This window comes from Vibrio sp. ZOR0018, from assembly GCF_963865925.1.
In the GTDB taxonomy this organism is placed as follows: Bacteria; Pseudomonadota; Gammaproteobacteria; order Enterobacterales; family Vibrionaceae; genus Vibrio; species Vibrio anguillarum.
Window position 1 is genome coordinate 115,343 of record NZ_CAWMCN010000073.1, and the last position, 57,671, is coordinate 173,013.

The following is a 57,671-nucleotide window of genomic DNA, read 5'->3' on the forward strand; positions in this document are numbered from 1 at the left end:
CTACGCGACAAAACACCCAGCGATTGTTCCACGACTTCTGTTGGAGATCACCGAAGACAACCATTTCAACGTGGACGAGTTGAAGTTAGCTATGGAAAACTTACAGCGACTGAAACAGCTAGGCTTTAAAATCGCGATTGACGATTTTGGTACCGGCTACTCGGGTTTAAATTTTATCCACCAACACGACTTCCACACTCTCAAAATTGATCAAGTGTTTATTAAAAGCTTGCATCAAAATTCAGCCATTACTTCGGTGTTAGTGTCGATGATTAAACTAGCAAAGCAATTGAACATGCGGCTGATTGCTGAGGGCGTTGAGAACCAAGATCAGGTGAGAGAATTAGAGCTGTTGGGTGTACGTTACATCCAAGGTTTTTATTATTCTGAACCTATGTCTGTGGATGCTTTCTTCCAATTTACCCTGTCCGCCAAGCAGATCGCACACCGCTAATCACGCGATCAATCGAACGGTGGCTTAAATTCAGTTACGACTTAAATTGAGCTTGCAGCGCACGGCTGACGGGTAACTTATCAGGACCAATCAAGACGTACATTTTACCCGTGAACTCTTTTTTCACTTTATCTATCTTGGCAACATTCACTGCCGTTGAACGGTGGATTTGCCAAAACTGATTCGGGTCAAGCTGCTGCAGCAACTCTTTCAATGAACTGCGCAGTAAGAACTCCTGCACTCCAGAATCACTCTTTACGTATATGGATAAATATTTGTCTTCGGCTTTAGCGTACAACATATCCGCCACCGAAATCAGGTGAATATCTTCACCTTTTTGAACTTTTAACCAGCTTAAAAACGACGGCGATGCCTGTTGGCTTATATGCTGTATCTGCTGTAAAAGGGTTTGCAAATCAGGTAATTGTCGCTCAGAAGAATGCTCGGCTAATCTTAGCTGCAACTTAGTACAGCACTGCACTAAACGCGCTTCAGAAAGCGGTTTCAATAAATAATCCGCCGCATTGGCTTCAAAAGCTTGAATGGCATACTCGTCATAGGCGGTGATAAATACAATCAGTGGTGGCTTTGCCAAACCAGCCAATTGCCTTGCGAGCGACATACCATCCATTTCTGGCATTCGAATATCAATAAAGGCCACCTCAGGCTGATGCTGCTCAATCATGGACAATGCCACGCGTCCATTTTCGGCTTGCGCGACAATATCGAGCTCTGGCCACACTTCTCCTAATGCACGGTTTAAATGATGCCGCAATAGCGGTTCATCATCAGCAATAATAGCGGTCGCAGAGACAGTACTCATGTGGCACTTCCTTGTAGTTGGTCCAATAATAGCCGCTTTATTCTAATCGTTGCCGTCACGCCAGCATCATGATTTTGGGCGATAGTGAGACACGCATCATCAGCGAATAGGCCGCTTAAGCGCTGGCGAATATTATCCAACGCAATACCATGTCCTGCTGAAAGAGCACTCGGCTGTAATCCAATGCCACTGTCACAGACACTGACTTCAAACCACTCGTCATAAATTTCACTTTTGATGGTCACTTTCCCCCCCGCAGCTTTAGGCTCAATACCATGGCTAACAGCATTCTCAACCAAAGGTTGTAACAGCATCGGCGGCAAAGGAATGTCATCCGCTGCGCCAGGCATTGCAATCTCATAATCCAGCCGATCACCTAAACGAATTTTTTGAATACCCAAATACGCATCGACTAAATGTAACTCTTCACGTAGCGTTGTGGTGCGATTGCGGTTACTACGCAGCGACCCACGCAATAAGTCGGTTAGCTTTTCGAGCATCATTTGCGCTTTATAAGGCTCAGAGCCAATCAACACGCTGATATTGGCAAGCGTATTAAATAAGAAATGGGGTTCAATTTGACTTTGTAACTGCTGCAACTGGCTCAAAATCAAGGCTTTCTCTTGTTCAGATTGACGCCGTTTGGAGGCTTCCAGCGCTTTTTCAGCAATCAGCTTTTGTTCATGCGCGTAGAAGTAGAAAAAGCAAACGCCAGTAAAAACGAAACCGAGAAAAATCACCGGTTTCATTGCTGAAAAATGACTAAAGTGCGCGTATTTACTAAGCCATAAATAAGCGTGTAACGTACCGAAAATCATCGACCCCGTGAGCGAAAAAACGTTCACTAAGCGTGCGGACAACTGCGGTGCGAAGCGACTTAGTAAGTGAGCAATGGCCACTGCGCTGTAACCGTAGCCAAAGCTTATTGCTAAGTGCAACGTGATGTCACTGGGCCAAATAGCCTGAGTGGTAAAGGCGATCACCACACAAAACAGCGAAGTAAATAGCAAGCTTTTGGCAAGATTTCGAATCTCAACTTTCTCGCACATTAGAATTTCCCTTTCATATTTAATAGAATCATATGCTTATCTGGTAAGTTTGCATATGTAGAGTCAGCAGGCCCAGTCATAAAACGTGCGGCCAGTTCGATTTCGATAGAGGCTGTACCCGAATCGTACACTGAGTAATTGAGCCATTGGGTAGCGATCACGCCGCCATCTTGCGGTGCAATCAGCACATCAAGTGTCGGCACTAAGCCTTGCAACCATTCAATACTCTGGCTCCACGGCCAATGACGCCAAGCTTGGCTATCTAACGAAGCATGCAACATCACATTATGCTGCACGAGATTCACTTGGTTATAGCCTTGTGCGTAAGACCAACCTAACGCTTGATTATGCTGATAACGAACCGAATCCGCGTTGGTCTGCGCTTGTTGCCACTGCTCTTTTCCCCAACTGCGACTGTCGAACCAATATTCTGCAATGACGCTTTGCCCATCACTTCCCGACCAGTTGAACCCTACCAGTGCCTGATAGCCTTGCGTTCGTGATTCAAGATCCATGCGCGATTCAATCTCTTGTTGTTGAGAGTAAACTGCTTGAGCCAACGCGCTGGGCCGTTGGTACGCCAAATAGTGACGCTGATAGAGCGCTGATGCATGCACTTCCCATGCGTCAGTGAGCACAGTAACAAACGAGCTACCCAGCACGCCGCGTCGAACGTCATCATAGTAAGCAATCGCCTGCCATTCGGCATTGCCCATCAACTGATAACGCCTTACGCCCGCCCCTTGTTGTTCGGTCATTTGTTGTAACTCGCTGCCTTGCTGCTCTGTCCAAGAGGAATCTGTATAAAAAAGCGTCCATTCACCTTGCTGATCATAATAAGAAGCAGAGAGCGTTCCGGCCCCCTCTTCTACCTGAATACCGACCGGATTGCGGCGATAAGGCTGAAAGAGATCAAGCGGACGATAACCGTAGCCCACTCCCCAATCCAAGCGCACTTTTCCTAGTGTCAGCTCAAACGGCACATCAGCCAGCACTAGGCTGCCTTGCCAAAACAGTTCTTGTAGAATGAACTCGCTGTCGGCGTGCTGCTGTGCATCGCTACTCCACAGGGCGTTTTGTTTGATAGCCACTAGACCCAACCAGCCATGCCACCTCATTTCTACATCCAATAACGCATCAATCTGCTGCGTATCGCGCGCTTGATTACTAGGAAAAAAAAGGCTGTCGCGATGCGCCGTGGTGGATGCGCTCATTACCCAATCCCAATCAAAACTGGGGGCTTCTGCCCGCGCCGCTAAGCTCAATACGCTGGTTAAACAAGCGAACGCAACACGCTTCATCTCATAACTCCGATAGACTGTTACGAGTCAGATAGGCGGGGTTGTAATATTTTTCATCTAGCTCCATGGGCTCGATGTGTTGATACTCAACCACCGTTTTTTTGGTCGGTTGAATTTGATCAAGCAGCGTCATACTGGTTACGCGCATTCGTCCCTCTTTTTCACCAGCGCGAAACCAAGCCTGCTTGGCCAGTTTTCCAGAGCGTAAATACAAAGAAGCTTTGATTGGGAAATCGTTCTCTTTATCCAACCATAAGATAATTTGCTGGTAGTTCGCCCCTTCTGTGACAGCCAGTAATGACAACTTATGCGTCAGGTAAGGTTGACCACTGGGTGTTTCTATCTGCTCTTCACCCATCAATTGACTTTGGTAATCCTCGCTCCACGTCAGTGTTGAAATATCGCCCACCGAAGCCTCACCAAGCAGTTTTTGCATTGGCGTAATACGAATAGGGCGGCGGCTTTTTGGCATCAACAACCAGTAGTTTTCATCGAGCATCAGCATTTTTTGCCCCGCTTCAACGGAGGATTTGAACACCACTAACGAGTCGCGATTGGCTTTGGTATACACGTGATATTGACGCGTTTTATCGAGCTCACCACGTTCATAAAGCGACACCAAAGAGACGACTTTGGCCGCGCTGTAACCAAGGCGATATTGGTCGGCGTTTTTGGTCATTTGCCCTGCATCCAGCGCCGCCCAGCCAGCGGCCGAGTAGCCACCGCTAAGCGTGATCAGTAATAACATCATCCATTTATACATAAGCCAGTGCCTCCGTGATTGGCTTGTTGACTCCTTTGCGTGCCGACAACCAAGCCGCTGCAATACAAATGCTCAGTACGCCAAGCGCACTCAGCAGAACCAATTCCCATGAAAAATAAATATGTAAAGGATACCCTTCCGTGCGTCCTGGTGGTGGTGGCATTTGCACATCGACTACCATCAATAACACGCTTGCTAGGGCATTGAATGCCGCACCCACCAGCGTGCCTAAAATGGCTAGCAGTACGGCTTCGCGTATGAAGCTGGCGACGATTTCATTTGGGTAAGTGCCAAGCGCCGACAGCGTTCCGATTTCACGTGTTCTCTCCGTGACCGACATGGTTAAGGTGTTAAATAGCGCGACGAAGACCACCAACCCCATCACCAAGCCCATGATGCCGAAGATGCGATCGTAAAGATCTTTTACTTTTTGATAAAAAAACGCGCGCTGCTGCCAAGGCGTCACTTGAATCGCTTGGCGAAGGCTCATTAATGACAGTTTGTTTTCAACCCAATGCCGCATGCTTTCTGTCTGTTCGGTGCTAAACAAAAACAGCGATAAGGTGCTCACTTTATTCGAAGCTAACAGCTCAGAGGCCGATTGAATGTGCAGATACAATTGGCGTTTATCCAATTCAGGCACACCCGTGGAATAGATGCCGTGCACTTTGAAATCAACCGCGTTGAGCGCGCCATCAGCGGTACTGGTCAGTAAAGTAACCCAGTCGCCAATCGACACGTTTAAGTTTTTGGCGAGATCCACCGCCAGCATCACTTCCGGCTCACTCGTATCAAATCGAGGGGAGTCAATATTGGACAAGGTTTTGCCTTGGCGAACGTCCAAAAATGGCCCTTTCATATCAAACTCTTTATGGTTAACGCCGGAACCGACAAAAATGGTCGATTTGCTACCGTTAGAGACCAACCCGCTAAACTCAATGCGTGGCTGAATGCCTCGTATCCGCTTATCGTCGATTAATCGCTCAACAATCAACGCACTGTCGGCAATCCCATTAGCCAGTGGCGACTCTTCATCTTGCTCAAAAAAGCCCGGTTGGCTGAGCGTTAAATGCCCGGTGTCGCGCGCAGTGGATTCGCGCAGTGCTTGGTAAGTATAAAGGCCAAATCCTCCGGCGCTGGTCAATGCGAAAACAGCAATGGCAATGATCAATACCGAAAGCAGGCTGCGGCGGCGATTGCGCAGTAAATTCAGCGCCGCCATACGCCATTCCATAGAAATCAGCTTGCCCATTTCATCGCCTCCTGAATCACTTTGCCATCTACAAGCTGCAAGGTTCGGTCGCAGCGGTTGGCCATGCGCGCGTCGTGCGTAGCCACAATAAAAGTGGTGCCCATTTCGTGTCCAAGGCTTTTCATGATGTCGATCACCACATTGGCGGTATGGCTGTCTAAACTGGCGGTAGGTTCGTCGGCAATCACCATTTCTGGGTTATGGATCAGCGCGCGCGCAATGGCTACGCGCTGTTGCTGACCGCCTGAAAGGTGATCCGGCCGGTGGTGAGCCAGCGTTTCTAACCCCACTTTGGCTAGCATAGTGCGCGTTAAAGTACGCTGATCGCGCAGGCTGTAGCCATTTAGCATCAACGGGTAAGCAATATTTTCCGCCGCTGTCATCACCGGAACTAAGTTGAATTTTTGGAAAACGAAGCCTAATTTTTTGCGCCGCCGCGCCGCCGCCTCTCTTGGATCGGTTGGGTAAGGGTAACCCGCCAGTTCAATGTCACCTTGGTAATCTTGATCAAGCAGCCCCAAGATATTGAGCAAAGTGCTTTTTCCCGAACCTGACGGGCCGCACAGCGCTAGCATTTCACCTTGTTTGACTTCGCCATTCACCGCACTCAACGCCAGCAGCGGCTGCATGCCTAATTGATAGGTTTTACTGATCTGTTCAAATCGTAGCATTTTGTTGCCCTCCCTCATTCACTTTTCAATTCATGCGTTTTTTCAGTCAATCCGTTTTCAATCAACGCATTTGTAATTAAAGCCTTGGCTTGGATGATTTGCGGATGCTCCGCTGGCTGGTTGTCAACTTGCTTACCTTGCTTCTGATGAGTTTGCATCTGGGCAAGCCATTGCTCTGCTTGAGGAATGTCGTTGGCACGAAGGGCAGCTTGAATGGCGTATCGATAAACCCAAGCAGTGGCGGCAAAAGGTTGTGCAGTTAATTCGGGTTCAACAAGAAGGTCGAGATACAAATCATAACCACGCTCAAAATGGTTGAACATATCGGGCAGTGAGGTGTAAGTCGCGGCCGAAACCGCGCGCGTTAAATAGCTATCCGGCAGCCCCATGACGCGCTCTTGTTCAGCAAGCGGCTGCGGGTGATTGCTGAGTAAAGTCAGGCCTTTGTCTATGGTGGCCAAGCCCTCTTCGACGTATCTCATCTTATTCCAAGGCATGAATGCATCACGCCCTTGCAGGGTTTGTGCACTGCCCAGATAAGCTAAGCTGAGCGGTTTGGCCCCTTGCTGTTTAATCAACTGCTCTAGTTGGTGAAGCACAAGATCCACTTTGTCACTGTCGCCTTCGGCCGCTTGGTTGTACTGCATAATTAAAGCGTCGCTTGGATTAGCTTGAACAGCCGTGATGCTTAGCAGCAACCCGACACTGAGTAGCAGGTTGCGAAGTGAGCGTGAATAAGAAAATGTCGTCATCATGATGGTCCCTTTCATTCGTTGGTGATGAAATTTGCTTGATGACGACAGATTACGCAGCAAATAGGCCAGATGCGCCACTTTGCGATAAAAGGGGATTATGCAGCGTTAATGGCAGGCTGGATGACGTGAATGGGAAGTAGACAAAAAAACCAGCCACTGAGGGCTGGTTGGGAGAGTGATATTAAAACCTAATCGTAATACTGAAATAATAGCAATACGAAAAGCGTATCGCGGGGCAAAAACATCTGTTTTCAAAAGCATCTGTTCTAAAAAGCACCTGTTCCAAAAACATCCGCTCTATGGCACGCCATGCCCTTTGGCGGCGACCCAAACCCGATACCACTGCTCGCGGGTCAGTTCTAAATCAAGCGCAGCAATTGCCGCTTTGACGCGGTCAATTTTACCAGAGCCAATAATCGGCAGCGGCTTAGAAGGCAGACGCAATACCCAAGCATAAATAACCTGATCAATACTGTCTGCGCCGATCTCTTGGGCGATCGCTTCTAGCTCACTGCGCACACGTTGGGCTTGTTCAGTCTGACCGTTAAAAATCTCGCCGCCAGCTAAACAAGACCAAGCCATTGGGCGAATGCGCTGCGTTTGCAAATGATCCAAAGTGCCATCGTGCACCACATCGAAGTTGAGCGGGTTCATCTCCACTTGGTTGGTCACTAACGGTTTACCTAGGCGAGATTGCAGCAGTTCAAACTGGCGCGGGCTGAAGTTCGACACACCAAAGTGCTTCACTTTGCCCACTTTGCGCAGTTCAGAAAACGCTTCGGCGACTTCATCGGCATCCATCAAGGCATCTGGGCGGTGGATCAACAGCAGATCGATTTCGCTCACACCGAGTCGTTCCAGTGAATTATTGACCGACTGATAGATATGCGCAGAACTGGTATCGTAGTGGTTTATCTTACGCTGCGGCGTTTTTTCGCCACACAAATTGATGTCGCACTTAGTGACGATTTGGATCTGCTCGCGCAGCGCGGGCTCCAGCGCTAAGGCTTCACCAAACAGTTTCTCGCACTGGTAGTTACCATAAATATCCGCATGGTCAACCGTGCTAATGCCCAATTCAATGTGCTGTTTTAAAAACGTTAAACGCTGTTGTGGCGTCATGCCCCAATCTGCCAAACGCCAATAACCTTGTACTAGCTCTGAAAAATCTGGCCCTTGCGGCGCGATTGTTACTTTAGCAACCATTGGTTGTCTCCTTTGACTTAATTGCCGTCATCCTAAGCAGGTTTCGATGACGGCTCAATGAATCTACCGAATAAGTTCAGATTACGCGCCGAAGTTGTGAGATTCACTACACGTTGACAATTTATATCGCTGGAAAATTCATCGCTTCTACGCCCCCAAGCCATGCTTTGTGATCAACGCCCAATTCTTAAGGCTTAGGCACAAGAATGATGTCAACTTCTCTCTCTGCTTTTATTGTTAGCGATGAAGCACCTCGCCCTACAGCGACTGACGATAACGCAAAAACGAATCACCCTAACCCATGAAGGCCAAGGATAGAGCATGAAATTCTCCACGTTAACACTCGCACTTTGCGCTGCCGCGCCTGTTGTGTTTGCCGCGCCCAATCTGACCATTTCGACCACAACGACTAGCCGCGACTTTCCGCTGGATGCGAAAACGCCTTTAGTCATTCCCTTGACCAAAGAAAGCTACACAATAAAAGTGTCAGGGATTGAGGGCCAGTGCAGCGCGCCAGCTCAGCAGAGCATCAAATTCAACGCGCCCATTGCTCTCAATTGTGGGCAAGAAACCGAACTGCCGCTGACGATACGTTTCACTGGCGATTACGCCTTCGCTTATGATGACGAGCAGCAGACCTTAACCTTTGTCCGCCAAGCCAAAAAATCCACTACTAGCAAATTTAAACGGCCGATACCGAGTGTTTCGTGCGAGCAGTACCAAGGCGGCGAAGTGACCTTACAACTGGGCAATACGTTCCCCGATGGCACACGACTAAAAGAGACATTTACCGGCCAAATCCTCAGCGTGAAAAATAGCCAAGTCACCTTAATGCCGTCACCAACCAGTGGTGGATTGGTGCTGCTTGCCCCCGCAACGGATGCCGCCAGCGAACCCTTTACCTACCGCAATGCCACGATTTACTTTGTGATGGTGGACAGATTCAACAATGGTGACCCAAGTAACGACAATAGCTATGGCCGTAAAAAAGATGGCAAAGAAGAAGTGGGCACTTTCCACGGTGGCGACCTAAAAGGTGTGATTGCCAAACTCGATTACATCAAAAGCTTAGGCACCGACGCGATTTGGCTTTCGCCGATTGTGGAACAGGTGCACGGTTTTGTCGGCGGTGGTGACAGTGGCTCGTTCCCTTTTTATGCCTATCACGGTTACTGGACGCGTGATTTTACCAAGATCGATCAAAATTTTGGTGATGAGGAGGATCTCAAAACGCTGGTCACTGAAGCGCATAAACGAGGCATAAAAATCTTGCTCGATGCGGTGCTCAACCATTCCGGCTACGCCACCTTGGCTGACCTGCAATTTGATCAGATTGAGGTGGTTAATCCCCAAAATTTACCGCAAAAATGGGTTGATTGGATGCCGAAAGCTGAAGAAAACTGGCACAGCTACAATCAATCCATTGATTATCAAAGCGCCAACTGGTCGCAGTGGTGGGGCAAGGATTGGGTTCGCGCTGGGTTGCCCGGCTACCAGAAACCCGGATCTAGCGATATCACGATGACGCTGGCCGGCTTACCGGATTTTCGCACTGAATCAACACAAGCGGTGACGCCGCCGCAGTGGCTACTTAATAACCCCGGCACTCGCGTGGTAGCGCGCGAACAGTATAGCGTTGCCGATTACTTAATTGAGTGGCAAACCGATTGGGTTAAACGCTTTGGTATTGATGGTTACCGCGTCGACACAGTAAAACATGTGGAAGGCGAGGTATGGCGACGCTTAAAAAGCGAGGCATCACGCAGTTTAGAAGCTTGGCGCGAGCAAAACGGGCAGCAAGGGCAACCCTTTTGGATGATGGGCGAAGTATGGGGCCATTCAGCTTACCGCAGCCCCTATTTTGATGATGGCTTTGATGCACTGATCAACTTTGATATGCAAAAAAGAGTCGATAAAGGCGCAGCCTGCTTAAGCCAAATGGCGATGGTGTACCGCGACTACGCGCAAACGCTAGCGAAATACCCAGATTTTACCCCCGTGAGCTACCTCTCTTCTCACGATACCGAGCTGTTTTTTAGCCGTTTTAACTCCTTTGAAATGCAGCGTAATGCCGCCAATGCATTGCTTCTCGCACCGGGTGCGGTGCAAATTTACTACGGTGATGAAGTCGCACGTCAAGTTGGCCCTTACGCCGATGATTTTCACCAAGGCACGCGTTCTGACATGGTGTGGTCACTGGATGAAGAGCGACAAGCGCTACTGAAGCATTGGCAAACGCTAGGCCAATTTCGTCAATCGCACCCTGCCATTGGCGCAGGTATTCATCATGAGATTGAACAGCAAAATGCCTATCTGTTCTCTAGAACGTTAAATAATGACCGTGTCGTTATTGCTTTTGTTGGCCGTTAAACCCACCACAGAGGTAGTTGCACACACCATAGTGACTGCCTCTGTTTCTTCACCATTTTTTTGGTCAAATAATTTAAACTCACCCACCAAAACATCAATATTATGAACGTGTTGAAGCATAAAAATTAACTTTAGCACAAGCTAAACCAATTACCCTGCCAAATAAGCACAACTCTACTGGTCATACCAAAACTGTCAACTTTTCATTTGATTTACAAATACTTACACACTATCATTCGCCGCTAATTGAAATAAAGACATCATTTTCTTTGACATATCAACAACACAAAATTAACATCTCGCATTGCAATGCCATTACCATAACAAGGCCTTAGGAGGTCGAGAATGATCATCAAACCCCGCACGCTACTCGCGCTATCAATATTGACAGCGTTTAATGTTCACTCTGCAGGCTTCCAAGTGGCAGAGCATTCAGCCTCAGGGCTAGGACGTGCTTTCTCTGGTGAAGGAGCGGTGGCCGATAACGCGAGTGTGATTGCTCACAACCCCGCAGCCATGACACGGTTTGATACGACGCAGTTTTCTGGTGCACTGTCCATCGTTGACCCAGAGGTTGATGTATATGATGTGAAAAACCAACAGAAAATGAACGATGTTGCGCCACTGCAAGTCGTTCCCGCGGCTTACTACGTCAGTCCAATCAATGAAAAATGGGCTTGGGGGATGGGAATATTCACTACTTACGGCGTAGCTACAGACTACCCTAATGATATTTATGCAGGCGATCTTGCAGGCGATACTTCTCTTCTTTCTGTCAATTTAAACCCGAATATTGCCTACCGTGTTAACGAACAGCTTAGTCTCGCTGCGGGTATTAACCTCGTCTATGCCGAAGCAAAACTGACACGACATAAAGGTGCTTTAGCCGTATTTACTGGCGGCTCTGCCTCTGACAACCTAGTCGGAATGACTGGCGAAACCGTGGCTTTGGGCTGGAACATAGGTAGCTTATATGAGTTCAACCAAAACCACCGTGTCGGTTTTGCTTACCGCTCTGCTGTTGATCTGGATTTTGATGATGGTGAGTTTTCAAGCTATAGCTCAGGTGTTGCAACAAACGCTGTTGTTGAAGGACGTTTAAAAATCACGCTACCTGCGATGTGGGAAGTTTCCGCATTTCACCAACTCACTGATAGCGTGGCGTTGCATTACGGGTACCAACGTACCGACTGGAGTTCATTCAAAGAGTTAAAGGCAACATCATCACAATGTACCAACGGAGAGTGTTTTTATAAGTCTGAAAAGTATGAAGACAGTGGCCGTTGGTCATTGGGTTCAACTTATCAATTAAACTCGACTTGGACACTACGCGCCGGTTTTGCTTTTGATGAACAAGCGGGCGAAGCCACATTGAGTATTCCAGATAGCGACCGTTATTGGTATTCAGCAGGCGTGAGCTACGTGATCAGCGACTCGCTATCCATTGATGCGGGTTTTGCACTGGTGAAAAGTAAAAGCGGCACGTTTACCGAAACCAACAAACTCAATGAAACATTGACGTTTGAATCACAAGGGACTGCTTACCTTAGCGCTATTCAACTTAACTACACATTCAACTAAACTCAGGGATAAGTCATGCTTAAAACAACATTCAAAATATCGCTGCTCTGCTCTGCGTTATGGTTAGTCGGTTGTGGTGATGAAACGAACAGTTCGGGAGCAAGCACAACACCCACTTACGAAGCCTACATTCAAGACGCGTTAAAACGCGACACCAGCATAAAATTCACGCTCAGCGGCGCAAACGCAAACGTACCACTGCCCTCTTTTGCACTCATGAATGCCAAAGACGGCACGTTAGAAATTCCAACCAAGGGTGATGACGCCTTAACCAATCCAGTCGCCGCTATGGGTACCATGGATGGTTGGTCAACATCAATGCCACTGTTTTTAGACTTTGAAGGCGTAGGATTGGCTGACGGTCTTATCTCTAACGGTATTTATTTAATTGAGCTGACCGACAGTATGATTGGCAGCCCAACGGTTAAAAATGTGCTGACATTGAACACCAACTTTACTGCCATCGCCAGTGCCAGCAGCGATAAAATTGCAATCGTACCAAACAAAGCGCTCAACCCTGCCAGTGAATATATTTTAGCCGTGACAGATGAGATTACCGATGTGAATGGCAATATTGCAGGCACATCCAGCAGCTACGCCGCGTTGAAGTCCAAAGTGAAAATCTATACCGATGATAAACTAGGGGCACTACAAAAAGTGACCCAAGGCGTGGAAAGCATTTTCGCTTTGGCAGGGGTGGATCAAACCAAGATTATTTATTCAACTTGGTTTAGTACTCAATCTGTTGGTCAGACACTTTACAGTGTGAAAGGCGCCACCGCCGCAGGCCTTGCAACGACAGATATTGGCAACATTTGGAAGCAAGGTGCGAACCCAAACAACCTTAATTTGAGCGCCGCTTACACCATGAGCTTTGGTGCTACAACCGATTTTGTAACCGCACTTAATAACGATGCAAATTTTCAAACTTACATTGGCGCAGAAAAAACAACCGCTAAAGCGTTTATTGAAAATGAATACACAACCAGCAGTTATAACGTTAATGTCACGACTGGAACGGTTAAGCTCCCTTATTATTTAGAGAAAGGAAGCAACTGGAACTCACAGCCGTTTGAATCAGCAATGCCAAGTTTAGCCTTGATTAAAAATGCTTTGGCAGATGACAATGAAAAAGCCACCATCGCCAATCAGCTCATTGCTAACAATATCGACGTGACTCAACTAGCAACCAGCCCAAGTGAACAGCTTAAGCTAGTGGGATTGACCCTCACAAAGTCTGATGGCAGCGCACTCGATCCTCAGCGCATCATTACACGCTATAGCCCTGTACCTAAGGTGAAATCGTTAGAAGACGTTGATTTCTTACTGTTTACTCCTAACGCGGGAGCAAACTGGCCGATCGTGATTTACCAACACGGTATAACTTCTGTTAAAGAAGATGCGTACTTCACAGCAGCACATTTAGCCAATGCTGGTATCGCCGTGATTGCCATTGATCAACCACTGCATGGTGCTCGCAGTTTAGATGCACAGCGCTCAGCTAATGCCGATATTCTAGCGTACCTCAATTTGAACAACTTGGCCGTCGCTCGTGACAACACGCGTCAGAGTATCTTAGATATCATGGGGCTGCGTGCGGCCATTACTTACTCACAAAGTGCAGGGTTGTTTGTTGGTTCTCAATTAGCAAACGCAGCCAATACCGCGGCGATGCCACCAAAATTCCTTGGCCACTCATTGGGAGGAATCGTCGGCTTAAGCGCTGTCGCGAACGCGAACCGCACTATCGGTGATACTAGTGGTGATGCGCTGTATAAATTCTCTGGAATGGCCATTGCAAACTCAGGTGGTCAAATCGGTAACTTGTTAATGGGTTCAGCAAACTATGGCCCACTCATTAAGCATAATCTCGCCTTAAGTGCGAGCCCCAAATACAAAGCATTCGCCGACCAATACTGTCCAGGGTTAACAGAGAAAGTTTGCTACACCACGTTTGAAAACACAGCCTCTGCCTCAGACAAAGCGGCACTGCAAAGTCAGTTGGATCAATTTACCTACGCGACTCAAACCTTGCTCGATACTATGGATCCATACACAAACGCAAGTTACCTAATCAGTGGTGGAACCGCGACAATCCCTACTTATTTACTGCAAGTGGCGGGAGACGAGAGTGTGCCTAACAATGTCACAAATACACGTGCGGGCACCGAACCCCTAGCAATACTATTGGGATTAGCCAACGCAGTACCCTCTGATGTAATCACTAATACGTCTAAAGTCTTCGTAAAAATGGACAGTGGTACACACACAACCTTTCTCGCACCACAAGATACGGCCGATGGTGTGCTTCGCGCTGGAGCGCTATCACAACTGGCTATTTTCTTGAACTAACCGAGTAAACAGGCTGTTTACTTATTCAAACAGCTTCCTTATTTGGAAGCTGTTTGAATTCTCCATCTGCCCTATCTCAACAACTATGGATCAAATCTTAGGTGCTGCTGAAGTAAAACAAAACACCGATCGTCATGTCAACATGACATGAATGATCGTTTCCCTGACAGCGTAAGTAGCGTCATTTCATAACACTTATTCTTCAGCCACCAGCAAAACACCAAATTCAAAATTCGGTGCGTAGTGGTAAATTTCGCCATTGACGGAATCAAAAGACCACACCTGACCACTCGCTAGATGGGGTGATTGGCTCCATAAATACGACAAGATATTGCCTGTCTCATACTTAAAGCCTTGGGCAAATGCTCTGCTATTCATCGCTGGGCCAAAACACGCCATTTCAGTCAATGACACTAACTCTTTAATATTCGGCAATCGCCATTCGGCTTGGCTGGCAAATTGGTGCAATGCATGTCGGCTTTGAGGATGGTTGATTGCCGCCACTTCTTGCAAAGCACTTTGCCAACGAAACCCGGTCGCTTCGCCATCACACTGCTCCGTAGCGGCGTTCCATGTTTTACCAACTTGGCAACGCATCCACGTTAAGCCAGTGAGCTTATCTTTGATCGTCCCCTGCTCGCTGTAGACATAGCGCGTGTTGGGTGCGCTTTTCGTCATATCAGGAGAACACTCTTGGGCGACGCCGACAGCAGAAAAGATCAAGCAAGAAGCCGCGATTAAATGAGATTTCATTGGTTGTTCTCCTTGGTTGCAACAACTCGAATCGGCGAGACATAAGACGGGTCATTGTCCGCCGCCGTGCTGCTGGAGTAGAGTTCAATTGGGCTACGTTCCCCTTTGGTTGCACCAGACAGCGCCGTGTAAAGATATTGCATCGAACCATCGCTTTGAAATTGAGAGGTATTGAGATAAGCAATGCCAGAAGTCCACGTATGCCCATCAAAAAATTCGGTGTTCTGCGGCTGATGCGGGAAATAGTGCTGGTTGAAACCAACTGCATCGTCACCCAATTCGCCTAAATCGAGCATCATGTATTGCTCGCTGTTGGTCGGTAAACGCCACGTTTGTAACCCACACAATTTATCTTGATTGATACGATTGATGTAATCTTGCGTAGTGCAAATAGCATCACCTGCCGCCTGACAGGAAGCAGCCGTCACATCTTTTGCAAAAGGGATAAACTTATCGGCAATTTCTAATGCAAACAACCGTTCTTTATAGTTCAAAGACGCCGCATCTTCTGACTTCACTTCCCAAATAAGTCCACTGTAAACATCTTTAACGCATGACCAATCGCTCGCTTCAGCCTCAAGTTCATTGCCAGCCGCATCTAATTTGATGAACGCAAAGCTCTTACCCGTCACGCCATTTTTGGCGGTAATATCTAGGCCATATTCAGCATCTTGACCGGGATAATCAGCATCAGCCTGCGCTTGTGCGCCTTGATCGGAATAGAACTGAATAATGCCCGTGTCTTGCAGAGGTCGCTCTTCCGATACTTGCGCCATCAATGTATTAGCATATTCGGTCATCTTTTCGCCAGAAACGATCTCAGAGGCAATCAGTGGTGTATTTTTTGCCATGGTTTGCCCAAGCGTTGCCAGCAAATCAATTCGTTCACTTGCTTTCGCTTTTTGGAGCAACACGACAGCATTGGCATCCAATATTGCCAATGCTGTGTGGCTAAAGTTTTGTGAAATATCGCCATTCACTTCAACGCCTAATTGCAAAAGCTGCTCGGCCAGCAAGCGATTCGCTTCTTTCTCCGTATTTCCATCCAGCATAATGCCGGCAAAAATAGAACTCACACCGTTGAGGATGTTGCCACTGCTTTTGCCCAGCGCCGGCGCAATCAGGATCGATGATTGGCTGGTTTGGCGACTTCTCGTCATGACACTAATGCCAGTAGAAACGTCAGCCACAATAGGAAAACGGTAGATTTGAGTGCTGTCACTCGTGAGGGTGTAGCGCCCTTGGCTATCGGCTTGCGTGCTGATTTCGCCCACATCACAGGCAAAGTTTTGGTTAGAATCAATGCAGACAGTGGCATCAAGTGCGACGTTTTGCGCTTGAATTTGCCCGCTAATTTTATGGCTGGGTAAAGATGTATTGGCTACATCTCCACTTCCACCGCCACCACAACCAGCCAGTAAAAGTGCCAGCGAAAGTGTTGAAAGTCTTAAGTGCATAGTTATGTGTTCTTCAGTTTAAGTGAAAAAATATCCAACAAATTACGTCGTCTTATAGCGAATGCCGCGAGAGGAAGTAATAAGAGCAGTGAAGTCGAACCGCCACCTGTTTCAGGTGAAAGTGCGTTGGTCACAGGTTGAGGGCATTGATAGCCCGCTAGGCGGCCTACCCCCCATTCAATCAAGGTGCCGGAATTTCCCGGGTTGTAGTCAACCACTTCCAAACGCCAGTAGCCGCTTAGGGCTTCGCCTTGTAAAGAGCCCAATATGGCATCATGTGCCAACACCCAATAGTCATCAAAACCATTGATGGCCGATGGTGCTTGGTTGAGTAATTCGACGCGTGTCCCTGCGGGTGAAATTAAGGTAACGCGCAGCTCTTGTAGTTCTGGGTGGGATAACTGCAGGCGAACCACAAAATCTTCATCAATCAATACATTGCCAACATCGAGCGTCAATCCATAGCTCTTAAATCCGGACGTAACCGTGTCTGTACTGTCAATACTGGCGTCTTTCAATACTGAACGTATCGCTACTGGCGGCGTTGCAAGCTGTGGCTTACCCACGATAAACGATAAAGTTTGCTTGTCAGATTGCATCGCAAGGTACGGTTGATATTGATAACTCGATTCAAATAGTAGAGTCTGTTTGACGCCGCAGGTGTACGTGGTTGGCAGCGCGATGCTCCATTGCTGCTGCTGGAATTTTTCGCTAGCGAAAGTAACGGTTTCACCTTGCAAAGTGGCTACCGTTTGTAAACTTGCTTGGCGATCCGTGGCCTGAATGTGCACGTTCAGCGGATCCGTTGGCACCACAAATCGACGTTCCAACAGGAATTTGAAGGGTTCTTGGACTAAGTTATGTTGCTTAAATTGCTGTAATAGCATCGCATCATAAGCGCGATGCGGGTACAGCTGTTTGGCGGTATACAGCATGCTTTCACTCAAATCATGCATTTTTAGACCACGACCTAAGCCGTACATTGATTCAAGAACAATACGGTCAAATTCAGCAAACGCTTCTTGACCGTACTCATTCACGGCCTGTTTCAGCGCTTGAAATAAAGGGGTAGACCACAATTCATCACCCAACTCACCTGCTACACTTTCATGCGCTCGATACTCTGCGGATGCAAAATATTTTGCCCGCTGATTCCACAAACTGCGTGTCGAAATACGAGTACCAAAATAGCCATCCCAATTAAACACGGTGTCAATTTCGAACGCTTTTCCTTGTGCATATTGGCGGCGAAAACTGTGCGAACCCGCCCAATAGTCACCAAAGCCTTCACCAATCGCGCCCGAATGTCCATAAGCCCAATCGGGAACGATTTGATAATGAATTCCATGCCCAAGTTCATGGGTAACCACGTCGGCATCTAATGCATCGGGCGAGCCCCCAACACCAAACAACACCGCTTTCGGGCCAACATAATAAGAAGAGTTGTTGCTAGATAAACCTCTCGCATCAAACCTCACGGGTTCACTAAACAGGGAAAAACCGAGCTGTTTGGTATAATCAATCGATTGATCAAGATGGTAAAAAGCCATCAGCTGTACAAAGCGATCATCAAGCATCTCCATGGAGAGAATTTCAGCATCTGAGTTCCATTGCGCCACGTCTTCAGCGCTAAGTAAGCCAACACCGCTATCAACCCACTGCTTGGCATCATCTTGTTGCTGTATGGCGGTGGCATCAACTTGTCGTACTCGTTCATTGGCTAAGTAATATTTACCTGCACTTTGCAACATCTCGACATTCGCACTTTGGTAGTGCGGCTGGTTTGGGTAATCAGCAAGGTCATTCCACGCCGAATCTGGCGCAGGCAGTTGATCCATGGTTCTTAAATCGGGATCAAAAAGTTGCACATTGATGCTCTGCACATCTCCCGATGAGAGCGCAGGCGGTTCATTCGCCACCAATCGGCGGGGCGATTCGAGCTCTGCCGCTACCAATGCAACGCCATCTCGCTCGACTGTATTGTGCAAACTTTTGAACACGCGCGTCACTACGCCAGACTGATCGGTCGAGAGCACTAACGCTTTTTGCGGTTGGTATTGGCCGTTCTGCCATACATCAAAGTTGTAATGATTTCCCAGTAAACTCTCGGTTTGATAACGAAACTTCAGTGTCCCAACATCAGGATAAAGCGAGCTCAAATACAGCTCAGCCGACTCTTTCGTTGCAATGATCGTTTTCGCCAGTGGATAGTCCCACTCCCCCGCAAAGGCGGAATGGCTCAAGCATAGCAAGGTGCTCAGAACGATAATTTTTTTCATCTCTAGCTCCTAAAACACGTATTTAGCCGTAGCGGTAAAGTAACGCCCGGGCTCAGTGGAATAGAGAGTTTGACTTTGACTTACACCTGCGACGTCTTGATAACGAACGTATTCACGGTCGAATAGGTTCATGATGTTGAGACTCACATCAAGGTCACGCATCACTTGATAACTCACGCCAAGATCGACCGTAGACCATGCCGACGTTTGCGCGCATTGCGCTTTACGGCCTATATCATCAGAGCATGCTGGTGCTCGATCCATCGAACTCGCCCAGTTCCAACGTGCGTAGGCATCCCAATCTTGCTGCTGGTAATTTAGTTGTCCATTTCCTTCCCACGGCGTGATGGTACGAACGTATTCATCTTGATCATCTTTGCCATCCACATAACCCGCTTTGAACGTGGTTGACCAATGTTGATTCAGTTGATGGGCGAAGGTGAACTCCACACCATACGTTTCGACGCCATTAATATTTTGGTACTGCTTGATCCAAGCGCCTCTATCGCTATCAAATCCCACGTCTTTAGTGTCCATGAAATTGTCAAAGAGAGAGTAAAAAACCGCGACATAAGCTTGAGATTGGCCATTATCGTATTTTGAACCCAACTCAAAACTATCACTGGTTTCAGCCTGTAAATTCATGTTCGGCGCGATAAAAAACGGCGTCAGTGGAACAAAGCTGTGGTCTGCCGCACCGTAGGCTTTGTCATAGGTCGGAGCGCGGTAGCCGTGGTTGTAACTGAGGTAACTGTTGAATGATGGCGTCCACTGGTAAGCTACGGATGCGCTCGGTGACCATTCACTGGTTTGAATTTCACTAACAGCAAAACCAGCAATAGGTTGCTCTGACTGAGGAGTAAGGTTATTCAAATCAAAACGTAAGCCAGCGCTAAATGTCCACTGGTTAAGGCTGAATCTATCTTGCAAATAGACGCCCAAACCATAGGCCTTCGCCGGTGCAAACGGAATAATATTTTCGTAGGTTTCCCCATTGGAATCCTTGGTATCCACGTGACGAGGGCGTTCATAACGATTGGTATTAAGCACTGCACCGTAAATAAATTGGTGTTCGATGTTGTGGACTCGTGCTGCTTTTTCTAAATCAACCGATAGCCCTATCAACTGATCAGAAAAACTTTCATCGCGTCTCTCACGACGAAATTCAAGGGTGTCGAAAAAGGCATGTTCTTTGGTCAATAAGCGATTGGTTTGAGTATCACTTTGACTATCACGCCAGTAAAGCTTGGCGTCCACATGGTCTGCCCAGAAAGAAAGGGTATCTAATTGCACCCCCAATGATGCCGATAAGGTTTGGTGCTGTTCCTGTTCAAAAAATTCTTTGCTTTCCCATTTGTCATCGCGTTGAATGGAAGCAATGCCTTCTTTGCGGATGTTTTCATCTTTATAGGCGTTAAATTTTGCACTGAGTAACAGCGAATCATTGACCATGTGATCGTGAGCTAACGATGCACTGAATCCTTCAATATCTCGGTTATAGAGATCTTGGTTAAAGTTGCGTGTCTCTTCACCTTGCCAATATGAAATGGTCACCAAGCTTTCACCATTTCCATTGCGCACCGCTAGCGTGCTACTGCTCTTATATTGATTGCTGATCCCTGTGTAGGAGCCAGAGGCATCAATATAGAAATCACGTCCTTGCAAATAATCCGCCGGCGATTTTGTGGTGACAACCACAACGCCGCCGATCGCGCCCGAACCATGAATGGTAGACCCTGCCCCTTTCACAACCTCAATGCTTTTTATGTTGTCTAAGGCGAAAGTATTGCGGCCTACCTTATCGTTAATGTCATTGGCACCATAGCCGTCCGATGCGGCGACGCCATCTTGAATGATCGCAATGCGGTTGCCCGTCATCCCTCGAATCGTGATGTTTTGTGGCCGACCAGCGCCACCCGTAACACTGATTCCGGGTTCATGACTCAATACATCATACAGTTCTGTCGCGCCTTGTTTTTCAATGGTTTCACCGTCAATCGCTGATATTGAGCCGGCGACTTTTGACAGCGGCTGTTCTACTTTATTGGCACTCACCACCACTTCTTCAAGCTTGGTTAGGCTGAATTCGGCATGCACTGACCCTACCGCAAGCACGCTAAGCACCGCTGCGGTGATTGGAGAAAGCTTCATTTACTGCTCCGCTTTTTTGTTTTTATCTATGGTAAGAAGAAAGGCGTATTCCACGGCCTGTTGCTGTAGTGCCTTACGTGAATCGCTACTGTGCCCGCTATTGAAGTCCGTCCATAACAAGTAAGGCCCGCTACCCGTGCTCATCAGCGACATTTTTTCTATGTATTTCGCGCCTTCCCAATAAGGGACACGGTTATCAAACCACCCGACACGGACGAGGGTTGGCGGATAAGGTTTGGCTTGAATATTGAGTAGTGGGTCATAAGCTTCAATTGCTGAGCGTTGCAATGGCTGGCTAGGATCTCCCCACTCTTCTCGCTGCTGCACCGAGAGTGAAGAGGAGTCTTCTGTGGACATGCTTCTAAGCACATCCACAAAAGGCACTTGCAGCACCACTCCAGCAAAAAGTGCTGGGTTTTGATTAACCGCGGCCGCAACTAAGGTTCCACCAGCGCTGCCGCCAATCGCATAAATAGCGCGTTGGCCGTTATTAAAATGCTGCAATGAAGAGGCGACGTTCAGGAAATCTGAGATGCCTATTTTTTTCAGAATGCCAGACCCAGCGCGGTGCCATGATTCACCGTGATAACCACCACCGCGCACATGAGCAATCGCATAAATTACGCCTTGATCCAATAAACTGATCACTTGTGGCATAAAGTACGGACGCATAGTGACGCCATACGCGCCGTAGCCATAAAGAAAGACGCTGGACTGTGCGCTCAAGGTGTCTTTTCGGTACGCCAAAGTGACAGGAATAGCCACGCCATCAACATCCACCACAATCTGTTGTGACTCATACTGTTCCGGTAAATAAGCAGGATAGTGGTCTTGACCCAGTCGCTTCCATTGTAAGCTTGCCACATCAAACTCACGCCAAACTCCTGCAGAAACCATCGACATTGAACGCACCCGCAGTTTATTGCTTTGCCAATCACCGTTACGAGAGACCCAAGCGACCTCACTTTCTGTTGCCAAAGGCTGTGATGCTCTCAACTTTCCATGCTGATCCATAATGGCCAGTTGAGAATGCTGTGCTTGGTTGGTTTTAACCACAACGCCAGCTTGATATAAATAAAAATTATCCAGCGTGGAATGATCATCTGGCGCATAAAAAAGCTGCCAAGGGTTTTCATTCATGCTCAGTAATCGACGGTAGAGTGCAAACTTGCCGTTGAGGTTACTATTGATGTAGAGCCAACCATTAGCAACGTCTGCGTAGTATTCAATACCCGGCTGTGCGGCACGAAGCGGAAGGCTTAAGTGAGAGCTGTTGGTCTCTAAAATACGTTGTTCACTGCTGTTTTCGTTGTTGACTTGCACGAGGGCAAAATGCGGATCCGCTGCCACATAGAGAGACACGATCCACTGCGGATCAGCCCACTCCCATAGGTTTTTTGTCTGCTTGCTCAGCACATCATAGCGCTGTAATAAGCGAGAAGAACGGCTTTCTTCTGCCGCCAAAAAATAGAGGTATTGGCCATTTTCAGACCAAATAGCTTGAGTCGTTGCAGATTGGCTAAGCACGATTTCCTGCTTCGATACACGATCCACCAGCGTCAGCGTGTAGTGCTCTTCGCCAGTCAAATCTTCGCTTAATGCAATAAAGCGGTCCCCTTTTGCCACCGCCCAATTGGCTAACTGGTAATAATCTGATTGCTGCTGTCTTACACTGATATTGACCAAGCGCTCAATTGGGCTGTCTTCTGCGGTCTTTTTAACAACAAAACGTTCCCCCTTAATTACTTGATCATGATAGTAATTTTGGTACTGGATGAGCCAAGGTGTCGGTGCTTTTACGCTCTGATTCTCTGACCATGTTTTGACTAGTGCATTAGAAAGTGGTGTGGCTTGATTGAGCCACTGTTGTGTTTTTTTATTGTGATCTTCAAGGTGTGCTCGAACCTTAGGCTGGCTACGCGAGCCATCTTCCAGCCACTGCAGTGACTCACCATAAGATGAATGAAAACAAGACAAACCAACAACAAAAGCAATGATATTGAGTAATTTCATTATGATCAGTGAAAACATAGCCAATTATTATAATGAGGCGCAGCTTGCCATCAAACGATAATGAGATCAATTATCATTTTTATATAAAATAGAGAAATTATGAAATTTATAAGGGTGAACGTTTGCGTGTATATAAAAACACCGCCAATTTGGCGGTGTTTTTATAATTAGGGTGAGGTTGTCTCAGCAAATACTGGCATTGAGTCCGTCAGCAGATTCGATTGACCGAAAGGTCACGCTGACAAGACGCTCGCGGCTACTCATCGTCAACTTTAGGTGCAACTCTCTTTTTCGGCACAAATACCGCATCACCCACTGCCACATTCTGATAAAAGGTTTTATCGCGTTTAACGGGCTTCTTATTGGCGGTGTGCGCCTTGGGCTTAGTACTTTTAGTCTTAGCGGCTGCGTTTTTCTTAAAGGCCGGAACGCGTGGTTTTAGTCCGGTAAATTTACCTTTCAGATCATCAAATTGAGAGAACTCGATATCTTGCTGCAAAAAGGCTTCCACGCGCTTGAAGCTGTCCCAATCTTTTGGGCCAACCAGCGAGATTGCATCACCTTTATTACCCGCACGGCCTGTACGACCAACACGGTGCACATACTCTTCCGTATGTTTGGGCATATCAAAGTTAATCACGTGCGTCACGTTCGCGATATCAAGGCCGCGTGAAGCCACATCCGTCGTGACCAAAATTTTAAATACAGCGCGCTCAAACTGGCTCATGATGGTGTTGCGCTGGTTTTGATTTAAATTACCACTCAACGCAACGGCTTTCAGTTTCTGCTCGTTGAGTTTAAGCGTTAAACGCTCAGTATCAGAACGGGTCGCGGTAAAAATGATCACTTGTCGATATTCGGCTTCTTGCAGCACGCGTTCGAGTAAGGCTTCTTTGTGATCGAGATGATCGCAGAGGTAGAATTTTTGGGTGATGTCTTTATGCTCTTCGTTGACAACACCAATCGAAATGCGTTTTGGATCTTTAAGCAACTCGGTACCAAAGTCATTCACTTGGCCGTGATCAAGCGTTGCGGAAAACATCAGTGTTTGGCGACGACGGTGGTTCGCTGCATGATGAATACGGCGTAGTTCCGGAGCAAAACCTAGGTCCAGCATGCGGTCAGCTTCATCAAGGATCAGCGTATCTAAACCATCAAGACGCAACGAACGGTGCTCTAAGTGATCCGCTAAACGACCGGGAGTCGCCACAATAAAACGGGGGAAACGGCGCAGTGCTTTTACTTGGTCGTTAAAGTTTTCACCGCCCACAATCAGCGTTGCTTCGTAGCTCAACCCACTGAGCATAGTACGCAGCTCACCGTACACTTGTTTGGCCAACTCACGTGTCGGAGCAAGAATCAGAGCTCTAGGGTCTTTTGCTGATAACGCTTTAGTTTTTAGAGACTTATGCAGCATTGGCAAAACAAACGCTAATGTTTTACCCGAACCAGTCTTAGAGGATGCCAACAAATCTTTACCTGCAATCGCCACGGGAACCGCTTGTTGTTGGATCTCTGTCGCTTGTTTGAAGTCATAGTGTTTGAGGGTCTTCAATAAGCGATTGTCTAAGCCTAAATCTTTAAACTGCAAAGGATTCTCCAAAAATTTGTAAAGTTGCCACAATAAATAGGGCAAGAGGTCAAAATGAAAACGCAATATGATAGCCCGAAAGGCGCTTAGATAGATAGAGATCACATAAAAATAATCAGCAAGCACACTTTTTCAAGGCATAAGAAGATAGAAAATACGTCTCTTAACGATGAGACATAGCGGAGTAAATGAGCATAAATTGAAATTCTTGGATTATTTTGACGTTCGGCTACTGGGTGAACGCTAGAATAGTGTCTACAATTGAGTTCGTCACTATATGATGATTTCCAAACAAGTGTATACCCAAACAACTTGACGTTGCAGGTAAACAGCACCGCTGTAGCTTCAAGTAGGAAAAGTATAATAGGGCGTCATTGATAATAATCTTACAAACAAGGAGTTCAATAATGAATAAGATGTTAATTGCAGCTGCAGCCTCTTCTGTACTTCTACTTGCTGGTTGCGCATCAGGCCCTGATGACGCAGCAATGACGAAAATGGATCAGCTAAGCAACCAAGTTAGCCAACTCAGTGATCAAATTTCTGCACTTAAGAGCGAGCAATCGACACTTTCGTCTAAAGTAAGCCAAGCGGCTGATGCCGCTGCCGCTGCGCAAGAAGAAGCGGCTCGTGCAAACGAGCGCATCGATAATATTGCTCAGTCATACACGAAATAATTTCGTTATATTCAATAGCTGAAATGTCTTAAAGGCTTGTTAATTCAAGCCTTTTTTATTGCTGCTATTACACTATTCACCATTAATGAACTCATCAACTTCTTTAATTACTCCAATGAGGTTGGAAAATCTGCAGCCACAACTTCGACAGGCACACCATTTTGCGCCAAGATCACCGCTCTCGCTTTCGCATCTGATTTGTTAAATTCATCCAACCACCAGCGAAGTTCTTGCGGTACCTGCAACTCTTTTTTACTACCGTTACTGCGCGTTAAAGGTTCATGAGCTTCAAGAAATACGCTTCGATCTGGCTCTAAGGCTAATTTTATCGGCTCATCAATCACTTTCACTTTCTCGCCACGCTGAACCTGCTTAAACAGCCATTCAATATCCTTGGGATCCATACGAATACAACCTGAGCTGACTCTCATACCAATACCAAAATCTTTGTTGGTACCGTGGATCAAATAATCACCCGCACCATAAGCGAGACGAAGCGCGTATTCACCAAGCGGGTTATCTGGCCCAGCAGGCACCACCGCAGGCAGTTCAATACCTTTCGCTTTATATTCAGTGCGGATCGATTGAGGAGGTGTCCAAGTTGGGTTCGGCCGTTTTTGGCTGATAGTGGTTTCCATTTCGGGCGTATCACGACCAATACGGCCAATACCGACGGGGAAAATATGCACTTTGCGTTTTTCAGGCTCAAAGTAATAGAGCCGCAGTTCCGCTAAGTTGATGACGATGCCTTCGTAAGCCACGCGCGGTAAAATAATTTGTGACGGAATGGTTAGCACAAACTCTTGCTGCGGCAAAAATGGGTCAATTCCTTTGTTAGCCGCCATCAAAGATAAAAACCCAACATCGTACTGTTTTGCAATTTGCGCTAAGGTTTCGCCCTGCTCAATCACGTGATATTGAGTTCGGCCAACCATGCTACTGCCTTCGGCAGGAAAATCATAAGTCGCGGCAAACGCGTTCACACTGAGCGCACCCCAGCAACAACACAAAGAGAGTAGCTTGCGTAGCATGGTGATCAGGTATCCTTGGCGTCTTTATAGAGCTGTAAGGTTATCTCTCTTTCTACTTTATGATCAACCATTGGCGCGGGATATGACAAGGAATTGACGGCAGGGAATTTCCAAGGCGTGTGGATGCACTTATCTGGCAACGAAGCCAATTCAGGTACCCACTGACGAATAAAATCCCCTTTCGGATCAAAACGTTCCCCTTGGCTGGTAGGATTAAAAATTCGAAAATAAGGTTGCCCATCACACCCTGTTGAGGCGCACCACTGCCAACCGCCATTGTTCGATGCATAATCGCCATCCACTAATGTTTGCATAAAATATTGTTCACCAAGTCGCCAATCGATATGCAGATCTTTGGTTAGAAAACTGGCCACAACCATCCTTAATCGGTTATGCATCCACCCCGTTTTGTTCAGTTGGCGCATCGCCGCATCGACAATAGGGAACCCGGTTTGACCCTGCTGCCAACGTTCAAAGGCCGTTGAGTTCTCCCACCAAGATACATGTTTCCCCCAAGGTGCAAAATCTTTTCCCTTACAGAGATCAGGACGAAACCCGATCAGATGCTGATAGAATTCACGCCAAATAATTTCGCTCAGCCAAGTTTGCGCCCCTTCAGACAACCCAATATGTTGCGATTCAGCGTATAGACGCGCCATACATTGACGCGCAGAAAGCGCCCCTATTGCGAGATAAGGTGACAGTGCGCTGGTCGAATCCAACGCGGGAAAATCACGCTGCTGGTGGTAATTCTGTACCTTATCACGGCAAAACTGGCGTAATTTAGCGCGAATTGCATCGAACTCGACCACCCAATGATCACTGCTGATGCGTGGATAGCTGAACGAGCGGTGTTCGCTCCACAGCAACGGCTCAAGATCCTTTATGCGTTTATAATGTGCAGAAATAGGCGTTGGTAAAATTTGAGGTAGAGCCGCTTGTGATAACCACGCTCGTTTAAAAGGCGTAAAGACTTTGAAATAATCACCTTGCTTGTTTTTGACCGAACCGGGCGCAATAATGCACTTATCGTCGTATGCTCGCCACTCGATCTGGCTCTCTAGGCAAAACTGGTTCGCCATCTCATCACGCTGCAACTCATTGATTTCATACTCGCGATTAACTAACACTGCGCTGGCATTGAGCTGCTTAGCCATGGTGGCGATCTGCTGCGCAGCATCAGCGTAATCATCAACTTCCTCATACAGCAGAGCAATATTGAGTGCTTGCAGTTCACGTTGCAGCTCAAATAAACGCCGATAGATAAGATCCGCCTGCATCGGAGCAAGATGGTGTTTTTGCCACTGTGCTGGCGTTGCAATGAATACGGCAACAACAGGTTCTTCGCCATCAATGGCGGCATGTAATGCCGTATTATCAACGGATCGTAAATCTCGGCGCAGCCAGAGTAATTTCACTGTGCATCCTTACTGATTAATCTAACGAATGGTGCAGACGAGCAACCACATCTGACAACGAAAGCTTATCTCCCAGTGAGATACGCAATTTCCGTAACGCTTGAACTTGCTGCTCGGTTAACGCTCGATTGGCAAACAGCGCAACCTGTTGGTAGTTTGCTAAAGCATCATGATCAACAAGAGCGGTAAGATCTTCGACACCATCTAAGATAGTGAGGTTATACCCAGCTTCCACCTTTCCCACGAACCATAACCAAGCCAGTATGCTCGATGTTGGATCAAGATTAACGCAAAGACATTTTCCTTTAGTTGCCGCTTTGTTTTCCGCTTCAATGATCGAGCTCAACTTGCTTATCATCAGTGCCTGAAAAAGCCCTTTTTGCAAACTGCGCAGCGGTCCTTTAACCCGCTCTAACGTGTCGATGACAGGAAAGACAAACTGCTGCTCAACAATCTCTAACGGATACTCTTTCAATACTGTAGCAATGGTTGATTCCGCTTTGCCTTTATTGAGATCCACTAAAGCTTGCAGCAATTGTTCTTGCTCTAAAAGCTCTGAACCATGATTTGCCAAAGTATCGATGATGCTTTCACTGCCACTAAGCAATGCACTCACTTTGCCAATCGAAACCCCTTTCGCCAGCCAGCCTTGAATAGTGCGAATCGTCGCAATATCCTCTTGTGAATAAAGGCGATGCCCTTTTTCCGTGCGCTGTGGCTGAACGAGGTGATAGCGGCGCTGCCATGCACGCAAGGTAACGGGCTTTACTCCAGTCATCTCGGCAACGTCTCGAATAGCGTATAATTTTTCAGTCATCATGTTTTCAGTCAGTGCGTTCTCATAGTCCATAACGTAGCCTTAACGTTTGTGGATAAGGCGATAAATAGTGCTGTTGCTGCAGATAAGCATCGGGATACATTTTTATGTAATGTTTGAGCAACGTAATAGGCGCAAGTAAAGGAAGAACACCTGTTCGGTAATCATCAATGACCTGAGCTAATTCTGCTTTTTGCTCTTTGTTTAAGGCTCGTTTGAAGTAACCCTGAATATGCATTAGAACATTGGTGTTATTTTTACGGCTCGCTCTGTGTTTGAGTGCATCCATTAGCCCTTGGCGATAGTGCTCAATAAAATACTGTGGCGGATGCTGCTTGACTTCAGCCACCAAACGGCCGAGTTCTCGATACGCTTGCGGGTGATGCGCCATTAACGTCAATTTGTAGCGTGAATGAAAGGCCACCACTTTGCCCGGTGTCGGGTTGTCACCTATCGATTGATAAAAGTCATGTAAACAGTAGACACGCGTAATGAAGTTTTCGCGAAGCACAGGATCATGCAAACGGCCATCTTCCTCTACAGGCAACCACGGCATTTTACGCATCAAAGTGGCGGTATAAAGCCCAACGCCCTCTTTATCCGCTCGCTGATGCTTATAGACTTTGACTCTTTCCATGCCACATGTTGGGGATTTCGCACAAACGATATAACCACACAATTTCATCAATTCGAGTTCATCAACTTTTCGTTCTGAGAAATCGAACATGGCTTGCGTGTAATCTTTGGTTTCATCTTTAGTTTCAACCAGCGCTAAACGCTCTTCGTGAGAGATCAAGCGAATGGTAGGCCTTGGCACGGTTAAGCCAATCGAAACCTCTGGGCAAACAGGTATGAAAGAGAAATAATTCGTTAACTCTTTGGTCACAAAGTCACTCGCTTTGTGGCCAGAATCAAAACGGACTTGCTCTCCCAGCACACATGCACTGATCCCGATACGAATTTCTGGATTACTCATCGCCGCCTCATATACAAAAATATTTGTTGTATAATGTATAGCACACTCCAACAACCTTATACAAAATATATTTATGTACACATAAAAGGTAAACGTTTACCCAAATCGATTGCCTTACCACTTTCAACACTTTTAGTTATCAATGAGCTCGCAAAAGGGTATTAACCTTCATTCTGTGACTAATCTCTCAAGGAACAGTGTCAGGTCTAGCTAGTATTGCCTCAACAAAACACATCAGATTCAACAGAATTAGTAATTTAATCCACTTATTGCGGATAAATCGCTGACTCGAAAACTTTGGAGTAACAACGATGGCAACCCCACACATTAATGCGCAAGTTGGTGATTTCGCTGAAACCGTTCTAATGCCAGGCGATCCATTACGTGCAAAATACATTGCTGAAACTTTTTTAGATGATGCTAAACAGGTTTGTGATGTTCGCAGTATGTTCGGTTATACCGGTACTTATAAGGGTAAAAAAGTATCCGTTATGGGCCACGGTATGGGCATTCCATCATGCTCGATTTATGTTCACGAGTTGATTTCAGAATACGGTGTAAAAAATATCATCCGTATTGGTAGCTGTGGCGCAGTTCGTGACGATGTCAATCTAATGGATATCGTTATTGGTATGGGTGCTTCAACCGATTCCAAAGTTAACCGCATCCGTTTTAACAACCACGATTTTGCCGCGATTGCGGATTACGGATTGCTTGAAACAGCTGTCAATCAAGCACGCGCACAAAACGTGCCCGTGAAGGTAGGCAACGTGTTTTCCGCTGATCTGTTCTACACGCCTGAAGGTGATTTATTCGAAAAAATGAATAAGCTTGGCATCTTAGGTGTGGATATGGAAGCGGCCGGTATTTATGGTGTTGCAGCGGATCTAGGCGCAAAAGCATTGACGATTCTTACGGTGTCAGACCACATCATTCGCGGTGAGAAATTAAGCTCTGAAGATCGCCAAACCTCTTTTAACGACATGATGAAAGTCGCGCTTGAAACAGCGATTAGTATCTAATTTTTAAACCTCAGCTGCTCACCCAAATTGGCAGCCTTAAATTACCCCGAGGGGGCGATTGTGTCCAACGACCAACTACCCAAGGACGCAGATGGTTTACAACTCAACTTTTGTAAAACATTGGCGTGTGACAACTTTGGACTGAGTGAAGCCGAACGGTACGTTCTGCAGCGCGTAAACCCGAAGCGTCCAACGATGGTTTGTCGTGAATGTGGAGCTTTCCCCCCCTTACTTAACAACCGAGAAGTGTTAAACGAATTACACCGTTTAAGACAGCTTCACAGCGACGGGTTGCCCGCTTGTCGCAGTGATGATTGCCAAAATTTCGGTTTATCTGTTCATACGCACAAACACCTCTATCACGCTTTTGGCTACAGCGGCGATCGCCAGCGATACCGTTGCAAAGCTTGTCAGAGTACCTTTGTTGATAAGTGGTCAGGAGCCAACAAAAAACTCGTTTTTCAAGAAACCTTACTCGGCCTACTCTTCATGAGTTATTCGGTGCGAGAGATTTGCCGTAAATTATCCATCAACCCAAAAACGTTTTATGATCATGTCGAGCACATTGCCAGTCGCTGTCGGCGAAAACTGGCCATGATTGATGCGCGTTGGGTGAATCATGCAAACCAATATGAACTGGCTTGCAATTACATACCGCTCCAGCCCCATAGCGACAACGGCGTATTGTGGTTTGCAACAGGTGAAGCCAAAACAGGCTATATACTCTGTCAGCACGTAAACTATTCCGCCAATGAAGAGCCTGCAGGCGAGCTTGATCACAACCCCTATCACTCGCCCGCGCGTTTTGTTTCTCGTGAACATTCATCCGAAGCGAATCTACCCACTCCTGACGCATCTCCGCTATTACGTGAGCGTATTGATCAGAAATACCAAACAATTTTAGCCCGCGGTAATGTTGAAGACCCCATGGGTAACCTCACCACTTTTCATTACCCTTCTAAAGGCGCCTTGATTCGCCCTCCTTACACCTCTTATGCTCACTTCCTCCACGTGCTGGATTTGTGCCTTGAAGATAAGCGAGTTTCTATCTATCTGCCTCAAGATCCGGTTTTACGTTCTGCCGCATTGAGCGTCTGTTTGCCGCGAATCAAGCGTAAGAATGTTGACTTGATGTACGTTGAGGAAGATCCGCAATGGCAAAATGGACATTCCGTGAATAAAACGGACATTGTTCACATGGGATGGTGGCGAGATCGCTGGGCTATTGCCAATCAGGCACAGGCTGCCAAAGGTGTTTGCTATTTGGCAGGAGACAATCCAACACCCGAAGCTTGGCTCGATAAAGCATCGATTAAGCAAACAGAGTTCTATCAAAAACGCTTCCAGCTGTTATTCGAAAGCTTTATCAACGAACCGAGGCGCAAACTTCGCCCTGGCGGCCTACAACCAATGCTGGATATTTTTCGTGCTTGGCACAATCTGTGCTACCAAGATAAACATGGATTCACCGCCGCCCAAAATTTGGAATTAACCAAACATCCACTGACATTGAAAGAACTACTCTCTTAGATTTTTAGGTTATATTTAGACTGTGGATTGTGAAGTAGCGCAGATTATTGTGGTAATGAATAACCAATGCACCCACTTTTGGGAAAGTAAATAGTGCGCTTTAACGTTGGCTTCATATAATGAATCGGTGACTTAGGCTTCTTACTTTTGAGGAACAGCCCGTTTGGATAAAAGCCAATACCTTCTTGAAATTGAAATAGAACAGCTTAGAGCCCGTATTGAAACTGAGCCGGAGAAGGTGTCGATCGTCGCGGAGCAGTGTTTATTGAGAGCACAGCAGATCTTTTTCCCAGAAGGGGCGATTCAATGTTTGATCATTTTATCTCGCTGCGCTTGGTGTCTAATGGACTACCGCGTGGGTTTAAAATACATTAAAGAAGCCTTATCCACTCAAAATACCCTCGATACTGATGATTGCCTTCCCGAAATTCTGCATATTCACGCGCTGCAACTTTGGGGTCAGGCAAAATATTATACCGCCCAACAATATTGGATAAATGCCTTAGAACAATCAGCTCTGGTTGATGAAGTTGATATCCAGATAGAGTGCCTCATTGGTCTGGGTAATGTTTGGCGTATTACCAACGAATATCAACTTTCATGTTCAACACACGAGCTAGCCGTTAAAGTTGCTAATAATGCCCGTATCCATTGGTTAGAAGGCAAAGCCCGTATTCTGTGGGCATGGGATCTCTATCTACTTAACCAATACATCGATATGCTCACGGTGCTCGATGGTGCAGAAGAAGCGCTACAGGATCATCCCGATAAAACTTGGCAAGCCGAGGTTTGGGATTTTCGCGGCTTGGCACTGCTCGGGCTTGAACGAATCGAAGATGCGGAAGCGGCAACCACCAAAGCACTCGAACTTGCTGTTGAGCATAACCTTGTGTGGATGAAGGCTCACTCATTCATTAGTCGAGCTCGTTTGGAACTGCTGAGAAAAGACTCCAAGAAAGCAACTGAGCTGTTGCTTCTTGCTGAAGCCTCCGCGGCTTCGTTTGATAAAGGTGAGCTACTTTCACAAATTTGCTACCAACAATCCCTAGTCGCAGAGCAGCGTGGTGATTTTAAAGCTTCTTTAGCCTCATTTAAGAAATATCGCCAATTTACGGTTGAGATGCTTCGAGAACAAACGGCGCGCATTGGCCTTGATAAAGCAAGAGCCTCTAAGCGACAACTTGAGCAACGAGCACGTAAACTCATTAACCGTATTCGTGGTCAACACGAATACGACCCAGAGAAACATCTCTCCAATGTAGTTTCAGAGACTTATTGGTGGGAACAACTCATGCTATTCAAGACCGAGTTGAAGCATTCTAATCACGCCGTCATTGTCATCCAACATAACGACTCAAAGTACCTCGATGTATGTACCGAGATTGCCCACTCGCTCTGTAACCAAAAAGATCTCGTTTCTCGTTTAAGTAGCGAACGCTTAGCGCTGCTTCTTGCCGATAAAGGCGATGCAGCGCTGCACGTCTTCCATGTATTGGCTAAGATGATTGAAATATACCCCTGGGAAAGAAAAGGATTAACGGGGTCGCTACCTCAAGTGATGTTCCAAGACATTTTGAGTTTCCCATTCACATTAGAACAACTGGAAGACAGTCAACCTCAGGAATGGTCGCATGGAAGTACTGCTCAGTAAGATTAAAGATACGGGTTTGGATGCCACCTCCGTTTCCGGAGAGGAGGCCATCATTTTCTGGAATCACGTCCGACAACATATAGCCTCAACATCAAAAGAAAAAGCACTTAGCTACATCATCAGTGCAGAGTATCGTTCAGAACTGCATCAGTCGTCCGCCAGCATAGAGGAGCTTCGTCACGCCTTAGCATTACTTGAATTGCCTAAGGACGCCGAAATTATTTTGTCTGTGAAAAACAGTTTGAGCGATCGCCTAATGGAAAGCGGTGAATTTGCCGCAGCGCTCAACGAATATGTGTCCGCTTCTAATATTGCCGTCGACACGGGTTACATTGACGAATATGTACTAGCCGTCATTGGCATGGGTAACCTGTGTGATGCTTATGGCGAACACAGCCGAGCCCTTCGTTACTATCAAAAAATTGATAGTATTGATCACGCAATCACCAGCCGCTCATTACGCCTGCGTTATAAACTTTACATGCTATCGTGTTACATTCAACTGCACCGAATCTCCGCCGCCACCGACCTAATTAAAGAGTGTGAAGAGCTGAGTATTTTGGTCAGCGATAAAATTCTTACCGGGCAAATTTCACTCTATCAAGCTCAACTTTATCTTCATCAGGATCAAGTCGATAAAGCGCTCATTACGCTCTCTAGTGTTCAGTACAGTGCTGGGAATATGAATTCCACCTGGCTATCGAATATGATTCGAATTGAAACGGCCAACTGCCTGGCTAAAATAGGCAAAAGTCATATTGCCAATATGATGCTGGCCAGTACAGACAAACGTCTGCAACGATACACGTCACCCACGATGGCCAAGCAGCTGTATCGAGCATTCAGTGCCGTGTGCGAGCGCCAAGGCCTTTATCAAGCCGCCCTGATTTATGAAAAAAAGGGCTTTCGAATTGAAACTGATCTGATGAAAAACATCCCGATTAGTGAGCTGGGGGCCAATCAACTGCGTCGCTTATCGCGCTTTGAATTGCAATTGAAATTGATCTTATCTGAGATTGAAAATCGCGAGCTCAAAGAAACCACCGAACATCAAAAGAATGCTGTAGCCCAACTTCAACAGGATGTCTTCACTGACCCACTCACCACCTTACACAACCGCCGCTGGTTAGATGTAAAGCTGAAAGACCTACTGCTTCATGAGAAGCTATTTGCATTTTTAGTCATTGATATTGACCATTTTAAATCGATTAATGATGAACTTAGTCACTTGGTTGGTGACAAAGCGATAGTCAATGTTTCACGTGAGTTGAAAAACTACTTTAAATTCCGAGGCTCCTCCTGTGTCCGTTTTGGTGGAGAAGAGTTTCTGGTGATTTTAGAAGATTGCTCGCTCGACCAAGCTGAAATGCATGCCGAAAACTATCGAGAACGCATATTCCAATTTGGTTGGCACGATATTCTAGGTGAGCGCGGCTTAACCGTCAGTATCGGTATAACCTTGCATCGAGATGGTGAAAATACACAACGCACATTCTACCGCGCCGACAAAGCCTTATATCGCGCGAAAGCGAATGGCCGCAACCAAGTGTGCACTGAGTAACTTTCCATCACGTTAAGCTATTGGCTGCCGTTTACACTCGTCATTGAAATACAGGAGCAACTATGTTTTTAGATTACTTTGCCCTTGGTCTACTGATTTTCGTAGCCTTGGTCATTTTTTATGGAATCATCGTCATTCATGATATCCCCTATGAAATCGCCAAAGAGCGCGACCATCCACATCAAGATGCCATTCATGTTTCTGGCTGGGTCAGTCTATTTACCTTACATGCAATCTGGCCATTTTTGTGGATTTGGGCAACCTTATGGCGAAAAGATCGCGGGTGGGGGTTCACTAAACTTCAAGAAGAGCAGCACGATATTCATCATCGTGTCGATGAACTTATCGATCAAGTCGCAACACTCACTCGAGAATTACATGAGTTAAAAGCGCAGCCACCCGTTGCTCAAGCGAACATCGACCATGCCAGTAATCAGGAGACAAAATAATGGATTTACTTCTGATCATGACTTATGCCGCTTTATGTATTGCGATATTCAAAGTCTTTAAAATTCCATTAAATAAGTGGACCGTCCCTACCGCTGTATTAGGTGGCGTTATTTTGATCGGCACCCTGATCTTACTGATGAACTATAATCATCCTTTTACTCAATTGGGTAGCCAAGTTTTTTCCACAACACCTGTCGTCTCAGGAGTACGAGGAAGAGTGATTGAGGTTCCGGTACAAGCAAACCAGCCCTTAAAACAAGGTGATGTGCTTTTTAGAATTGACCCTGTGCCTTTTGAAGCGGAATTGGCAAAAATTGAAGCTCAGATCAAAGAGGCGAGCCAAGGTGCACTCGGCCTAGAATCGAATGTTTCTGAAGCTGCGGCAGCGAAAGTACAGGCTATCGCTGACCGGGATAAAGCACAACGTGAGTATGCTCGTTATCAACGTGGGTATGATAAAGGTGCATTCACCGAACAAGATCTTGATACCCGTCGCCAAGCTTATAAAGCAGCAGAGGCAGCAGTAGAAGTCGCCCAAGCACGTCTAAATCAAGCCAATATCTCCTTAAACTCAGAAATCAATGGTGAGAATACTACCGTTGCTCGCCTGCTTGCCGATTTTAGACAAGCCCAATTCAACCTTGAACAAACCATTGTCAGAGCGCCTACTGATGGCTATGTGACGCAATTAGCTCTCAGACCAGGTGCGATGTCCGTACCATTACCCTTAGCGCCAATGATGACGTTTGTACACACAGAAGATAAAATCTACACAGCTGCATTTAGGCAAAATTCTCTTCAACGCCTAAAACCGGGCTTTGAAGCCGAGTTTTTGTTCAGAGCACTGCCCGGAAAAGTCTTCAAAGGAGAAGTGGTTGAGATATTGCCTGTGATTGGTGAAAGCCAGATCCAAGCACGAGGCACCTTGCTAGGAACTGAGGCATTACGTACCAATGGACGCGTACTCGTCACCCTTAAAGTTACCGATGATTTAAGCGATTATCACCTACCGCTCGGAACCGCTTTTGAAGCCGCTATCTATTCAGACAGTTTCTCTCATGTCTCGATTATGCGTAAGGTACTCATCCGGATGAAAAGTTGGCAAAACTATCTCTACATAGATCATTAGATACCATCCATCACGACATACGTTGAAAAACAGCCAACCCAGATGTTGCTTGTCTAGTGACTATTGGCATCATGTTAAAAGGGTCGTAAACGACCCTTTTGCTACCTGTCGCTCCAACGCAGAATTCTAACTTCATTACCCGCTTCGGGTTTTACTGGAATATTGAGTGATAAAAGCAGCGAAACAAGTGCCATTACCGCTCCAATGTAAAAGACGCTCGCCGGAGAGATAAGCCAAATTAAACCAAACGTGGCGGGGATGAACACGGCCGCAATATGATTAATGGTAAAAGAAACTCCCGCTGTAGACGCCATGTCCGCAGGATCTGCAATTTTCTGAAAATAAGTTTTAATCGCCAAAGCCAAGGCAAAAAAGAGGTGGTCAACCACATAAAGTGCCGCCGCCCAATGTGCGTTTTGTACAAGACCGTACCCAACAAAAACAACAATTAACCCCGTGTATTCAAACAGTAACGCTTTACGCTCGCCGACTACACCAATGAACTTACCAATACGTTTAGCAAACAAAAAGTTGAACAAATAGTTGATCAAAAACAGTAAGGTAATATCGGCCGCTGAATAGCCAAATTTCTCCACCATAAGGAAACCAGCGAAAACAGTGAAAATTTGCCTACGCGCACCACTCATGAAGGTCAAGGCGTAATACAGCCAATAACGTTTGCGTAGCACGAGCTTTTTATTTTGTGGCACTTCCGCTTTAAATTCAGGAAAGGCAAATGCAATGATCAACACCAGCACAAAACCAGCACCGCCAGAAATGGCATAGACCCATTTAAAATCGAGCTGAAACACTTCTAACATTACCCACAAAGCACCGTAGGTGATCAGTGATGCAAGTGCTCCAACCGAAATGAGTTTGCCAAGCATTTCTGGCGCTTCATCTTTATTTAACCACTGCAAAGACAAGGATTGTTTAAGCGTTTCAAAGTAGTGAAACCCAGTCGACATCAATAATGTCGTGAGCAGTAACCCGGTTAAAGAAGGGAAAAAACCCGTCATCGCGGTTCCTAACGTCAACATACCTAATGAGATCAGGATAAATCGCTGCTCTCGAATGAACAGTAAAACGAATACGGCGGTGAAGGCTAAAAATCCGGGGATTTCTCGTACACTTTGTAATAAGCCAATGTCTGAACCATCGAAATTCGCTTTTTCAATCACGAAATTATTCAACAGTGCCATCCAACTAGAAAATGCAATCGGCACAATAATGGAGATAATCAATAGGAAATTTTGTGGCGTGCGCCAACCTTGAGAGGCTTTAGGGTACATGAGAGATCCTTATCTATGTTTCAGCGCATCATATACTCAAGTCGCCTTAAAAGGCGAGAGCTCATCACAACAGGAAACAAGGTTAGGGATTAGCACTGCTAAATTACACCGTTCGGGTATAAGATCGACCGAGACACAAATATTGGGATTTAACATGACGATTACGTTCGCAACGATTAATTTATTCAATTATTTAGCTCCGCCGAACGCATATTATCAGTTCGATAATATTTACACGCAAGCAGAGTGGCAGAAAAAAAAGCAATGGTTTAGCCAGAAGATCAAACAGCTGGATGCCGATATCATTGGCTTTCAAGAAGTTTTCAGTTTTGATGAACTGCGCAACCAGATGATGGATTTAGGCTACCCGTATGTGGCCTGTGTAGATGAACCTATCGTCAAAGATGGATACATCTATAGCCATCCGGTTGTAGTAATTGCCTCTCGCTATTCTCTGCGCCAAGTGAGCGCCGTACATGGCACGTTACCAAACCAAGCTGCCCCTTTTTGCTTTAATCGTACACCGTTACACGCTACGGTTTGCCTACCAATGCTCGGGGATATCGATGTCTATATTGTGCATTTTAAATCTCAACGTCCGGCAGAATCGCCTGCGGCACCTCATCATCTGATCGATGAATGGCAACAAGAAACGCTAGGACGCTGGCTCTCTACTGTTCAGCGAGGCTTTGAAGCAAACCTGACTCACCAATATATCGTCAATACTCAAAAACAAACTGGGCGGCCTTGTGTGCTAATGGGCGATTTTAATAAACCGTTACATCACGAAGAGTTTCAAGGACTACTATCACAGGCCTTATACCGCAGACCAGATACACAGCAACCGCTGGCTGGCTATGCGCTTTACGATGCTTGGGATCTGCATACCGAGAGTGTTGAGCAGCCTCGCAAAGCCACTCATTACGCCGGCTCCACGGGATCTGTACTCGACTATATTCTCCTTTCCGCAGACTTCGCGCCTTTTATCCAGCCAATGAAAAGCTATATCAGCCACTATACTGTGCTTGATCAACATCTGGTCAACCCGAGCTATGAGCTCGATAACTTTAGTACTGACCATGCACTGGTCGCGGTCACATTAAAAGTAAACACAGCACCGAGCTAATGGGCTTGTATGCTACGACTCTCGATGCAATAAATGCTGCCATTCACTGTGTCGATTTAAATAATGCACAACATAACTACAGACAGGTTTGATGGTGTAACCTTGCGCTTCAATTTGCGGTAATACACTCTCCATCATTATTTTCCCGTATCCTTTACCCTGAAGTTCATCCGGTACGCGAGTCGAAGTAATAAACAACACTTCATCCTGCTGTTGGTATGTCACAGTTGCGAATAGATTTCCCTCAAGATGTACTTTATATTGACAATTTTGTATATCATGTTGCACTTCATGAATCATAGTAACGTCCTAATTGATATATAAATCAAATAAATTGATATTCTCAGAATTGAATCTTCCAACATCTACCCCTAGAATTTAAACTATTACAAAAATTAGAATAAAATGCAGCTACTGCATCACGGAGAAAATTAAGATGGAATCGCAGTCGGCAGTGCTGAAAGATGAACAGAACCCAAACCGTTCAACCGAACGTAATAAAACCCTATCGACACTTAATAGTACTGATGCGTTATCTATGGTTGAACACAGTAGCGAACTAACCTTAAGTATAACCACTCCCGTTGGTACGAAATTCCAGTGTAAAACGTCATTTATCGGTACCTACTCTCATTCCCATCTCCTTGTAGAAATTCCTAAAATTTCCGCAGATGATCTCTCTTTTTTCTTCCAAGAAGGTTTTTGGATGAATATCAGAGCTATTTCACCACGTGGCGAAGGAGCTTTAATCCATTTTCGTAGCCAGTTGTTACATGTATTGCAAGAGCCTATACCGCTCGCCATGTTATCTATTCCCAACAGCATGCAAGTGACCCAACTGCGCAAAGAAGCTCGTTACGATGTGAATCTAGCAGGAAAAGCAACGGTAGGAACGCATAAGTCGGATTGTGAGGTAAGAGATCTCTCCAAAAGTGGCTGTCGTTTTGTCACACCTCCTCTTGGGCGTACTTTCCAAGTGGGTGATAAGATTAGTCTCGAATTATTTACTGATCCTCGCAGCAGCCAATTCTTTGCGCCTTTGATGGGTAAAGTTTGTAACTTGCAACGCTCACTGCACTATGCTCGTTACGGAGTGCAGTTTGATGAAGAAGGTGTCAAAAATGCGAAAAGTTTATTAGGTCAACTGAAGTTTGATGGCACAAAACTAACGCTGAAGTAAGCAATACACCCTAACCAATAAGTTAGGGTGTATTGCTATTATTTTTAACCGAGAAACGAAATATACCCTTGTAAGATAACCAAATTCACAATATCCACAAAGAATGCACCTACGATAGGCACGACCATAAACGCTTGTGGTGATGGCCCATATCGTGTCACCAATGAGCCCATATTCATCACAGCGGTTGGGGTTGCTCCAAGACCAAAACCGCAGTGCCCACCAGCGATCACAGCAGCGTCATAGTTTGATCCCATCACTTTAAAAGTCACAAAATAAGCAAAGATACCCAATACCACCGATTGCACCGTCAGAATCACAAGAAATGGAACTGCCAAGTCAAAAATATTCCATAACTTTAAACTCATGAGTGCCATAGCAAGAAATAGCGATAGAGAAACGGTGCCTAAGATGTCAACGGTTTCAGCATCAATTTTATGAACTTTCGTCAATTCCAGTACATTGGTAATGAACACACCGATGAAAAGCGCATAGACAAAATCGGGGATCATCAACCATTTGATTTCAAATGCACTTACCCACTGTTCTAAATATTTAGCACCAGTGACACAAATAAGAAGGATGAACAAACCCTCAATCACTTTCTTAGCGGTGACTTTATCTTCTTCATATTCATTGTAAGTAACCAGCTCTGGGAACTTATCGTGCGTTTTGGTTCCTCGTCCATACTCAGATTCAAACCCGTTTTTATTAATGAGTTTTTGGGCAACTGGGCTACCGATAATCCCACCAATGATCAAACCAAAGGTCGCTGAGGCCATGGCAATTTCTAGCGTATTGCTAAGCCCATAATTATCGTTGAATGTTTGAGCCCACGCCGCTCCCGTACCGTGTCCACCCGAGAGGGTAATAGAACCGGCGATCAACCCCATCAGTGGGTCAAGACCAAGAGCCGTAGCTAACGATACACCGACGCCATTTTGGATGATGATATAAAACGAGGCAACGGCGAGGAAAAGAAAGACTTTTGCTCCACCCTTAACCAGTTGAGTGTAATTGGCCGCAAGGCCTACGGTGCTGAAAAACATCAGCATAAAAATATTCTGCAACGGCAATGAGAACTCTAAATCTAAGCCGTAAAAATGTAGAAGAGTGATCGCGAAAGCGACAATTAAGCCACCGACGATGGGCTCAGGAATGTTGAATTTTTCCAAGATAGGCAGTTTTGCGTTAATAAAGTGACCTAAAAAAAGCACGCTAATAGCGATTAAGAAAGACTCAAGGGGCCCAATTGAAATTAAATGGTGCATATAACCTCTTATTACTGCTTCACTCATCTTCCTTAATGAGTTTGGAGATCATCAAAGAAAGCTTGATAAACTCGAAAAAAATACGATTGATCGATACGGATCATCCTTATGGATATTGTTTATTTACAATGATATACGATGTTTATTTGATGGGTTTTACGAACGTATGGCCTAACTGGTTTTGCTCGAAAAACATCTTCGCTCACGGCTTTTGATTGTCATTTGCAAACTCTCATTAGACGAGCGAGGAGGCGTATCATACCTAACAGACAAAAAAAGAGCCAACCGCAATGATGCGATTGGCTTATATATAGTGTGAACAAATTCATTCACTAACAACGTCAGTTGGCTAGGTGACCCTCGGCTTTAAGAAGGGTCGAACAGTATTATGCATTAAGTATGCCAACTAAAAAAGGTCTGCTTTTTAGCTATGCATCGCATTAATTCATCAAAATGTAGTACTTTTTCGCATTACGCAAATTGCATTATGCGAAACGAATGCAAAACAATACTCACCCAGTTGCTATAAAACAAACTAACTTTCTGCGCTTTTTCACCTTAAGCCAGCACCACTCACTCATCTTTTGTACAAGCATTTCTTAGTTATTTCATTATATACTTCCGGCACATACACTTAATCATGCAGATTCAATGAACTATTTCAGTACGTTTTTAAAAGGGATGGCCATGGGCGCCGCCGATGTTGTGCCGGGTGTTTCGGGTGGAACCATTGCATTCATCACTGGTATCTATGACACTTTGCTTGAAAGCATTCGTAGGATTAACCCGAGTTTATTGCGCATAGTCAAACGAGATGGGTTAGCCGCCGCATTTCAACATATTAATGGCTTCTTCTTGCTCGCACTGTTTGGGGGAATATTCACCAGTATCCTCTCTTTGGCTAAACTCATTTCTTGGCTGTTAGCCACGCATCCTATTCCCATTTGGTCATTCTTCTTCGGTTTAATTCTAGTTTCGGTATTCCATATTGTGAAACAAATTGAGCAATTCAAACTTTCTCGGTTGCTCTTCGCTTTGCTGGGAGTTGCGTTTGCTTACAGTATTACGGTGCTTAACCCAATGCAGATGGAACCAACAGCGCTGAACACAGTTCTAGCCGGTGCTATTGCCATCTGCGCCATGATTCTACCGGGAATTTCTGGCAGTTTTATCCTGTTGCTGATTGGTATGTACGCACCGGTACTGGGCGCGGTGAAAGAGATGCAAGCCGATATTTTGGCACTCTTTTTACTCGGATGTATTGGTGGTTTACTGAGTTTTTCTCACGTATTGTCTTGGTTACTCAAACAATTTAGAGATTTGACCTTAATTTTTCTTACGGGATTAATGATCGGCACCTTACCCAAAATCTGGCCTTGGAAAGAAACGCTCACTTGGCGAACCAATTCTCACGGCGAGCTCGTTCCTTTACTACAGCGAAACCTTTCTCCATTGGAATTTGAGTCCATCACTTCACAGCCTTCGCAACTGCTGGTAGCCATTTTATTGATGCTTTGCGCTGTTGCCCTCGTGCTTGGCTTGGAGCAATATGCAAAACATCACGATGTGTAAATCACACCGCATAGCATGAATGAGAAAAGGTGGGGAAACTCACCTTTACTATATTGATTTGTTGCACATTTTATCCATTCGTCACCACTGAAAAAAGATAGCTGTGATAACATTCGCGTTTTATAACCGCTTGGATTGTCCCCATGCACAACGCAATCAAAATCGGCGTCTTTGTTCTAGCCCTGCTAGCGGGTTACTTTAGCAGCGATATTTTCAATTGGCTCTCTTCAGCACACTCTTCTCCAGATATTAATCGATATTGCCAGTTGTCGAGTGCCCCTTGTCGACAAGGAGATGTTGTCATGACATTGGCACACGATAAATCTCAACCTTTGGTGGCTAACACTCTGACCGTTGAATGGCCACAAGCCAATGCAAGTAAACTCACACTCACACTCAATGGGCTAGAGATGGAGATGGGCACCGCTAAATATGTACTGACGCCGCAGGAAGACGGGCTCTACACAGCACAGATTGTACTCCCAGTTTGCACGACTGAAAAAATGACATGGATTGGCGAACTCTCTGATGGTCGTACCCAAGTATTTCCGGCAATAAGGATGGAAAGATGAGTAAAAATTGGTCTCTGGCATTGGTGGTTGCGTTTGTATTAGGCTTTGGTATAAAAACCTATTTTGATACGCAGCAAAGTATGGATTTAGAGAGCGGTAATAGCTCATCTTCTGAGGTGATTTTATTTGGCAAAGCAAATCAACCCATCTCTATTTTTGATACTAAAGATGAACGCATACGTGTTGTTTACTTCGGCTTTACACGCTGCCCAGATGTCTGCCCAACATCTCTTGCTATGTTAGCAGGTGCACTCAATCAACTGGATGATGTAACCAAAGCAAAGTTGCGCCCTTTATTTATCTCTCTCGATCCAGAGCGTGACGCTGCCGATGCTTCTCATCAATACGCACAATATTTCCACCCTATGATCGAGGGGCTTTCTGCTCCTTTAGACATTACAACACCACTGGCGCATCAGTATGGCGTCATTTTCCGCAAAACCGAATTAAAGGGATCTGAACTGAAATACACATTAGATCACAGCTCCTACTTCTACTTTTTACAACCAGATGGAACATTAATCACTAAAGTCCCACACACGCTTTCACCGGCTCCCATTGTTGAAGCCATCAAAACAATAATGACGTCATCACAAGGAAAATAACATGAAGCTCAATGCTCTTTTTTTAGCAAGCCTTGCCCTTAGCCCACTAGCTTTTGCGAACACAGATATAATGGTACATCACCCTTACGCACGTGCTACCGCACCAACCGCCACCACCAGCGCAGTATTTTCTCAAATCATGAATAAAGGTGAAACGGACCGTTTCATTGTATCGGCCAACACCGATGTGGCAGGGAAAGTTGAGTTGCATGATGTAATCACCGAAGGAGATGTGATGAAAATGCGTCAAGTCACTGAATTTAAAATTCCGGCCAAAGGGCACGTCGAACTCAAACCGGGCGGCTTGCACATCATGCTTTTTGATTTGAAGAAACCATTGGTTGAAGGTGAAAAGATTGACGTACAACTGACCTTTGCCAATGGTGAGCAGCAAACCATTACTGCATCAGTAAAAAAAGTGATGAGTGGTATGGCACACCATTAAAAAGAAGGGGGTGAGCGATGTTGGCTTACCCTCTTTTATCATCGCACTAAACGCTCATTGACCAGTCTAATGGCGAGAGCGAGACATCCCGACGAGAGGCTTATCATTCCACCACCACAAATGCTACATTTTATTTACATTTCACTCAAAATCGATTGCATTTCCACACATTGATTAATTATTTGTGCTGATTATCAATTAATTCTAGACACAATATCCCGCGTAGATATCATTACCCCTTCAGTGGAGCTCACTGATGTCACTATAACTCTATTTGTCTACCATAACCGATGCTATGGCTTCATAGTATTTAGGTCATGCAGGATGTAATTCGATTTATTGCAGGGATAACTATGCAAAGCAACAATATTTTCGCCCGTTTTGCGCGTGGCAATTTGGTTCTGCAAATACTCGCCGGTATCGTTCTCGGTGGGATATTAGCAACCCTTTCACCCGATGATGCGAAAAGCGTCGGCCTACTTGGCGACCTTTTCGTTGGCGCACTTAAAGCCGTAGCGCCGATCCTCGTGTTTATTTTGGTCGCCGCGTCCATCGCAAACCAAAAGAAAAACCAACACACTTATATGCGCCCAATCGTGGTGCTTTACCTTTTTGGGACCTTCACCGCCGCTCTTACTGCCGTTGTATTGAGCTTTATCTTCCCTACAACCTTAACATTGGTTGCGGGGGCAGAAGGTGCAACGCCTCCTCAAGGTATCGCTGAAGTGCTTAATACCCTGTTGTTTAAGCTGGTTGATAACCCAGTCAATGCTCTAATGAGTGCAAACTATATTGGCATTCTGGCATGGGCTGTTGGGTTGGGCTTAGCTTTACACCATGCCTCAGCAACAACTAAAGCCGTATTTGAAGATTTAAGCCACGGCGTTTCACAAATTGTGCGTTTTATTATTCGCCTAGCACCGTTTGGTATTTTCGGCTTGGTTGCATCCACGTTTGCCACGACTGGCTTTGAATCTTTGGCTGGTTATGCCAACCTTTTATTCGTATTGCTCAGTGCTATGTTGATCATCGCATTAGTTGTCAACCCAATCATTGTGTACGCGAAAACTCGCCAAAACCCGTATCCATTGGTGTTCCAGTGCTTGCGTGAAAGTGGTGTCACCGCATTTTTCACACGTTCAAGCGCCGCCAATATCCCAGTAAACATGGCATTGTGTGAGAAACTAAAACTGGATGAAGATACTTATTCAGTCTCGATCCCACTCGGCGCGACCATTAATATGGCTGGTGCCGCCATTACTATCACGGTTCTCACCCTAGCTGCAGTAAACACAGTAGGTATTGAAATTGACCTGATGACAGCTTTGCTACTGAGCATCGTTGCTGCTGTTTCTGCATGTGGCGCATCCGGTGTGGCCGGTGGATCACTGCTGCTGATCCCGCTCGCATGTGGGCTATTTGGCATTTCAAATGACGTAGCAATGCAGGTTGTTGCCGTTGGCTTTATCATAGGCGTGATTCAAGATTCAGCCGAAACCGCGCTCAACAGCTCCACAGATGTTGTCTTCACCGCTGCGGTTTGCCAAGCTGAGCACAATAAATCAGCATAATCATTCGATACACTAAAACCGGTACCAACAAAAATCCCCAGCCGATTCGCTGGGGATTTTCATTTCAGAGATTTTTTATTTACAGTGCTTAGCCACTTTATCGATCCAACATTACCTGTCCATTGAAGTATTGGAGAAATCTAATCGCGTTAGAACCTCATGATCATCAGATGGGCTGGATGACAAACGCTCTTCGGAGGCATCCGCCACTACGCTCAATGAGAGATCGTCTTCATCAGGCAACTCCCCTTTCTCTGGGATAGGGATCCCACGTTTGTAGAGCTTGTTCAGCGCCTTAATAATTGAGTGTTTACTTACAGTACCCGCGCCGATTTTCTTCATGAGTGGTTTGGCCAACGATTGCAACCCCACAACAGAATCGACACCGATACGTGAGCCCACTTGATCTCTTAGCACCTTTGCTGGTTCAAAACCAAAATGAGCCGATAAAAATAACCAAATATAAGCAATAGCATTGCCATTTGAACCTTTATCTATCCAAGCTTCTCCTGCGTGATACATCGCCTCTACATGACCTTTTTCAGAAGCTCGCTCTAACCAATAACAAGCTTTACTGTGGTCCATTGCGACACCAACACCCTTAAGGTAATTCAAGCCTAGTTTCATCTGTCCTATCGGGCTATTTAGCTTCGCGGCTTTGGAATACCAAAATGTTGAATCCGCTGGTGATGGCGCAATATTGTCATGTGAAACACACCAATCCCCCATGAAAATCACAGCGTCGAGCAAATTCGCTTCCGCAGCCTCTTGTACTAACGAGACTCCTTTCGCAGTATTCGCTTCCACGCCACGGCCATGAATATAGGCCATGCCAGTTTCATACTTTGCGGTTAAGTTACCTTCAATGCCTGCAATACAAGTCTGCCAAAACTTCTCTTTTTCCCGCAAAATCAGATCATCTCGAAACTTTTGGCAAATCCGAACAACACCATACATTCCCGTAACATTGTCATAATTTGCCGCTTTGTCATACCAGTACATCGCCTCTTTGAGGTTGGTTCGTTCGGCTTCTTTCGCTAAATACAAAATCGTCGGCACATGGCCTGTTTCGGCCTTAAACAAGCGATCTTGTCTTTCTTGTTCACGTGATTTTTCTATCGCTTTGCGATAAGCGATTTCTCTCTCTTTTCTCTCTTCCTCTAAGCGTTTTTTGCGCAAAGAGAGCGAAAACATCCACACGAAGATGAGGATAAGTGATAACCCGGTTGCGCCTATGGCAATCCCAATAGTGCTCATTGATTCAAATCTTATTTAGCTGATTAACTTCATTATCGACCATTTTTCTCAATCTTTGAAAAAGTCTGACCACATTCATTCTGTCTCGAACCATTTAAAACATACGAAACAGTCAAATCCGTTCATCCAAAACAGAGAGGCCACTCTATATCTAATGCTCGTGATATCTAATGCTCGTGGATTAATTAAGCCACATAGCCTTAGCACTAAGATAGTACCGTACTCTTTTCAAGAGTGTTACGCACAATCACACTAATTGAGGAATAGATTCCGATTTGGGTCAATGAATGAAAAAACGCAGCCAAATCGCTGCGTTCATTCCAGATCAAAAATGAGCCACTCACTTTACTCTCTCATCAAAACCGCGATGGATTGATAAGGCTCGAGTACTAGGTTTTCTTCTAATTTTTCAATCTCTTGATAATTAGAGCTCAAACACTCCACCGCTCTCAATTGAAACTTTTCGGGTATTGTTAAACAAACCGTGGCCGATGAAAAATTACTGACCACGACAATTTGCTCACCTTGGTACTCGCGCACATAGCCAAACACTTGGTCATGTTCTTCAAATAAAGGCGTGAACGATCCATAGACGATGGACAGGTGTTTTTTACGCAGTGCAATTAACTTTTTATAGTGATGGTAAATCGATTGTTTATCAGCAAGCGCTTGTTCAATATTGACTTTTAGGTAGTTAGGATTCGCCTCTATCCACGGAGAACCTTGAGTAAATCCGCCGTGTTTATCCGCTGACCATTGCATTGGCGTTCGAGCGTTATCGCGGCTGTTTTGATGAATAGCATCCAGCATATGCTGATGAGAAACGCCCGATTCTGTCTTCACACGATAAAAATTTAACGTCTCGATGTCTCGGTATTGATCGAGCGAATCGAAGGCCACATTCGTCATACCAATCTCTTCGCCTTGATAAATATAAGGCGTGCCTTTCAGAAAGTGTAAGCTCGTTGCCAACATTTTCGCAGATTCAACTCGGTAGCGTTTGTCATCACCATACTTAGATACAGCGCGTGGTAGGTCATGATTATTCCAAAATAATGAATTCCAACCCTGATCGGCAAGCTCAATCTGCCACTTGGTTAATACCTGTTTAAACTGCTTAAGATCTAACGGAATAGGGTTCCATTTGTCACCCTGCTCCCACGTCAAAGTGATGTGTTCAAATTGGAAAACCATCGATAACTCACGACGACTCGGCGCACTGTACAGTTTTGCAATGTCTGGTGTGGCTCCCCAAGTTTCTCCCACGGTCAGCAGATCTTGATTACCAAAGGTGGCGGCATTCATTTGCTGTAATAACGGATGCAAGCGCGGGCCATTGCCAGTAATGCCCTTATCAATTTCTTTGCCAATTAAATCAATAACATCTAATCGAAAACCACCAATGCCCTGTTCAATCCACCAGTTCATCATGCTGTGCACTTCTTGCTGCACTTTAGGGTTTTCCCAATTCAGATCTGGCTGACGTTTAGAAAAAAGGTGGAAATAATATTGCTGCGTTTGCTCATCCCAGTGCCAAGCACTGCCACCAAAAATTGACCCTGTATCATCCGGCGCACTGCCATCCGGTTTTGCATCCCGCCAAATGTAGTAATCTCGATACGGATTGTCTCGTGATTGCTTCGCTTGTAAAAACCATTGGTGTTCATCCGATGTATGATTAACAACAAGATCCATCACTATCTTAATATTGCGTTTTTGTGCTTCGCTCAGTAAACGCTGCATATCTTCCATGGAACCAAACTCTTGAGCTATTGCTTGGTAGTCAGAAATATCATAACCGTTATCATCCATTGGAGATTGATAAACAGGAGATAGCCAAATAACGTTAATGCCTAACTCTGCAAGGTAATCAAGCTTACTAATAATGCCATTTAAATCGCCGATACCATCGTGATTAGAATCGTAAAAACTGCGCGGGTATATTTGGTATACCACAGCGCTATGCCACCATTTGGGTTCCATGATATTTATCTCTGCATTGAATGATCTAGTGAGTTCTAAAGTGAGAGAAGTGATAATTCGCTTGTCATCTTTAGTAATCGAAGCTCAGAATTTTGAGACTAGAAAAAGAAAGGCGTCCACATAGGGACGCCAGTAGTACGATTTTTAATTATTTCTCATTCACGGCTTTAACAAAGACTTCTTGTGCTCCATCAATACCTAGCGCTTTGGCTTCATCAAGTAAGCTAAGTGCTTTAGATATATCGTTCGCTTTTACCGCTTTCTGAATCGATACCTTGTAGTAAGTTTCAGTATCTGGCTGCACTTTTTTTGTCAGTTTTGCTTCATCCGTTGAAACTGTCTTTACTTTATTCTCAGGCTTCACAAACGATAGAAAGCTGGGACCAGAAACATCCAACTCAATGGTTCCAGTCAAACCGTGTGGCATCGGAATATCTTTTAATTCCGGCATGTAGTTACCACGGCCTTCGGCATCAATACGTCCGGGATGTGCTACATAAGTTACGCCTGACAGATCTTTTTCCTTTGCATAAACAATAAGTAACAGCGTCTTATGACCTTGAGGAGGATAAAACTCCAAATCAGCAACCAGACGATTACCCAAATTTAAACGTGGCTTGCGATATTCGAACTCAGTGCCGGTGTACGATTCTAAAACGGTTCCTGTTTTATCTGTGATAACAACATAAGGATAAAATACTGAATCTTGAATTTCGCTGGTGACCGTTAAATTCATTTGGCCACGATCGGCTGGTATTTCAAACACGGCGACAGGGCTATGAATCAATGAGTTATGCAAGCGCTGAGTATTGGCTGTGAGCACCATTTTTGTTGTACTCGGTAGCTTCACTTTTGTGACTTGTAGTTGTTCTATATTATTGACAGCTTGTACTGCCGAACTTTGTGTTTGCTCAACAACAGGAGCTGTTTGACAGCCAGTTAAAGCAATGCAACTACCTAATAGTAGTGTTTTAAAAACCATTTTCCGCTCCTTTAGTATTTTTTTAACGACTCATCTCCGAGTCGTTAAAAAAATAGCCGACATCAGTCGGCTATCAGCATATGGATTTAGACTAATAAGAACAAGGAGGAATTACCACCAAGCTTCCACTTGAATGCCAACGACGTATTCAGTGTCTTTGCCAGTTGCAAATGCATTTTTGTTTTCGGTATCAAGTAGGTATGAGCCGTATACACGGAACTCTGGACGAGCCCAGAAGCTGTCTCCCATTGCCCACGCTTGTGCAACTGTCAATTTCGCATTGCCGAAATCTTCTGTTGCTGTGCCTGCACTATTAATTTTCTCACCAGCGTTATAGCCAGCTTCAAATACAGTGCGCATTGTCTCATCCCATTTGTACATTGGGCGCACAACAACTGAATACTGATCAATGTCTTTTTTACTAGCCCCAATATCAGAACCTGCTAAGTACGCAAGTTGATGGCCCATTTCCCACGATTGACCAAAACTCACTACACCCCAGTTTAATAAACGGTAGCCAGTTGCATCGTTCTGATCTGCATTACCACGGTTATAATAAGTGCCTGCACCCCAAAGATTAGCCGCTTGCACGCCATAACCATTGGTACCCACTTGAAGAATTGTTTGGTTAAAGCCGTTTGATAGGCCTTGGTGCAGAATGGCTGATGCCAACAAACCATCATCAGCTTGCTCTGTTGCATCACCTTTTTCGGTTGCAAAGTTATAAGCCAATGCAAATTCTAGATTCGCATTTTCCCAAAGACCGATATTGGCTAAGCGCGCATCAAAGATATAACCCGTTGAGTTGGTATTATCGCCATCTTGGATCAAAGCAAGTGACAGTTTCTGATTGCCGACTGATAGGTTTTGAATACCGCCACCTGTACCAGAAGTGTTCAAGAAATAGAAATCGGTGATGTGGATATCTTTACGTTGGTAATAAGATTTACCCGCCCAAATTTCAGCAGACTCATCACCAGCAATAAGACCTTTAGCTTTTACCGCAAACTGAGCAACGTTAAAATCGCCATCTTCCCAACCATTTGCACCTTTGTTACCTTGTGCAATCATTGATTCGACACGCCAAGTTTGCTCGCCTGTCTTTAACTCCTCAGCAAAACCAAACTCATAGTAGTTGTCGTTTTCGTTACCGAGACGACCTACCCCATTCTTGTTAACAGCAAGATCACCATTACCCTGACCACTAATTCCGGTACCCGCGCGGAAATAACCATTAAAATCAACAGCAAAAGCAGAACCTGCTGCTAGAGTAGCAGCCACTGCGGCAGCAATTACACTTACTTTTTTCATTCTTAACTCCATTAAGGACGATTTATATTTATGGAAAATTTTAACTACGGACAGCATTTAAAACTTTCACTCTTCTCCTATTGGAACCTGCAAGGCAGTTGACAGATAGACGCTAAAAGAAGAGGTAAGACGGGACTAAGTCCCCAGTTGTTTCAACGGTGATAAGGTTACTAAAGGCGTAATAAGCTTGCTTCCTCCACCTCAAAGTAATTTGGGGGGGAGGAGAAAGGATGAGTAATTTTATAGTATGGCGTTTTTAAAACGCGGATCACGGATTTCAGGGGGAGGAGATCAGTTAATGGTTATAAAATAGAATACAAAATGTCTTATTGATCACTATTTATGGCCAATAACATCATTAAAATGAAATAAAATTACATTCAAATTTTATTCATTGGGCGCTTGACCTAATATCAACAAAGCTTTTTACTTAAAGCGATGACGTGCAGCAAAATAACAATTAAAGATGCCCATATGAAATGTACTATTTCTAGCCCTTACCCACTCGGTGCAACCCTTGATAACACAGGTTGCAATTTTGCTATTCATGCTCCAGCAAATAAACAGCTTCTACTCGCTCTGTTTGATCAACAGGGAAGTTTCACCACCCACGAGTTAGAGAATGAATATGCGGGCGTGAAGTACACTCATGTGCCAAACATTAAAGCAGGGCAAAAATACGGTTACCTCATTTTAAATGGTGACGAGCCACACTATATTTCCGACCCCTACGCGAAGGCGATAGATAAAAACTTAGGCTATAAAACACCATTTAGTTCAAAAAAGAGTTTCGAGCTGCCTAAGTGTGTCGTGGTTGACGATCAATTCGATTGGCAATCAACTAAAAAGCCACACATACCTCGCGATAAGACTATTTTGTTTGAGACCCATGTCAAAGGGGTGACCAAACTCAATCCACGAGTGCCTAAAGCAGAACAAGGTACTTATTTAGGCTTAATCAGTGAGGAGATGCTGGAGTTTTATCGCAAGCAAAACATCAACACACTACAGCTACTGCCCATCGCGGCTTGTATGCATGAGCCACATCTATTGGATATGGGCAAAGTCAACTATTGGGGATATAACCCCTATCTGTTTATGGTGCCAGATCCACGTTATGCGCAAAAAGATGCGGTAACGGAACTGAAAACGGCTATCAGAGAACTGCATCGTCACGGAATTGAAGTGATACTGGATGTGGTTTATAACCACTCAGCAGAGGGGGGCGAAGATGGGCCTATTTTCAATTTAAAAGCACTCGACCCTAAATATTATCTAAAACACGGTCAACATTACGCGAATTTTACCGGTTGTGGTAACACCATTGATCTCTCTTATCAACCCGCCCTTAACCTAGTCATGGACACGCTGCGCTACTGGGTTAGCGAATACCAAATCGATGGTTTTCGTTTTGATTTGGCCGCAACGCTTGGAAGAAATGGCGATAATTTCAGCCCCGATGCTGCGTTCTTTAAAGCGGTGGCGCAAGATCCAACGTTAAAACGAGTCAAATTGATTGCAGAGCCTTGGGATATTGGTCCAAACGGTTACCAAGTAGGCAATTTTCCTTTCGGTTGGAATGAATGTAACGACAAATTACGTGATATCACACGCAGCTTCTGGCGCGGCGATCAAGGCTATTTAAAAGAGTTCGCCACACGCTTAATGGGCTCGCGCGACTTGTACAGTGCCGCCAACTGGCCCTACAAACTGACCGTCAATTACATCACTTATCATGATGGCTTCACCATGCAAGATTTGGTGTCATACAAGCATAAGCACAATGAAGCGAATGGTGAACAAAACCGAGATGGTCACGGTGACAATCGCTCCGACAACTATGGCGTCGAAGGCGAAACAGAGAACATGGTGATAAAAGCAACTCGCGAAAAGCAAAAACGCAATATGATGGCGAGCTTACTTTTTGCTTTTGGCATTCCTCATATTCTCACCGCGGATGTGCTTTCTCATACTCAGCAAGGTAATAACAACGCTTATTGCCAAGACAATGAGATCAGTTGGCTTGACTGGAACATGACCGAACGCAAAAGCTACTTCAAACATTGGTTGAGTCAAATGGTGGCGGCAAGACACCTTTATATGGTGCCCTTTATTCGTGCTTTTAGCGGTGAGGAACGTAATGCCAACCGCGTATTCTGGCGACGCGTGGATGGCACACTGATGGAACATGATGATTGGAACCGCTTAAGTTCTGTGGCATTGCAGATGGGCATTGGATCGGATGGGGCTGAAATGCTCTATTTGATCAACCAAACCAACGCACCCGCTCGTTTTACTCTACCTAAAGATCGTAACCAAAACTGGGAAGTGATATGCGATACCAATTTACGTAACGTACAACCCGGCCATGCAGAAGGGGAGCTGTTACAGTCGCCCATATCAATGACAATTTTGCACTACCAACCTGAAGTATAAAATCAAGCGATGCACATCGCTTGATAAGCAAAGATATTGCCAATAAACAAAGAGGCCCAATTGGCCTCTTTCTCTTCTCTAATTTTTGCTTTCAGAACATTACAAGAATGCTTTGAAAGGCAGCTCTGGTTCATCGACAAAAATATCTTTAAAGCCTCTGAAATGCTGGTAATGCATACGTCCTTTGTCGGTTGGGTAGGTGTATTTTCCACCCACTTGCCAAAAGAATGGCGCAAAACCGTATTGCAGACGATCTTTTTTCATTTGCCACAATGCTTCAATTTCACGCGGGTCATTTTGGAAGTTAGCCCAAATATCGTGATGGAATGGGATCACCACTTCACAATCTAACGCCTCACCTGCGCGCAAAATATCAGATGCAGTCAGCTTATCTGTGATGCCTCGTGGGTTTTCACCGTATGAGAGCAGCGCTACATCAATCTTGTAGTCATTACCATGCTTGGCATAGTAGTTCGAATAATGTGAATCACCTGAATGGTAGATTGAGCCACCGGAGGTTTCCAATAAGTAGTTGACCGCGCGATCATCCATACCATCAAGAATCCCCTTATCATAAGATGAAACACCTTTAGGCAGCGTAATCAACGCAGTGCGATCAAAAGAGTCCAGTACTCGGATACTGATATCGCCGACTTCAATGCAATCACCCACTTTCGCCACAATGCAGCGCTCACTCGGTACTCCCCAACCTTGCCACAGGTCAACGCAAGCTTGTGGCCCAATAAATTTCACATGCTCACCACAGTTTTGCAGCACAGCTGCTGCGACATTAATATCGATATGATCAGCGTGATCATGCGTCGCCAGCACCGCATCAATCTCTTTGATGCCAAATGGGTCCAACACAAAAGGAGACGTTCTTAAGTTGGGTTGCAGTTCACGCACGCCCCCCATACGCATCATCTGATGCTGTTGATTCATCAAGGCATTCTTTTGCGTTTTCTTACCCGTCCCACACCAAAAATCGATCGAAAGATTGGTATTCCCGGCACTTTTTAGCCAAATGCCTGTACAACCAAGCCACCACATAGCAAAGGTGTTAGCTTCCACTTCGGTCTTTTCTATCTCTTCATTCAGCCAAGTTCCCCACTCAGGAAACGTACTGAGAACCCATGAATCGCGTGTGATTTCATCAATTTTACTCATAGCAACACCTTTTATTTCACGATCAGTTAGACAAATTTTGGATGTAGGGAGCCAAGCGTCTTAACCAAAGGTGAAGACACTGAGCCTGTGTTTATTATTAGAATGTGTAGAGCGAAGTGCTTTCTATACCAGAATCACTTCTGTCCCCTGCTGTTGTAGCGCTTGGATAACTTGCGGATCGGCGGCTTTGCCAGTGATAACAATATCAACCTTGCTGGCGGGGCAAAATAGCATGCCCGTACGCTGCCCAACTTTAGAACTATCCACTACCACCACTAACTTACCGATTTGCTCTAGCATCTGTTGCTCGGCAACGGCGGTGAGCATATCGGTTTTGTATAGGCCATTTTCCGTCAGCCCTTTGCCACTGGTGAACATCCAATGCCCGGCGTAACCGCCTAACGAATCAGGGGCGGGGTTGAGGAAAATGTTTTGTGCTTTGTTGTACTGCCCACCAATGATGATCACATCGTCGTGATCTTCATTGATAAGATAACTGGCCAGTGGGAAATAGTTAGTCACGATTTGAACATCTTGACCACACAACTCTTTACCGAGCAAGAAGGCGGTCGAACCACAGTTAATTACCACACTGTCACCTGGGTTGCAGAGCTTAGCCGCAGCCATGGCAATCTGTGATTTTTCATGGAAATGGTCCGTACTGTCGATATTTAACGGCGTCCACGCTCGCTTTCTAATCTCTAAGCGTTCAGCACCATTGCGAACTTTCTTCAGCTTACCTAGCTCATCTAATTTAGAAATATCGCGGCGAGCCGTTGCTGGTGACACGTTAAATTTCTCAATAATATGCGTGACGTTGATGGTGCGCATATTGTCTAGCAAAGACAGTATCTCGTTATGTCTTTGTACTTCGTTCATGGTTATCACCTTATCTTTTCATCAAGTGATTACTTGGTGATTATTTATGATTTGTTTTGATTCTATTTCTCATCCATCACAATGTCAAACACTGGACGAACAAAACTTCCCTCTCGCTCACAATAAAACCTAACTAATTGATTTTATTTTAAATAAAATTTTAACTGTGACTTGAGTATCAAATAATGTCTCCATTTGGCGAAGAAATTGATAAAAATCAAAATAATCACAAATGAGCATTGAATGATTACTTTTGATTGGTAAAGTCTATTTCGTGAGCAAAACAGGATTGAAATCGGCATCACCTTGCTGATTCACTCTGACCTACACCCAGCTTCGAGTAAGACGGGAATACACATAACGATAAATAGAGAATCAAGGGGTAAAGATATGCAGTTCATCTACGATATCTTCTACATTTTTTATAGCCAAGTAATGACTAAAGCACCTTTGCTGCTGGGCTTAGTCACCCTTATCGGTTACTGGTTATTAAGAAGAGATACCACCACCATCATTAAAGGGTCGATCAAAACCATCGTCGGCTTTATGTTGGTACAGGTGGGTGCAGGGACCTTAGTGGCAGGCTTTAAGCCTGTGATTGAGAAATTATCGGAATATCATGGTTTAACTGGCTCGGTTATCGACCCGTACACCTCAATGATGGCCACCATGGAAATCATGGGGGATGATTATTCTTGGGTCGGCTATACCGTGCTACTGGCACTGGCGATCAACATCTTGCTCGTTTTGCTGCGCCGCTACACAGGCATTCGCACCATCATGCTAACGGGGCATATTATGTTCCAACAGGCAGGGTTAATTGCGGTGTTCTACCTTGTGCTGGGCGCAAGCATGTGGGAAACCATCCTTTATTCGGCTGTTTTGATGGCGCTCTACTGGTCTATCTCCTCCAACATTATGTTCAAACCCACCGAAGCC

General features: G+C 45.5%; 47 protein-coding genes (2 of these 47 running past the window's edge). 20 read left to right on the top strand and 27 right to left on the bottom strand.

Going from position 1 to position 57,671, the window contains the following annotated elements:
* Positions 1 to 454: the final stretch of an EAL domain-containing protein gene (locus AACR75_RS03290; RefSeq protein ID WP_013868399.1), read on the top strand. The gene continues 1,130 nt to the left of window position 1, outside the view; only the last 454 of its 1,584 coding nucleotides appear in the window; the start codon falls outside the window, past its left edge; the stop codon is at positions 452 to 454.
* Between the two features lie 34 nt (positions 455 to 488).
* Here AACR75_RS03290 and AACR75_RS03295 read toward each other — a convergent pair whose 3' ends face one another.
* The 8 genes from AACR75_RS03295 to AACR75_RS03330 form a co-directional block, all read right to left on the bottom strand.
* Positions 489 to 1,277, bottom strand: a complete 789-nt coding sequence (locus AACR75_RS03295; RefSeq protein WP_017042183.1) for a LytR/AlgR family response regulator transcription factor — start codon at positions 1,275 to 1,277, stop codon at positions 489 to 491.
* Entirely contained in the window at positions 1,274 to 2,326 is a 1,053-nt protein-coding gene (locus AACR75_RS03300) for a sensor histidine kinase (RefSeq protein WP_017042182.1), read from the bottom strand. The genes AACR75_RS03295 and AACR75_RS03300 overlap by 4 nt, the downstream gene beginning before the upstream one ends.
* Complete coding sequence (locus tag AACR75_RS03305; protein ID WP_047688726.1) at positions 2,326 to 3,627, bottom strand: hypothetical protein; 1,302 nt, start codon at positions 3,625 to 3,627, stop codon at positions 2,326 to 2,328. Before AACR75_RS03305 ends, AACR75_RS03300 begins: the two co-directional genes overlap by 1 nt.
* Position 3,628: 1 nt before the next feature.
* On the bottom strand, positions 3,629 to 4,390 hold the full coding sequence (locus AACR75_RS03310; protein ID WP_019282639.1) for an outer membrane lipoprotein-sorting protein: 762 nt from the start codon (positions 4,388 to 4,390) through the stop codon (positions 3,629 to 3,631).
* Positions 4,383 to 5,642, bottom strand: a complete 1,260-nt coding sequence (locus tag AACR75_RS03315) for an ABC transporter permease (RefSeq protein WP_047688728.1) — start codon at positions 5,640 to 5,642, stop codon at positions 4,383 to 4,385. The genes AACR75_RS03310 and AACR75_RS03315 overlap by 8 nt, the downstream gene beginning before the upstream one ends.
* Entirely contained in the window at positions 5,630 to 6,313 is a 684-nt protein-coding gene (locus AACR75_RS03320; RefSeq protein ID WP_047688730.1) for an ABC transporter ATP-binding protein, read from the bottom strand. The genes AACR75_RS03315 and AACR75_RS03320 overlap by 13 nt, the downstream gene beginning before the upstream one ends.
* A gap of 14 nt (positions 6,314 to 6,327) precedes the next feature.
* Positions 6,328 to 7,146, bottom strand: a complete 819-nt coding sequence (locus tag AACR75_RS03325; RefSeq protein WP_017048163.1) for a hypothetical protein — start codon at positions 7,144 to 7,146, stop codon at positions 6,328 to 6,330.
* A 219-nt stretch (positions 7,147 to 7,365) separates the two neighbouring features.
* Positions 7,366 to 8,274, bottom strand: a complete 909-nt coding sequence (locus AACR75_RS03330; RefSeq protein WP_047688732.1) for an aldo/keto reductase — start codon at positions 8,272 to 8,274, stop codon at positions 7,366 to 7,368.
* Positions 8,275 to 8,595: 321 nt separating this feature from the next.
* Here AACR75_RS03330 and AACR75_RS03335 point away from each other — a divergent pair, with 321 nt between their 5' ends.
* The 3 genes from AACR75_RS03335 (at position 8,596) to AACR75_RS03345 (ending at position 14,577) form a co-directional block, all read left to right on the top strand.
* The gene (locus AACR75_RS03335; protein WP_047688735.1) at positions 8,596 to 10,644 is read left to right on the top strand and encodes an alpha-amylase; all 2,049 of its coding nucleotides are present in this window, start codon (positions 8,596 to 8,598) and stop codon (positions 10,642 to 10,644) included.
* Positions 10,645 to 10,989: 345 nt separating this feature from the next.
* Entirely contained in the window at positions 10,990 to 12,225 is a 1,236-nt protein-coding gene (locus tag AACR75_RS03340; RefSeq protein WP_013868388.1) for an outer membrane protein transport protein, read from the top strand.
* 15 nt (positions 12,226 to 12,240) lie between these two features.
* Entirely contained in the window at positions 12,241 to 14,577 is a 2,337-nt protein-coding gene (locus AACR75_RS03345) for a VolA/Pla-1 family phospholipase (RefSeq protein WP_047688737.1), read from the top strand.
* Positions 14,578 to 14,772: 195 nt separating this feature from the next.
* On the opposite strand, the gene AACR75_RS03350 is transcribed toward AACR75_RS03345, so the two are convergent.
* From AACR75_RS03350 to AACR75_RS03375, 6 genes are all read right to left on the bottom strand, one after another.
* On the bottom strand, positions 14,773 to 15,330 hold the full coding sequence (locus AACR75_RS03350; protein WP_017042172.1) for an Lcl C-terminal domain-containing protein: 558 nt from the start codon (positions 15,328 to 15,330) through the stop codon (positions 14,773 to 14,775).
* Positions 15,327 to 16,787 (bottom strand): Lcl domain-containing protein, encoded by a 1,461-nt coding sequence (locus tag AACR75_RS03355; protein ID WP_047688739.1) that lies wholly within the window; start codon positions 16,785 to 16,787, stop codon positions 15,327 to 15,329. The genes AACR75_RS03350 and AACR75_RS03355 overlap by 4 nt, the downstream gene beginning before the upstream one ends.
* Positions 16,788 to 16,789: 2 nt before the next feature.
* A complete protein-coding gene (locus AACR75_RS03360; RefSeq protein WP_047688741.1) occupies positions 16,790 to 19,066 on the bottom strand; it encodes a proprotein convertase P-domain-containing protein in 2,277 nt (758 codons plus the stop codon).
* Positions 19,067 to 19,075: 9 nt separating this feature from the next.
* On the bottom strand, positions 19,076 to 21,217 hold the full coding sequence (locus tag AACR75_RS03365) for a TonB-dependent hemoglobin/transferrin/lactoferrin family receptor (RefSeq protein WP_047688743.1): 2,142 nt from the start codon (positions 21,215 to 21,217) through the stop codon (positions 19,076 to 19,078).
* A complete protein-coding gene (locus AACR75_RS03370) occupies positions 21,218 to 23,230 on the bottom strand; it encodes a prolyl oligopeptidase family serine peptidase (protein ID WP_047688842.1) in 2,013 nt (670 codons plus the stop codon). It lies immediately after the preceding gene.
* Positions 23,231 to 23,486: 256 nt separating this feature from the next.
* Entirely contained in the window at positions 23,487 to 24,833 is a 1,347-nt protein-coding gene (locus tag AACR75_RS03375) for a DEAD/DEAH box helicase (RefSeq protein WP_026027154.1), read from the bottom strand.
* 395 nt (positions 24,834 to 25,228) lie between these two features.
* Between AACR75_RS03375 and AACR75_RS03380 the strand changes: the two genes are divergently transcribed.
* Positions 25,229 to 25,498: an Lpp/OprI family alanine-zipper lipoprotein gene (locus AACR75_RS03380; protein ID WP_026027153.1), complete on the top strand. Its 270-nt coding sequence runs from the start codon at positions 25,229 to 25,231 to the stop codon at positions 25,496 to 25,498.
* A 107-nt stretch (positions 25,499 to 25,605) separates the two neighbouring features.
* On the opposite strand, the gene AACR75_RS03385 is transcribed toward AACR75_RS03380, so the two are convergent.
* Genes AACR75_RS03385 through AACR75_RS03400 form a run of 4 tightly spaced genes read right to left on the bottom strand, consistent with a single transcriptional unit; the run spans position 25,606 to position 29,740 of the window.
* Complete coding sequence (locus tag AACR75_RS03385) at positions 25,606 to 26,529, bottom strand: L,D-transpeptidase family protein (protein ID WP_047688745.1); 924 nt, start codon at positions 26,527 to 26,529, stop codon at positions 25,606 to 25,608.
* Positions 26,530 to 26,534: 5 nt separating this feature from the next.
* Entirely contained in the window at positions 26,535 to 27,947 is a 1,413-nt protein-coding gene (gene phrB / locus AACR75_RS03390; RefSeq protein ID WP_047688747.1) for a deoxyribodipyrimidine photo-lyase, read from the bottom strand.
* Positions 27,948 to 27,963: 16 nt separating this feature from the next.
* Positions 27,964 to 28,797: a MerR family transcriptional regulator gene (locus AACR75_RS03395; protein ID WP_047688749.1), complete on the bottom strand. Its 834-nt coding sequence runs from the start codon at positions 28,795 to 28,797 to the stop codon at positions 27,964 to 27,966.
* Positions 28,787 to 29,740, bottom strand: coding sequence for a YbgA family protein (locus tag AACR75_RS03400; protein ID WP_047688751.1), 954 nt, complete (start codon positions 29,738 to 29,740; stop codon positions 28,787 to 28,789). The genes AACR75_RS03395 and AACR75_RS03400 overlap by 11 nt, the downstream gene beginning before the upstream one ends.
* Before the next feature lie 311 nt (positions 29,741 to 30,051).
* On the opposite strand from AACR75_RS03400, the gene deoD reads away from it, so the two are divergent.
* From deoD to AACR75_RS03430, 6 genes are all read left to right on the top strand, one after another.
* Complete coding sequence (deoD, locus tag AACR75_RS03405) at positions 30,052 to 30,762, top strand: purine-nucleoside phosphorylase (protein ID WP_013868368.1); 711 nt, start codon at positions 30,052 to 30,054, stop codon at positions 30,760 to 30,762.
* A gap of 60 nt (positions 30,763 to 30,822) precedes the next feature.
* Positions 30,823 to 32,292, top strand: coding sequence for a lactate dehydrogenase (locus AACR75_RS03410; RefSeq protein ID WP_026028170.1), 1,470 nt, complete (start codon positions 30,823 to 30,825; stop codon positions 32,290 to 32,292).
* A 163-nt stretch (positions 32,293 to 32,455) separates the two neighbouring features.
* A complete protein-coding gene (locus tag AACR75_RS03415; protein ID WP_013868366.1) occupies positions 32,456 to 33,943 on the top strand; it encodes a hypothetical protein in 1,488 nt (495 codons plus the stop codon).
* Complete coding sequence (locus AACR75_RS03420) at positions 33,924 to 35,504, top strand: diguanylate cyclase domain-containing protein (protein WP_013868365.1); 1,581 nt, start codon at positions 33,924 to 33,926, stop codon at positions 35,502 to 35,504. The genes AACR75_RS03415 and AACR75_RS03420 overlap by 20 nt, the downstream gene beginning before the upstream one ends.
* A gap of 62 nt (positions 35,505 to 35,566) precedes the next feature.
* Positions 35,567 to 35,953 carry a DUF3302 domain-containing protein gene (locus AACR75_RS03425; protein ID WP_013868364.1) on the top strand — a complete coding sequence of 129 codons (387 nt, stop codon included), beginning with the start codon at positions 35,567 to 35,569 and terminating at the stop codon, positions 35,951 to 35,953.
* Complete coding sequence (locus AACR75_RS03430; RefSeq protein ID WP_013868363.1) at positions 35,953 to 37,083, top strand: HlyD family secretion protein; 1,131 nt, start codon at positions 35,953 to 35,955, stop codon at positions 37,081 to 37,083. Before AACR75_RS03425 ends, AACR75_RS03430 begins: the two co-directional genes overlap by 1 nt.
* 101 nt (positions 37,084 to 37,184) lie before the next feature.
* Here the strand turns inward: AACR75_RS03430 and AACR75_RS03435 are convergent, their stop codons facing one another.
* Positions 37,185 to 38,375 carry an MFS transporter gene (locus AACR75_RS03435; protein ID WP_019280775.1) on the bottom strand — a complete coding sequence of 397 codons (1,191 nt, stop codon included), beginning with the start codon at positions 38,373 to 38,375 and terminating at the stop codon, positions 37,185 to 37,187.
* Between AACR75_RS03435 and AACR75_RS03440 the strand changes: the two genes are divergently transcribed.
* The gene (locus tag AACR75_RS03440) at positions 38,374 to 39,501 is read left to right on the top strand and encodes an endonuclease/exonuclease/phosphatase family protein (RefSeq protein WP_047688753.1); all 1,128 of its coding nucleotides are present in this window, start codon (positions 38,374 to 38,376) and stop codon (positions 39,499 to 39,501) included. The two genes, AACR75_RS03435 and AACR75_RS03440, sit on opposite strands and share 2 nt — an antisense overlap.
* A 12-nt stretch (positions 39,502 to 39,513) precedes the next feature.
* Here AACR75_RS03440 and AACR75_RS03445 read toward each other — a convergent pair whose 3' ends face one another.
* A complete protein-coding gene (locus AACR75_RS03445; protein WP_013868360.1) occupies positions 39,514 to 39,801 on the bottom strand; it encodes a GNAT family N-acetyltransferase in 288 nt (95 codons plus the stop codon).
* A gap of 136 nt (positions 39,802 to 39,937) precedes the next feature.
* On the opposite strand from AACR75_RS03445, the gene AACR75_RS03450 reads away from it, so the two are divergent.
* Entirely contained in the window at positions 39,938 to 40,681 is a 744-nt protein-coding gene (locus AACR75_RS03450) for a flagellar brake protein (RefSeq protein WP_013868359.1), read from the top strand.
* Between the two features lie 44 nt (positions 40,682 to 40,725).
* Here the strand turns inward: AACR75_RS03450 and gltS are convergent, their stop codons facing one another.
* Positions 40,726 to 41,952: a sodium/glutamate symporter gene (gltS, locus tag AACR75_RS03455; RefSeq protein WP_047688756.1), complete on the bottom strand. Its 1,227-nt coding sequence runs from the start codon at positions 41,950 to 41,952 to the stop codon at positions 40,726 to 40,728.
* 651 nt (positions 41,953 to 42,603) lie between these two features.
* On the opposite strand from gltS, the gene AACR75_RS03460 reads away from it, so the two are divergent.
* The 5 genes from AACR75_RS03460 to sstT all read left to right on the top strand — a co-directional run bounded on the left by AACR75_RS03460 (position 42,604) and on the right by sstT (position 46,717).
* A complete protein-coding gene (locus AACR75_RS03460; RefSeq protein WP_047688758.1) occupies positions 42,604 to 43,524 on the top strand; it encodes a DUF368 domain-containing protein in 921 nt (306 codons plus the stop codon).
* 143 nt (positions 43,525 to 43,667) lie between these two features.
* Entirely contained in the window at positions 43,668 to 44,096 is a 429-nt protein-coding gene (locus AACR75_RS03465) for a hypothetical protein (RefSeq protein ID WP_017048144.1), read from the top strand.
* Positions 44,093 to 44,701: an SCO family protein gene (locus AACR75_RS03470; protein WP_013868355.1), complete on the top strand. Its 609-nt coding sequence runs from the start codon at positions 44,093 to 44,095 to the stop codon at positions 44,699 to 44,701. The genes AACR75_RS03465 and AACR75_RS03470 overlap by 4 nt, the downstream gene beginning before the upstream one ends.
* Position 44,702: 1 nt before the next feature.
* Positions 44,703 to 45,146 (top strand): copper chaperone PCu(A)C, encoded by a 444-nt coding sequence (locus tag AACR75_RS03475; RefSeq protein WP_047688761.1) that lies wholly within the window; start codon positions 44,703 to 44,705, stop codon positions 45,144 to 45,146.
* A 353-nt stretch (positions 45,147 to 45,499) separates the two neighbouring features.
* A complete protein-coding gene (sstT, locus tag AACR75_RS03480; RefSeq protein ID WP_026028166.1) occupies positions 45,500 to 46,717 on the top strand; it encodes a serine/threonine transporter SstT in 1,218 nt (405 codons plus the stop codon).
* 111 nt (positions 46,718 to 46,828) lie between these two features.
* Here sstT and AACR75_RS03485 read toward each other — a convergent pair whose 3' ends face one another.
* From AACR75_RS03485 to lamB, 4 genes are all read right to left on the bottom strand, one after another.
* Positions 46,829 to 47,974, bottom strand: coding sequence for a tetratricopeptide repeat protein (locus AACR75_RS03485; RefSeq protein WP_017045034.1), 1,146 nt, complete (start codon positions 47,972 to 47,974; stop codon positions 46,829 to 46,831).
* A 345-nt stretch (positions 47,975 to 48,319) separates the two neighbouring features.
* Complete coding sequence (locus AACR75_RS03490; RefSeq protein ID WP_047688763.1) at positions 48,320 to 49,957, bottom strand: glycoside hydrolase family 13 protein; 1,638 nt, start codon at positions 49,955 to 49,957, stop codon at positions 48,320 to 48,322.
* Positions 49,958 to 50,105: 148 nt separating this feature from the next.
* Positions 50,106 to 50,939, bottom strand: a complete 834-nt coding sequence (locus AACR75_RS03495; RefSeq protein WP_047688765.1) for a MalM family protein — start codon at positions 50,937 to 50,939, stop codon at positions 50,106 to 50,108.
* 111 nt (positions 50,940 to 51,050) lie between these two features.
* Positions 51,051 to 52,250, bottom strand: a complete 1,200-nt coding sequence (gene lamB, locus AACR75_RS03500; RefSeq protein ID WP_017042148.1) for a maltoporin LamB — start codon at positions 52,248 to 52,250, stop codon at positions 51,051 to 51,053.
* 438 nt (positions 52,251 to 52,688) lie between these two features.
* Here lamB and glgX point away from each other — a divergent pair, with 438 nt between their 5' ends.
* Positions 52,689 to 54,686 carry a glycogen debranching protein GlgX gene (gene glgX / locus AACR75_RS03505; RefSeq protein ID WP_017048138.1) on the top strand — a complete coding sequence of 666 codons (1,998 nt, stop codon included), beginning with the start codon at positions 52,689 to 52,691 and terminating at the stop codon, positions 54,684 to 54,686.
* A gap of 99 nt (positions 54,687 to 54,785) precedes the next feature.
* Here the strand turns inward: glgX and ulaG are convergent, their stop codons facing one another.
* On the bottom strand, positions 54,786 to 55,853 hold the full coding sequence (ulaG, locus tag AACR75_RS03510) for an L-ascorbate 6-phosphate lactonase (RefSeq protein WP_047688768.1): 1,068 nt from the start codon (positions 55,851 to 55,853) through the stop codon (positions 54,786 to 54,788).
* 123 nt (positions 55,854 to 55,976) lie between these two features.
* Entirely contained in the window at positions 55,977 to 56,732 is a 756-nt protein-coding gene (ulaR, locus tag AACR75_RS03515; RefSeq protein ID WP_026027147.1) for an HTH-type transcriptional regulator UlaR, read from the bottom strand.
* 390 nt (positions 56,733 to 57,122) lie between these two features.
* Between ulaR and AACR75_RS03520 the strand changes: the two genes are divergently transcribed.
* Positions 57,123 to 57,671 carry the beginning of a PTS ascorbate-specific subunit IIBC gene (locus AACR75_RS03520; protein WP_047688771.1) on the top strand. 1,212 nt of this gene lie beyond the right edge of the window, so the window shows 549 of its 1,761 coding nt (coding positions 1-549); its start codon is at positions 57,123 to 57,125; its stop codon lies beyond the right edge, outside the window.

Bases quoted from the DNA above. Each gene is read 5' to 3' on its own strand.
- AACR75_RS03295 (WP_017042183.1), bottom strand. From the start codon at position 1,277: ATGAGTACTGTCTCTGCGACCGCTATTATTGCTGATGATGAACCGCTA.
- AACR75_RS03300 (WP_017042182.1), bottom strand. From the start codon at position 2,326: ATGTGCGAGAAAGTTGAGATTCGAAATCTTGCCAAAAGCTTGCTATTT.
- AACR75_RS03305 (WP_047688726.1), bottom strand. From the start codon at position 3,627: ATGAAGCGTGTTGCGTTCGCTTGTTTAACCAGCGTATTGAGCTTAGCG.
- AACR75_RS03310 (WP_019282639.1), bottom strand. From the start codon at position 4,390: ATGTATAAATGGATGATGTTATTACTGATCACGCTTAGCGGTGGCTAC.
- AACR75_RS03315 (WP_047688728.1), bottom strand. From the start codon at position 5,642: ATGGGCAAGCTGATTTCTATGGAATGGCGTATGGCGGCGCTGAATTTA.
- AACR75_RS03320 (WP_047688730.1), bottom strand. From the start codon at position 6,313: ATGCTACGATTTGAACAGATCAGTAAAACCTATCAATTAGGCATGCAG.
- AACR75_RS03330 (WP_047688732.1), bottom strand. From the start codon at position 8,274: ATGGTTGCTAAAGTAACAATCGCGCCGCAAGGGCCAGATTTTTCAGAG.
- AACR75_RS03335 (WP_047688735.1), top strand. From the start codon at position 8,596: ATGAAATTCTCCACGTTAACACTCGCACTTTGCGCTGCCGCGCCTGTT.
- AACR75_RS03340 (WP_013868388.1), top strand. From the start codon at position 10,990: ATGATCATCAAACCCCGCACGCTACTCGCGCTATCAATATTGACAGCG.
- AACR75_RS03345 (WP_047688737.1), top strand. From the start codon at position 12,241: ATGCTTAAAACAACATTCAAAATATCGCTGCTCTGCTCTGCGTTATGG.
- AACR75_RS03350 (WP_017042172.1), bottom strand. From the start codon at position 15,330: ATGAAATCTCATTTAATCGCGGCTTCTTGCTTGATCTTTTCTGCTGTC.
- AACR75_RS03355 (WP_047688739.1), bottom strand. From the start codon at position 16,787: ATGCACTTAAGACTTTCAACACTTTCGCTGGCACTTTTACTGGCTGGT.
- AACR75_RS03360 (WP_047688741.1), bottom strand. From the start codon at position 19,066: ATGAAAAAAATTATCGTTCTGAGCACCTTGCTATGCTTGAGCCATTCC.
- AACR75_RS03365 (WP_047688743.1), bottom strand. From the start codon at position 21,217: ATGAAGCTTTCTCCAATCACCGCAGCGGTGCTTAGCGTGCTTGCGGTA.
- AACR75_RS03370 (WP_047688842.1), bottom strand. From the start codon at position 23,230: ATGAAATTACTCAATATCATTGCTTTTGTTGTTGGTTTGTCTTGTTTT.
- AACR75_RS03380 (WP_026027153.1), top strand. From the start codon at position 25,229: ATGAATAAGATGTTAATTGCAGCTGCAGCCTCTTCTGTACTTCTACTT.
- AACR75_RS03385 (WP_047688745.1), bottom strand. From the start codon at position 26,529: ATGCTACGCAAGCTACTCTCTTTGTGTTGTTGCTGGGGTGCGCTCAGT.
- AACR75_RS03395 (WP_047688749.1), bottom strand. From the start codon at position 28,797: ATGGACTATGAGAACGCACTGACTGAAAACATGATGACTGAAAAATTA.
- AACR75_RS03400 (WP_047688751.1), bottom strand. From the start codon at position 29,740: ATGAGTAATCCAGAAATTCGTATCGGGATCAGTGCATGTGTGCTGGGA.
- deoD (WP_013868368.1), top strand. From the start codon at position 30,052: ATGGCAACCCCACACATTAATGCGCAAGTTGGTGATTTCGCTGAAACC.
- AACR75_RS03420 (WP_013868365.1), top strand. From the start codon at position 33,924: ATGGAAGTACTGCTCAGTAAGATTAAAGATACGGGTTTGGATGCCACC.
- AACR75_RS03425 (WP_013868364.1), top strand. From the start codon at position 35,567: ATGTTTTTAGATTACTTTGCCCTTGGTCTACTGATTTTCGTAGCCTTG.
- AACR75_RS03430 (WP_013868363.1), top strand. From the start codon at position 35,953: ATGGATTTACTTCTGATCATGACTTATGCCGCTTTATGTATTGCGATA.
- AACR75_RS03440 (WP_047688753.1), top strand. From the start codon at position 38,374: ATGAGAGATCCTTATCTATGTTTCAGCGCATCATATACTCAAGTCGCC.
- AACR75_RS03435 (WP_019280775.1), bottom strand. From the start codon at position 38,375: ATGTACCCTAAAGCCTCTCAAGGTTGGCGCACGCCACAAAATTTCCTA.
- AACR75_RS03445 (WP_013868360.1), bottom strand. From the start codon at position 39,801: ATGATTCATGAAGTGCAACATGATATACAAAATTGTCAATATAAAGTA.
- AACR75_RS03450 (WP_013868359.1), top strand. From the start codon at position 39,938: ATGGAATCGCAGTCGGCAGTGCTGAAAGATGAACAGAACCCAAACCGT.
- gltS (WP_047688756.1), bottom strand. From the start codon at position 41,952: ATGCACCATTTAATTTCAATTGGGCCCCTTGAGTCTTTCTTAATCGCT.
- AACR75_RS03460 (WP_047688758.1), top strand. From the start codon at position 42,604: ATGAACTATTTCAGTACGTTTTTAAAAGGGATGGCCATGGGCGCCGCC.
- AACR75_RS03465 (WP_017048144.1), top strand. From the start codon at position 43,668: ATGCACAACGCAATCAAAATCGGCGTCTTTGTTCTAGCCCTGCTAGCG.
- AACR75_RS03470 (WP_013868355.1), top strand. From the start codon at position 44,093: ATGAGTAAAAATTGGTCTCTGGCATTGGTGGTTGCGTTTGTATTAGGC.
- AACR75_RS03475 (WP_047688761.1), top strand. From the start codon at position 44,703: ATGAAGCTCAATGCTCTTTTTTTAGCAAGCCTTGCCCTTAGCCCACTA.
- sstT (WP_026028166.1), top strand. From the start codon at position 45,500: ATGCAAAGCAACAATATTTTCGCCCGTTTTGCGCGTGGCAATTTGGTT.
- AACR75_RS03485 (WP_017045034.1), bottom strand. From the start codon at position 47,974: ATGAGCACTATTGGGATTGCCATAGGCGCAACCGGGTTATCACTTATC.
- AACR75_RS03490 (WP_047688763.1), bottom strand. From the start codon at position 49,957: ATGGAACCCAAATGGTGGCATAGCGCTGTGGTATACCAAATATACCCG.
- AACR75_RS03495 (WP_047688765.1), bottom strand. From the start codon at position 50,939: ATGGTTTTTAAAACACTACTATTAGGTAGTTGCATTGCTTTAACTGGC.
- lamB (WP_017042148.1), bottom strand. From the start codon at position 52,250: ATGAAAAAAGTAAGTGTAATTGCTGCCGCAGTGGCTGCTACTCTAGCA.
- glgX (WP_017048138.1), top strand. From the start codon at position 52,689: ATGACGTGCAGCAAAATAACAATTAAAGATGCCCATATGAAATGTACT.
- ulaG (WP_047688768.1), bottom strand. From the start codon at position 55,853: ATGAGTAAAATTGATGAAATCACACGCGATTCATGGGTTCTCAGTACG.
- ulaR (WP_026027147.1), bottom strand. From the start codon at position 56,732: ATGAACGAAGTACAAAGACATAACGAGATACTGTCTTTGCTAGACAAT.